The following is a 55,681-nucleotide window of genomic DNA, read 5'->3' as shown; positions in this document are numbered from 1 at the left end:
GCTCGCGACCTCGCCGGGGGCGACCCGGACGTCGGCGGGCTGCTCGACCACCTCGGCCGGCAGCGGTGCGCCCACCGTCAGCGCTGCGGGCTCGCTGGTCGCCGTACGGTCGCCGACGGTCGCGACGAGCCGGTACCGACGGCCGTCCAGATCGGCGCTCGCCCGGACCTCGAGGGTCTCCTCGGTAGCATCGGCGACGTCGGTCCAGGTCTCACCGTCGGCCGACTCCTGCCATTGCACGGTGCGGTCGGGGCCTCCGGCCGCGGTCGCGGTGAAGGTGGCACTGCGACCGACGTGGGTGGTCGCGTCCTCCGGCTGTCCGGTGATCTCGACCTGGCCCTCGAGTAGGATCGGCAGCCGCTCCTCGTAGCGCGGGTCCACCTCGGTCTGGTGGTGCACCACGATCTCGTACTGCTTGTCCAGCGAGAGTGCCCTGCTCGGCCTCAGGCGGGCGGCGAACCGACCGTCGTCGCGCTCCTCGATCAGCGAGATCGAGCCGGTGGTGCTGGCCAGCCACTGCGCGGAGGTGAGCAGCGTGCCCGGCTCCCAGACGCCGCGCTCGACGAGCGAGACCCGGATCGAGCCGTCCGTGCGGTCGGTCTGGAACCCGTCCAGGCCGACACCGATGGTCCGGTCCTGAGTTGCGGAATGGATCGACGCGGGGATGTACTCCGGCGCCACGTAGATCGCCCGCCCGGAGCGCGGCTCGACGTCCAGTCGGGCGGTGTCGGTGTAGAACGGGTCGTGGTGGCCGTTGTCGCCCTTGGCGCGGATCAGCATCCCGTCGTTGGCGAGCGTGGTGTCGCTGAAGTTCCAGAAGGTCTGCGCCCGCGCTCCGGTCGGACCGCTGAAGTCCGGGTGGTCGGTCCAGGTCTCGCCGCCGTCGGAGCTGGTCTGCCAGGTCCACTCCGGGTACGGCGCGCAGTCGCAGGCGGCGTACGGAACGACCATGGTCCCCTCGGCGACCCGGAACGAGGTCGGCTGGGTGGTGACCCGAGGCTCGATGGCGGTCACCGTCAGGCGCACCGGACCGCTGGTGAGGCTCTCGCCGAGGCCATTGGTGCCGCTGGCGCGAACCAGGGTGCCGTCCTGATCGGGGGTCACCGCGTTGAGCGAAAGAGTCGGGTAGTTGTTGTTGGTCTGCTCGGAGGCGACCGTCCACGTCGCGCCGTCGTCGGTGCTGGTCTCGAAGGTCCAGTCGCCGCCGGGCGCGCCGGTGGACTGGATCCGGAAGATCGCATTGCGGCCCGCCGGTGTCGTGACGTCCGTGAGACCCGAGACGATGGCGAGCGGCTCGGTGGCCACGCTCAGCCGAGCGACGCTCGAGGCGACCGGCTCACCGATGCCGTTGTCGCCGACCACCCGGTATCGGTGTCCGTCGGCCGACGCTGGTACGGCTGACAGGTAGTACGAGGTCGACTCGTTGTAGGCAGGCGCCGATTGCACATCCTGCCAGGTGGCGCCGTCGTCGGTGCTGCGCTGCCAGGTCCAGGTGCCGTACGGCGCGCCCGTGAAGTCCACCCGGAGGTACTGTCCGCTGCCCGCGGGCACGGTCAGATCGGACAGGTCGGTGGTGATGACCAGGGGAGCGGTCTCCACGCTGAGGGTCGCCGTCTCGCTGATCACCGGCTCGTCCACGCCGTTCGTGACGGAGACCCGGTACTGCGCCCCGTCGATGTCGGCGGAGATGTTGTTCTCGGACATGGTGGCGTTGGTGCCGCCATAGTCTGCCCAATTCTCCTCGGGCAGCTTGCGCTGCCAGGCGTACTTCAGTGTCGAGCCGGTCGCCGTCACGCTGAACGAGGCGGACCGTCCGGCGAGGGCAGTGGCGTCGGCGGGCTGGGCCGTGATCGCGACGGCGACCTTCTCCACCACCGTCACGGTGGCGGGCTGCGAGGTGGTCTCGCCAGCATCGTTGGTGATCTTCACGCGATACTGGCCGCCGCTGTCTGCGACCGTCTGGTCGGTGAGCACGAGCTCGGTGCCCGTCGCGTCGGCGATGTCCACCCACTCCTCGCCCGTCAGACGCTGCCAGACGACCGTCGGCTCGGGTGCTCCGGTGACCATGGTGGTCAGCGTGACGTCGGCACCCACGCTGACCGTTGTCGACTGCGGCTGCCGGACCACGACCGGTGCTTGGACCAGCTCCTCGGCGTCGAGGTCCATCGTGATCGGCAGCGGCGGCTTGCTCGGGTCCGCGCTCAGCCCGCTGGTGTGCCAGTAGCTGGAGAGGCCGGTGCGGTACTGGAAGTCGGTGAACGGCTCGGGCCACGAACCCCAGTTCGGGTTGGACGCCTTGGCGGCCGGCGGGATCGCCGAGGTGGCGCTCCGCGTGCCGTCAGCCTGGAGGGGGAAGTAGTCGACACCGGCGAAGACCGGGTCGATGGTCGCCTTGCCGTCGTCGTCGAAGGTCGCTCCGGAGATGGTCGCGACGGTGACGTCGGTGGTCGGCTCCAGCGGCTCCTTGACGTTCGGGTCGGCCATCGAGGAGGAGAAGCCGCCGACCTTGACCTTGATCGTGCCGTTGCCCTCGGAGTCCAGCCGCAGCACCGGGTCGGCGACGTACCAGGGCACGAGGCCGCCGTAGGCGTAGATCGTGATCGCGCCGTCCCAGTGGACCGTGGTGGTGCCGTCCTCGGCGCGCGTGCCCTCGCCATCGGTGAACAGCATCCGCTGGCCGATGGTGGCGTCGGTGCCGTCCTGGGCGCACCGGTTGTCGAAGCCGACGGCCTTGAGTTCGCCGTCCGCAGTGCGCTTGACGATGCGGAGGTCGCGGTCGACGGTCGCGTAGCTCGCCTCGGTGCCGTCGCCGTAGCCGGCCACGAAGTAGTTGCACCCGCCGGCGGGCGAGCCGCCCTGGTGCACGTTGTTGAGTCCCCATTCGAAGGAGACGTGGTCGAGCTCTCCGGTGGGTGGGGCCGCCTCGGCGGCCGAGGATGTCAGGATCATGCCGCCGAGCACGAGGGCGCCGGCGGTCACGGCGCTGGCCCAGCGGGGGCGCCGTCCTGGCAGGGATGGGACAGACATGGGTTCTCCTTGTGCGTGCGCTAAGGCGCATCGGCAGTGACGGCGAGCCTTATTAGGTTAGGCTTGGCTAAATAACATCTTCCTGACAGTCTGTCGGGCCGTCAACCCCTCTGTCCGCTCCAGAGCCATCGGCGGAGGTGTCCCTTGCCGTGCTGAGTAGCGTGAGCAGGGTGACCGTCGACATCTCGACCGCTCCCGCCATCGGCACCCTCGGCGAGCTCCGCGCCTCGGGCCACCAGCAGAAGCACCTGCGTGCCGAGCTCCGCGACAACCTGCTCGCCCTCCTCGCCGCCGGCCAGGACCCCTGGCCGGGCCTGCACGGCCTCGAGGACACCGTCATCCCCCAGCTCGAGCGGGCGATCATCGCCGGCCACGACGTCGTCCTCCTCGGCGAGCGCGGCCAGGGCAAGACCCGGCTGCTGCGCACCCTCGTCGGCCTGATGGACGAGTGGACGCCGGTGATCTCCGGCTCCGAGCTCGGCGAGCACCCCTACGACCCGGTCACCGTGACGTCCAAGGCCGCCGTGGCGTCGTACGGCGACGACCTGCGGATCTCCTGGCGCCACCGTGACGAGCGGTACGCCGAGAAGCTGGCCACGCCCGACACCAGCGTCGCCGACCTGATCGGCGACGTCGACCCGATGAAGGTCGCCGAGGGCCGCTCGCTGGGCGACCCCGAGACCATCCACTTCGGCCTGATCCCGCGCTCCCACCGCGGGATCGTCGCGATCAACGAGCTGCCCGACCTCGCCGAGCGGATCCAGGTCGCGATGCTCAACGTGATGGAGGAGCGCGACATCCAGATCCGCGGGTACGTCCTGCGGCTGCCGCTCGACGTGTTCGTCGTGGCCTCCGCGAACCCCGAGGACTACACCAACCGCGGCCGGATCATCACCCCGCTCAAGGACCGCTTCGGCGCGGAGATCCGCACCCACTACCCGAAGGCCCTCGACGCCGAGATCGCCGTCATCCGGCAGGAGGCCGACCTGCTGCCCGACCGGGTCGACGTCCCCGACTTCCTGGTCGAGATCCTGGCCCGCTTCACCCGCAACCTGCGCGAGTCCAGCGCCGTCGACCAGCGCTCCGGCGTCTCGGCCCGGTTCGCCATCGCGGGCGCCGAGACCATCGCCGCCGCGGCCCTGCGGCGCGCGACCATCCAGGGGGAGGACCGTGCGGTGGCCCGCGTGGTCGACCTGGAGACCGCGATCGACGTGCTCGGCGGCAAGATCGAGTTCGAGTCCGGCGAGGAGGGCCGCGAGGCCGAGATCCTCACCCACCTGCTCCGTACGGCCACCGCCGAGACCGTCCGCGAGCGGTTCCGCGGCCTCGACTTCGCTCTGCTCGTGGACGCCATCGAGGAGGGCGCGACCGTCGTCACCGGCGCCCGGGTCTCCGCGCGCGACGTGCTCGCCGGCCTGCCGGTGCTGGGCGAGTCCGACCTCTACGACCAGGTCTGCGAGCGCGTGAACGGAGCCGGGGGCGGGCGCACCGACGGCGAGCGCGCCGCCGCGATCGAGCTGGCGCTCGAGGGGCTCTTCCTGGCCCGCAAGATCGGCAAGGACTCCGACGGGTTCGAGACGGTCTATGGCTAGCCGCTACCGCCGGTACGACGGCGGCGACCCGCTCGCCCCGCCGGTCGACATCGCCGAGGCCCTCGACGCCATCGGCGAGGACGTGATGGCCGGGTACAGCCCGGAGCGCGCGATGCAGGAGTTCCTGCGCCGCGGCGGCCAGGACCAGACCGGCCTCGACGACCTCGCCCGGCGGGTGGCCGAGCGGCGCCGCGAGCTGCTCCAGCGGCACAACCTCGACGGGACGCTCGACGAGGTCCGCGAGCTGCTCGACAAGGCGGTCCTCGAGGAGCGCAAGCAGCTCGCCCGCGACGCGATGATGGACGACGGCGACCGCGCCTTCCGCGAGATGCGGCTGCAGAACCTGCCCGACTCGCCGGCCGCGGCCGTGACCGAGCTCGGCGACTACGACTGGCAGTCCCGCGAGGCGCGGGAGGCGTTCGAGCAGATCAAGGACCTGCTCGGCCGGGAGATGCTCGACCAGCGCTTCGCCGGGATGAAGCAGGCCCTGGAGAACGCCACCGAGGCCGACCGCCAGGCCATCGACGAGATGCTCGGAGACCTCAACGAGCTGCTGGAGAAGCACGCCCGCGGGGAGGACACCCCCGAGGACTTCCAGGACTTCATGGCCAAGCACGGCCAGCACTTCCCCGAGAACCCGCAGGACATCGACGAGCTCCTCGACGCCCTCGCCCAGCGCTCCGCCGCGGCGCAGCGGATGCTCAACTCGATGACGCCCGAGCAGCGCGCCGAGCTGATGGAGCTCTCCGCCCAGGCCTTCGGCTCCCCGGCGCTGATGGAGCAGCTGAACCGGCTCGATGCGAACCTGATGTCCCTGCGCCCCGGCGAGGACTGGGGCGGCTCCGAGCAGTTCGGCGACGGCGACCGGGGCCTCGGGCTCGGCGACGGCACCGGCGTCCTCCAGGACCTCGCCGACCTCGACGCGCTCGCCGATCAGCTGGCGCAGTCGTACGGCGGCGCGCGCCTGGATGATGTCGACCTCGACAGGCTGGCCCGCCAGCTCGGCAACGAGGCCGCCGTCGACGCCCGCAAGCTGCAGGAGCTGGAGAAGGCGCTGCGCGAGTCCGGTGCGATGGAGCGCGGGTTCGACGGCGAGCTGCGGCTCACCCCCAAGGCGATGCGCCAGCTCGGCAAGGCGCTGCTGCGCGACGTCGCCCAGCGGATGTCCGGCCGGCAGGGGCAGCGCGACCTGCGCCAGGCCGGCGCCGCCGGCGACCTGTCCGGCGCGACCCGGCCGTGGGAGTTCGGCGACACCGAGCCGTGGGACCTGCCGCGGACCATGCTCAACGGCGTGCTCCGTCGTGCGGGCGACCCCGGCGGGCGACTGCTGTCGATCGACGACGTCGAGGTCGCCGAGACCGAGGCGCGCACCCAGGCCGCGGTGGCGCTCTGCGTCGACACCAGCTTCTCGATGGCGATGGACGGCCGCTGGGTGCCGATGAAGCAGACCGCGCTCGCGCTGCACACCCTCATCGGCTCCCGCTTCCGCGGTGACAGCCTGGAGCTGATCGGCTTCGGCCGGCACGCCCAGACCATGCGGATCGAGGAGCTGACGGCGCTCGACGCCCGCTGGGCCAAGGGCACGAACCTCCACCACGCGCTGCTGCTCGCCAACCGCCACTTCCGCAAGCACCCCAACGCCCAGCCGGTGCTGCTCATCGTCACCGACGGCGAGCCGACGTCCCACCTGGAGTCCAGCGGCGACGTCTTCTTCTCCTATCCGCCGCACCCGATGACGATCGCGCTCGCCGTCCGCGAGCTCGACAACGCCCGTCGGCTCGGCGCGCAGACGACCTTCTTCCGGCTCGGCGAGGACCCCGGCCTGGCCCGCTTCATCGAGTCCATGGCCCGCCGGGTCGAGGGCTCGGTGATCGCGCCGGAGTCCGACGACCTCGGCGCCGCCGTCGTCGGCTCCTACCTCGGCTCGCGCCGCGGCGGCCGACCCGAGGCGGGTGGAGGGCCCGGCTCGTACGGCGACTGGTTCGGCTCGCGCGGCTTCTGGGTCGGCTGACACGGCTCTGTCCTGACTGGCCGACCTGACTGGCCGAGCGTGTCGCACATCGTGCTCGCCGCCCGTGCGCCACGCTGCCGGCCGCTCCTGAGCGGGCTCGGCCCCACCCCTGTGGACAACCGGAGCCGCTGGTTTCGCGCCGACGGACCTCGGGCAGCCCACCTGCATGGAACTCCACCGCGCCGACCCCGCCGTCCTCGAGGACGACCCGTTCTGGTCGGCGGTCCACCGCCGCCACCCCGACCTGACCGTCGTGCTGCTGCCCGACGAGCCCGGCGGCCCGTCCGACGGGGTGTCCGGAGCGGATCCGACGCCGCCCGAGCGGGCGGGCGCGCTGGTGCGCCGCCTGGCGGCGGGCTGGCGCCTGCTCGCGCCGCTGCTCGCCCAGCGGGGCGCGACCGACCCGCCGAGCGCCCGCTGGGCGGTCCGCGACAGCGGCGAGGCGCTGGTGCTCGAGAAGGCGCTGCCCCGCCTCGACCCGGACGCCGGCACCGACCTGCTCCGCGACGTCGCCTGGCGGCTGGGCGAGGAGGGCTGGCGGCTGGCCGCGTCCACCCGCGCGGGTCGGCCGCTGCTGCGCGCCACCGACGGTGAGCTGGACCTGACCGGCGAGGCCGCGCCGGCCCTCACCATGATCGAGCTGGCGTCGCCGCCGCTGCGCCTGCCCGACGACGTACGCCGGGAGATCCGGGCCGCGCTCCTGGCGGAGGTGGCGTGATGGCGGCGAGGCTGGACGTGCCCTACGCGGTGCTGAAGGAGGCGCGCGACCGCTGGGACGCCGGCGCCGACGAGCTCGACGGCGCCTGGCGGCGACTCGCCAAGGCGTCCCCCTCCCACCTCTCCGCCGAGGTGACCGCCGCGGTCAAGGCCTTCCGCGAGCCGTGGGCCGACGAGCTCAAGGCGGCGGGTGAGCAGGCCCAGGGGTACGCCGACGAGTTCGTCTTCTTCCACCGGATGGTCGTCATCGTCGACCAGGCCCACGCCGAGCGGCTCCGGTCGCTGCTGCCCTGGGCCGAGCACGACGCCGCGGTGACGGACCGGTGAGCCGGCGATGACCACCACCATCACGCTGCCGGCCCCCGTGCCGGCCTGCCGCGCGCTCGGGTGCACCCCCGCCGGCGCCCAGGACCTCGCCACCGACCTGCGGGCGGTCGCCGTCGCGGTCAAGAACGTCCAGGGCTGGGCGACGTCCGTCGCGGCGCCCGAGTGGGAGGGCGACACCGCGGAGGCCCACGACCACGCGGCGACCCGGTTCGCCGTACGACTCGACGCCGGCGAGGCCGCGCTCGACCGTGCGGTGACCGCCGCCGACCGCTTCGAGGAGCGCCTCGCCGACCTCTTCGACCGGCGCGAGGAGATCAACGAGGACCGGGCCGAGGTCAACGAGGCCATCGACACCCTGCGCACCGAGATCGCGGCGGCCACCGACGACAGCCGGCTCGAGGAGTTCCAGCGCCGTGCCGAGCGGCTGACCACCCGGGCAGAGGCGCTCCAGGTGCGGATCGACACGTGGGGGAGCGACGAGGACGACGCCGAGGCCGACTTCATCGCCGCGCTGCAGGCCGTCGACAGCGTCGCCGAGGGTGAGCAGGCCGCCGCCGACCCGGACCGCCCCGACGTCCCTGCGCTGACCGGACGGCTGCGTGGGCTGCTGGGCGATCCGGTCGCCCTCGGCGCCTGGTGGCGGACGCTGAGCCGCGCCGAGCAGGAGGCGCTCACGACCGAGCACCCCGAGCTGGTCGGCAACGCCGACGGCCTGCCGATCACCGACCGCGACGAGGCCAACCGCGGTGCGCTCGGCCGCGACATCGACTACTACACACAGCGCAAGGAGGACGGCCAGCTCACCGGCGCCGAGAAGCGGATCCTCGAGAACGCGACCTACGTCCGCGACGCCCTCGACGAGTACCGCGACCGCTACGACCCCGACACCGGGGCGGCCCTCACCAACCTGATCGTCTACCACCCCGCGATGCACTCCGGGGACGGCGGTGTCGCGATCAGCTTCGGCAACCCCGACACCGCCGACCACGTGTCGGTCAACGTCCCCGGCCTGACCACGGAGACGTCCAGCACGTCGGGCAACCTCGCCAAGACCCTGGCGCTGCACCAGGCCGCCCTGGCCGAGGAGCAGGGCAGCGTCGCCTCCGTCTACTGGGCCGACTACGACGCGCCGAGCGGCAACCCGCTCAACCCGTTCGACCCGCTCGGGCAGCTCGACTTCGGCGGCGTGGCGCTCACCGACAAGGCGGAGGCGGGCGGCGAGCGCTTCGCCGACTTCATCGACGGCATCCGCGCCTCCGACCAGGGAGCTCCCGCCCACCTCACCGCGATCGGCCACAGCTACGGCTCCACCACCGTCGGCCACGCACTGCAGGACGGCCTCCCCGTCGACGACGCGGTCCTCATCGGCAGCCCCGGCCAGCCGACCCCCACCGCGGCCGAGCTCACCGACGCCGACGTGTGGGTCGGCTCGATGGACCACGACCCCGTGACCCTGCTCGGCACGGGCGACCGCGGCGGCATCGGCGCGCTCGGTCACGACCCCGCGGACGTCGACTTCGGCGGCACCCGGTTCGCGACCGGTGACGGCGAGCTGCGGGTCGAGAAGCTGCTCGACAACCACTCGTCGTACTTCAAGGGGACCTCGCTCGACAACATGGCCCACATCGTCACCGGCAACGACGGCGAGGTGACCCAGCAGCCGCCACGGGGCGCCGACGGTGGGGAGTACCTCACCCTCCCCGAGCTGCTGACCGCCGCCACCGGCGCCAGCGCCGGCCACGCCCTCATCGAGGCCGGCACGTGGCTGTGGGAGCACTCGCGGTGGGGTGCGATCCTGTGACCATGACGCGCATGCTCGGGACCGCGCCCCTCGTCGTCCTGCTCGCTCTGGGGCTCGGCCTGTCCGGCTGCGACGGGTCCGGCTCCGGCGGCTCGGCTGACCGGGCCGCCGTCGACGAGGTCGAGCAGCAGGCCGACGCCGCCCTCGACGGCGTGCTCCACGACGTGGCCGCGGCGCTCCGCCTCGACGGCGCCCAGGGCAGCCGGTCGTTCACGATCTGCGGCGAGAGCTACGCGCCGCGCGGCGTCGTGATGCAGAGCTTCGTGCACTTCGACGCCTCCGGCGAGCTGACCCGGGAGAAGGCGACCGCCACCACCGTCGGGCTGCTCGAGGACGACGGCTGGACGGTCGACGACCCGGACAACACGGTGATCCTCAAGGCCGCCAAGGGCCGGCTCGTCCTCCACGTCCAGATCGGGCCGAGCCTGGTGCAGGTCGACCTGGTCTCGGAGTGCGTCGAGACCTCCGACGCCGTCGCCGAGGAGTACGCCGATCGGCCCACCGTCGACCTCGCCTGGTCGTAGAGCCCAGCGGGATGGGTGATCTCAGCCTGGCCGTCGTCGGGCTCCTCGCGCTCGCCGCGCTGACGGCGGGCTTCGTCGACGCCGTGGTCGGCGGGGGCGGGCTGGTGCAGCTGCCGGCGCTGCTGCTCGGCCTGCCCGGCGCGAGCCCGGTGCAGGTGCTCGCGACCAACAAGATCGCCTCGATCTGCGGTACGGCCGCCAGCTCGGTCACCTACTACCGCCGCATCGGTCCCGACCCGCGCACCTTCGTCCCGCTCATGGCGCTCGCGCTCGCCGGGGCGTTCTCCGGGGCCCTGCTCGCGTCCCGGATCCCGCGCGACGCGTTCGAGCCGATCGTGCTGGTCGCCCTGGTCGTCGTGGGCGGGTACGTCGTGCGGCGGCCCCAGCTGGGGGAGCAGACCGCCCTGCGGTTCGCCGGCCACCGGCACACCGCGGCCGCCATGTCCGTCGGCTTCGTGATCGGCTTCTACGACGGCGTCCTCGGCCCCGGCACCGGCAGCTTCCTGGTGTTCGCCCTCGTCGGCCTGATGGGCTACGACTTCCTCCAGGCCTCGGCGAAGGCGAAGCTCGCCAATCTCGCCACCAACCTCGGCGCGCTGCTGCTCTTCGTGCCCAGCGGTGCCGTGCTGTGGGACGTCGGGCTGATGATGGGCGCCTGCAACCTGCTCGGCGGCTATCTCGGCGCCCGGACCGCCGTCGCCCGCGGCTCCCGGTTCGTGCGGGTGTTCTTCATCGTGGTGGTGAGCGCCTTCGTGGTCCGGATCGGCGGCGGTGTGCTCGGCGTCTGGTGAGTCGTAGGCTCGGTCCCATGAGCATCCCGGTCGATCCCGCCGACCTGCGCCAGGCCCTGGCCGACTTCGGCAGCGGCTACCTGCTGACCACCTCCTCGCCGCAGGTGAAGGTGGTCACCGTCGACCCGGTCGCCGGCGCCGACGGCGTCCTCCGGGTCGCCGGCCCGGGGAGGGGCACGCTGCGCAATCTCGCCGAGAACCCCGCCGTCACGCTGGTCTTCCCGCCGCGCGAGCGACACGGCTACACCCTCCTCGTCGACGGCACCGCCGTCGTGGAGCGTGACTCCGACGTCGTCGTCACCGCCGCCACGGCGGTGCTGCACCGGCCGGCCGCCCACGCCGACGGCCCGCTCCCGCCCGACGGCTGCGGCCACGACTGCGCGCCCGTCTCGGGATGAGCCCGTTCCGGGTCACCGCCTCACCGACGAGGACCCGGCCTGACGGTCACCGCTGCGGCGTGAAGCCCGGCAGGAACTCCTCCATGATCGCGCGGAACGGCGCCTCCGCCTCGAGCTGGCTGAGCACGCCGACGCCGCCGAGCCAGGTGCGGTGGATGAGGACGTACGACGGGGGCAGGTTGAGCTTGATGCTCACCGTGTACGCCGGGTCCTTCGGGTTGTTGATCCGCTGGAACTGCTCGCGCATCCACTCCCGGCTGAACCGGAACCGCTCGACCAGGGTCGGGTCGACGAACGGCGAGAGGTAGTCCATGAGCAGCTGCGGCTCGATCCGGATCCGGTCCTTGAGGAAGCCCTCCTCGCGCAGCCCCTCGATCAGCGCGTCCCCGTCGCCGGCGGCGCACAGCGTGATCAGCCGGCCCATCGGCTCGGGCAGGCCGCGCTGGGGGAGCCGGGCCACGGCGCCGTAGTCGAGGACCCCCATCCGGCCGGGCGTGCCGTCGTCGTTCGGGATGACGCGGAAGTTGCCGGGGTGCGGGTCGGCGTGGAGCAGGCCGGTGCGGGCCGGCCCGGAGAACAGGAACCGGGTGAAGATCTCGCCGTAGTGGTCGCGCTCGGCCTGCGAGCCGTCGGCGATGATCGTGGCCAGCGAGCCCGCCGAGTCCAGCCACTCGGTGACCAGCACGCGGGGACCGACCGCCACCACGTCCGGTACGACGATGTCCGGGTCGTCGCGGAAGGCCTGCGCGAACTCGCGCTGCGCCTCGGCCTCGAGGTCGTAGTCGAGCTCCTCGCGCGCCCGCGCCTGGACCTCCTCGACCAGCGGCTTCATGTCGACACCCGGGATGAGCGGGCCGATCGCGCGCGCCGCCCGGGCCAGGGTGCGCAGGTCGGCCATGAGGGCGTCGCCCGCGTTCGGGTACTGCACCTTCACCGCGACCCGCCGGCCGTCGTACCAGGTGCCCTCGTGGACCTGCCCGATGCTCGCCGCCGCCGTCGGTGCCCCGTCGAGCCAGACCAGCCGCTCCTTCCAGTCCGCGCCGAGGTCCTCGGTGAGGATGTCGCGCACCGTCTGGGTCGGCATCGGTGGCGCGGAGTCCTGGAGCCTCGTGAGCTGCTCGCGGTACGGCGCCGCCATCTCCTCCGGCAGCGCCGACTCGAGCACCGACAGCGCCTGCCCGAACTTCATCGCCCCGCCCTTGAGCTCGCCCAGGGTCCGGAACAGCTGCTCGGCCGTCCGCTGCTGGATCTCGCTCATCACCGCCTCCGCCGGCGCCCCGCCGAGCCGCTTGCCGAAGCCGACGGCCGTGCGGCCGGCGTACCCGAGGGGGAGCGCCGCGAGCCGCGCCGTGCGCGCCGCGGCCTTCCGGGGGAGGTCAGCCATGGCTCCAGTCTGTCAGGTGGGGGTCAGGTGGCCCTGTGGACGGCGTAGTGGAAGGGGGGTCGCGATGGAGTTCACCCCGTCGTCCGTGCAGCTGCCGGAGGGGCGGCTGCGGTACCGCGTCGTCGGGCCCGAGGACGGCGACCTCCCGGCGGTCGTGTTCGTGCACGGCTTCCTCGTCGACGGCCGGCTCTGGGACGCCGTGGCCCGCTCGCTGGCCGAGCAGGGCATGCGGTGCTATCTCCCCGACCTCCCGCTCGGCTCCCACGTCGAGCCGGTCGGCCACCCGGCGACCCTCTCGCCCCTCGGCGTCGCCCGCCTGGTCCGTGCGCTCCTCGCGGAGCTCGACCTGGCCGACGTGACGCTCGTCGGCAACGACAGCGGGGGCGCGATCTGTCAGTTCCTCCTCGACGACGACCCGAGCCGGGTCGGCCGTCTCGTGCTCACCAATTGCGACGCCCACGACATCTTCCCGCCGTTCCCGTTCAACGTGCTCCTCCGGCTCGCCCGCTCGCCTCGCGTCGCCCGCGCCCTCGTCGCCCCCCTGCGCTGGCGCCTCCTGCGACACTCGCCGCTCGGCTTCGGCCTGCTCGCCCGCGATCCCGATGCCGCGCTCACCGCCTCCTGGCTCGAGCCCGCGCGCACCCGGGCGCCGATCCGCGACGAGGCCGCCACCTTCCTCCGCGCGGTCGATCCCGCCGAGCTCGCGCGGGTGACTCCCCGGATGAGCCGGTACGACGGACCGGTCACCCTCGTCTGGGGGATGGCCGACCGCTGCTTCACCCCGGCCTTCGGCCGGCGCCTCGCCGCCGCCTTCCCCGACCCCCGCTTCGTCGAGGTCCCCGGCGCCCGCACCTTCGTCTCGCTCGACGCGCCCGATGCGGTGGCGCGGGAGGTCGTCGCGGTCCTCGACCGCTGACAGCGGCCGGGCTCCAGGCCCCGGCTACGACCGCCGGCGCCGGAGCCTCAGCGCGAGCATCCCGGCGAGCGCGCCCCAGCCGGCGTTCACGGCCAGCATCGCCACGAGCGCGATCGGGTTGGTCAGCGGGCCGTGGAGCTCGCCGTCGAGGATCGGCGACAGGACGCCGCTCAGGGCCGTGGCGAGGACGGCGTACACCAGTCCGGTGGCCACCAGGACCCGGACCGGGTCGGCCTGCCGGGTGACGAGGACGGCGCCTATCCAGACGGCGGTGATCGCCGCGGTGGCGAGCAGCGGCGTCAACGGCCGGCCCCAGTCGTCGGCGAGCCCGGTGATGCTCAGCAGCGGCCGTACCAGCGCGACGGCGGCGAGGGTGAGCACCAGCGGCCAGGGCGTGGCCGAGCGGGAGGCCAGGGGAGCGCGGGAGTGCAGTGAGGTCGACATGACACCAGCGTCCGCCCGGACGACGGCGCGAACCATCGGTGACGGCCCTGACCCGACCCCGATCCGCTGTCGGGGTGGGTCCAGGCGCAGCCCTCGTTCGGCTCCGGGCCGTCCGGGAAGGTGCTGACGAGCTCCGTCGCGGCCGGGTCGATCGTCATGCCGTGGGGAGTCGCCAGTCGGCCATCCCGCACGGGACGCCGCTCAGGCCGGGAACGGGACGCCCGTGTTGGCGTGGCAGCGGTACCCGTGCGGCACCTTGTGGAGGTACTGCTGGTGATGCGGCTCGGCGTAGTAGTACGCGCCGGCGGGCTCGATCTCGGTGGTGATCTCGCCGTAGCCGCGGCGGGAGATCTCGTCGCCGTACACCTTGGTCAGCTCGCGGGCGGTCTGCTCCTGCTCGGGCGTCGTGTAGTAGATCGCGGAGCGGTACTGGCTGCCGACGTCATTGCCCTGGCGCATGCCCTGGGTGGGGTCGTGGACCTCGAAGAACTGCTTGACCAGGTCGGCGTAGGCGACCTTCGCCGGGTCGAAGACGACGCGGACGGCCTCGGTGTGGCCGGTGCGACCGCTGCAGACCTCCTCGTACGTCGGGTTCGGGGTGGTGCCGCCGGCGTACCCGACCGAGGTCGACCACACGCCGGGCACCTGCCAGTAGATCTCCTCGGCGCCCCAGAAGCAGCCGAGGCCGAAGATCGCGACCTCCAGGCCGTCGGGGACGTCGTCGGTGACGAGCGGCGTGTGCAGGACCTCGTGCAGCGTCGGGAGGGAGTACGCCGGGGTGGTGCGGCCGGGCAGCGCCTCGGCGGGGTCGACCAGGTCGGTCTTGCGGCGGGAGAACATGCCTCCATTGTCTCCTCGTGCGCAAGCCCCCGGCCGCGACGGGGCCCGGCTCAGCCGTGGGCGGCGCACCAGGCGTCGCGCTGGGCCGGCCCGGCCACGAACACGGCGCGGATCAGCTGGGCCTGGAGCGCGGCGTACAGCTCGATCTCCCTCTCCACGAGCCTGCGCGCGGCGGGGGTCCTCGCGAGCACCAACGCCTCGGCGTGCCGCCACACCATCTCCCGCCAGCCGCGCATGACGACGCCGGCGACGGCCTCCTCGGCGGTGCCGGCGTCGATGTCGTCGAAGGTCGGGTCGAAGCGGGTCGCCTCCTCGGCGAACACCGGTGCGTAGAGGCTGTCGAGACGGTTGTTGTAGCGGTTGTGGTCCCTCTTGTGGCTCCCGTCCGGGCCGGCGAGGCCGACGGTGGCGAGGACGTGGGGGAAGTCGCGGTTGATGTGGGCGTTCATCGCCAGCAGGAAGTTGCCCAGCCCGCTCATCGCCCGGTCGTCCTCGGCCTGCAGCGCGATCCGCCACGCGGCCGGGATGCCCGTCCGGTCGCCCGCCTCCCAGCGGCCGGTGACGTCGAAGTACAGCTCCGCGAACACCGCGTCGACCCGGTTCAGCCAGGCGCGGTCGTCGAAGTACCCGCTGCGCACCGCGTCGCGGACGTTCTCGGTCACCCGCAGGTACGCCAGCGAGAAGATCGCGCTGTGCGAGCACTCGCCCGTGAGCCGCTCGAGCCGGGTCTCCATCCGGGCGACCACGTCGTCGATGCAGGCATCGGCGCCGCTGGCGCAGACATCGCCCGTGTACGGCGTCGCCGGCACCGGGATCGGCGCCAACAGGGCCACCACGCCGTCCAGCGGCGGCAGGAGCAGGCCGCGCAGCGGGTCCGGGTCGTCGTCGTACGCCGCGGCGGAGGCGGCAGGGGTCGGCAGCGCCGCCAGCACGCCGAGCGCGAGCAGACTGGGCAGGACGACGGCGGCGAGCAGCCGGGTGAGGACGGTCACATCCGAGAAACGAGCATCTGCTCGCTTTGTCACGGCGCGTGTGGTCGAGGGCGGGCCTGAGTAGGCCTGAGTAGGCTCGCCGAGTGAGCGAGAACCTCGACAACGCCGGATTCGAGACCCGGGCCATCCACGCCGGCTACGCGCCGGATCCGACGACCGGCGCGGTGATCCCGCCGATCTACGCGACCTCGACCTACGCCCAGGACGGCGTGGGCGGGCTCCGCGGCGGCTACGAGTACAGCCGCTCGGCCAACCCCACGCGGACCGCGCTGGAGTCGACGCTGGCGGCGCTGGAGGGCGGAGCGCACGGGTTCGCGTTCGCCTCCGGGCTGGCGGCGGAGGACACCCTGATCCGGGCGCTGTGCCGGCCCGGCGACCACGTGGTGCTCCCCGACGACGCCTACGGCGGCACCTTCCGGCTCTTCGACAAGGTCGCCACCAACTGGGGTCTCGAGCACAGCCCGGCGCCGGTCACCGACGTCGACGCCGTGCGTGCCGCGATCCGGCCCGGCCGCACCACGCTGGTGTGGCTGGAGACGCCGACCAACCCGTTGCTCTCCATCGGCGACATCGAGGCGCTGGCGGCGGTGGCCCACGACGCGGGCGCGCTGCTCGTCGTCGACAACACCTTCGCGTCGTCGTACCTCCAGCAGCCGCTCGCCCTCGGCGCCGACATCGTCGTGCACTCGACGACGAAGTACGCCGGAGGCCACTCCGACGTCGTCGGCGGCGCGCTCGTCGTGGACGACGCCGGCCTGGCCGAGACGATCGGCTTCCACCAGAACTCCATCGGCGGCGTCGCCGGCCCGTTCGACGCGTGGCTGGTGCTGCGCGGCCTGAAGACCCTCGCGCTGCGGATGGAGCGGCACAGCGACAACGCCGAGCGGATCGCGGACTTCCTGACCGACCACCCCGCGGTCAGCCAGGTGATCTACCCCGGCCTGCCCGAGCACCCCGGCCATGCGGTGGCCTCGCGGCAGATGAGGAGGTACGGCGGCATGGTGTCTTTCCGCGTGAAGGGCGGCGAGCAGCAGGCGCTCGCGATCTGCGCGGCCACGAAGGTGTTCACGCTGGGGGAGTCGCTGGGCGGCGTCGAGTCGCTCATCGAGCACCCGGGGCGGATGACCCACGCCAGCGTGGCCGGCACCGACCTGGAGGTCCCCGCCGACCTGGTCCGGCTCAGCGTCGGCATCGAGACCTCCGAGGACCAGCTCGCCGATCTCGACCGCGCGCTGGCCACCACCGTCTAGCCTGACCGGGTGACCAGCGACGGCACCACCGAGCCCGACGAGCCGGCCGACCCCGACGAGCAGGCCGAGCAGGCTGAGCGGCCGGCCGGGCGGCCCGCTCCGCGGTCGACCGAGCCCGCCCAGGAGCATGCGGTCGCCGAGGCGCAGGAGGACGAGCCGCCGCTGGGTCCCGACGAGGGGGAGCGGGAGGAGCGGCTGTTCCGCCGCTTCGCCCACCAGTGGGCCCTGCTCCGCGAGGAGCGGGAGGAGCGCCGGCACGAGCAGCCGACGTTCGCGACCGGGCCGTCCAACCTGCGCCGGGCGGAGGTGCCGTACGGCCTCGACCTCGCGGCCGGCTGGGCCTGGCGGCTGCTGCTGATCGCCGGCGCGGGCTACCTGATCCTGCGGCTGGTCGGCTACTTCTCGGTCGTGACGGTCCCGCTCGCGGTGGCGCTGCTCATCAGCGCGCTCGCGGCGCCGTTCGTGCACGCGGTGACCCGCGTCGGCGTACCCCGTGGGCTGTCGGCGCTGCTCGTCGTCATCACCGGCTTCGTCGTGGTCGGCGCGCTGCTGACGTTCGCCGGCCAGCAGGTCGCGGCGGGGGCCCAGGACCTGGCCGACTCCACGGTCAAGGGGCTCGAGGAGATCCGGGATTGGCTCAAGGACGGGCCGCTGAACGCCAGCGACTCGCAGATCAACGACTGGATCAAGAGCGCCCAGGACATGATCCGCGAGCGCTCGCAGGACGGCGAGGTGGTCAGCCAGGTCACCGAGGTCGGCGCGGCCCTCGGTCACGTGGTCGCCGGCTTCTTCATCGCCCTCTTCGCGACCTACTTCTTCCTCGCCGACGGCGACCGGATCTGGTCCTGGGTCGTCCGGCTGGCGCCGCGGGCCGCGCGCGAGCGGGTCGACAGCTCGGGGAAGGTCGCCTGGATCTCGCTGGTCCAGTTCGTCCGGGCCACGGTGATGGTCGCGCTCGTCGACGCCGTCGGCATCGCGATCGGCGCCGCCATCTTGAAGGTCCCGTTCGTGCTCGCCATCGGCGTGCTGGTGTTCCTGGGCGCCTTCGTCCCGATGATCGGCGCGACGATCGCCGGCAGCGTGGCGATCCTGGTCGCACTCGTCGACCAGGGCCCGCTGACGGCGCTGCTCATGCTCGCCGTCGTGGTCGGTGTCCAACAGCTCGAGGGCCACGTCCTGCAGCCGTTCCTGCTCGGCCGCTGGGTCTCGCTGCACCCGCTCGGCGTCATCCTCGCCATCGCCTGCGGCGTCCTGGTCGCCGGGGTCGCCGGCGCGCTGGTCGCCGTACCCCTCGCCGCCGCGGCCAACGCCGTCGTCCTGCACCTGGCCGAGATGGCCGAACCGCCGGCCCCCGAGGAGGGGACCGGCGGCTCGGACGGTGTGGCGGAGGCTCAGGCGACGTAGGGCCGGGCGTCCAGGATGATCACGGTCTGCGGCTTGCCGTTGACCTCGTAGCTCACCGTCTCGCCCTTGCTCCGCCCGTTGATGGCCTGGCCCAGCGGCGACTGGGGGGAGTAGACGGTCAGCCCGTCGGGCTCGATCTCGCGCGCGCCGAGGAGGAACGACTCCGCCTCGTCGTCGTCATCGCCCTCGAACTTGTAGGTCACGACCATGCCCGGCTCGACGACGCCGTCGTCGGGAGGGGTCTCGCCGACCTCGGCGCGGCGCAGCATGTCCTTGAGCTGGAGGATGCGGGCCTCGTTCTTGCCCTGCTCCTCGCGCGCGGCGTGGTAGCCGCCGTTCTCCTTCAGGTCACCCTCGTCGCGCGCCGCGCTGATCTCGGCCACGATCTCGGCGCGCCGGGGGCCCTGGAGATGCTCCAGCTCGGCCTGCAGCTTGTCGTACGCGTCCTGGGTCAGCCAGATGGTCTGGCTGCTCTGGTCGGTCTGCGTCATGGGTGCTCCTGTACTGCTCGTCGCGTACCTGCGTACCTGTCCAGGTACATGAACATTCGAGTCTACCGGTAGCGCGGCTGTCCGGCCGCCTTGCAGCCGATCCACTCCACCGTCGTGGCCCGGCGCTCGGTGCGCACGGTGATCTCCTGCACGGCGCCCTCGCGGCCCGGCGTGACCGTCTGCTCGCCCACCACCGCCTTGTCGTGGGAGATCGCGCGCGCGACGCAGGTCGCGTCGACCGGCCCGTCGCCGTACGTCACCCGGACCCGGATCGTGGCCGTGTGATCGTCGACGACCTCGTGCCCGATCTCCTCCGAGGAGACCGCCGGGTTGGCGTGGAAGAGCATCGCCCACAGCAGCCAGCCGAGGAACGCGACCGCGACCGCGGCGGCACCGACCACGAGGGCGGTACGACGGCCGCGGGACGGCGCGCCGTACCGCTCGGAGAGGTTGTCGGCCGGAGTGCTCACCGATCCATGCTCCCATGCGGCGGCTCCCTACGATGGGGGGCATGCCCACCACGCACGCGCCCGCCACCGACCGCTCCGGGCTGCGGTTGATGCACGTCCACGCCCACCCCGACGACGAGTCGAGCAAGGGCGCCGCGTCGACGGCGATGTACGCCGCCCAGGGCGCCGACGTGCGGGTGGTCACCTGCACCGGCGGCGAGCGCGGGTCGATCCTCAACCCGAAGATGGACCGTCCCGAGATCCTCGCCAATATCACCGAGGTGCGCCGCCAGGAGATGGAGCGGGCGCGCGACATCCTCGGGATCTCCCAGTCCTGGCTGGGCTTCGTCGACTCCGGCTGGCCCGAGGGCGACCCGAAGCCGCCGCTGCCGGAGGGCTGCTTCGCGCTGGTCCCGCTGGAGGAGGCGACCGAGCGACTGGTCCGGCTGATCCGGGAGTTCCGGCCGCACGTCGTGACGACGTACGACGAGCGCGGCGGGTACCCGCACCCCGACCACATCCGCTGTCACGAGGTGAGCGTCGCGGCCTTCGAGGCGGCCGGCGACCCGGAGCGGTTCCCCGGCGCGGGGGAGCCCTGGCAGCCGCTGAAGCTCTACTACCACCACTCGTTCAACCGGCCCCGGATGCAGGCGCTGCACGACGCGATGCTCGAGCACGGCCTGGACTCGCCGTGGGAGGAGCGGCTCAAGGAGTGGAAGCCGGAGCCGGACTGGGACGCGCGGATCACCACGCGGGTGCCGTGCAGCGACTACTTCGGCGTCCGTGACCAGGCGCTGCTGGCGCACGCCACCCAGATCGACCCCGACGGCCACTGGTTCGCCATCCCGCGCGAGATTCAGCAGGACGTGTGGCCCACCGAGGACTACGAGCTGGTGGTGAGCCACGTCCCGTCCCCGACGCCCGAGGACGACCTCTTCGCGGGCGTCACGCCCGGCTCCTGACACACTGGCGCCATGCATGCCGCCGTCGCCACCGTCGTCCACGTCGTCACCGAGTCGCTGGTGCTCGCCAAGGACGAGCCGGTCGACCAGGACACGAACATCGTGGCCGGCTGGACGGCGTTCTGGATCTTCGTGGGGCTGATCGTCGCGGTCGCCGTCATCGGCTGGGCGCTGACCCGGAGCCTGCGCACCGCGGCCCGGGCCAAGGACGCCGGCGTCTACGGCGACGAGCCGGTCGAGCGCGACGACGAGTCGTGATCGGCCTCGACCAGCTCCTCGGCTTCGGGCTCGCGGCGCTGGTGCTCATCGTCATCCCGGGCCCGAGCGTCGTCTTCGTGGTGGGGCGGGCCGTCTCCTACGGCCAGCGGGTCGCCCTGTCCAGCGTCGCCGGCAACACGGCGGGGCTTTTCGTCGTGATGAGCCTGGTGTGCCTCGGCCTGGGGGCGGTGGTGGCCGAGTCGCAGCTGGTCTTCACGGTGATCAAGCTCGCCGGCGCGGCGTTCCTGGTCTGGCTCGGCGTGCAGGCCCTCCGGCACCGCCGCGAGCTGCGCTTCGGCGCTCCCGGGACGCCGTCGCCCGTCGCGGGCTGGCGGGCCTTCCGCCAGGGCTTCGTGGTCGGTGTCAGCAACCCCAAGGGCTTCATGATCTTCGCGGCCATGCTGCCGCCGTTCGTGGACCGCTCGGCCGGCGCGGCCGCCGTCCCCGCCCAGATGTTCGTGCTCGGCGCCGTGGCGGTGCTGATCGGCCTGCTCTGCGACTCGGTGTGGGCGCTGGCCGCCGGCCGGGCGCGCGACTGGTTCGTCGCCTCCGAGCGCCGCGGCAGCGTGCTCGGCGCCGTCGGAGGCACGTCGATGATCGGCCTCGGGGTCGGCATGGCGCTGACCGGCCGCCACTCCTGACGACGGCTGGGCTTCCCGCGCATCGAGCGTCGTCCTGCGACGCCCTCAGGTGCGTCGGTGGAAGCGGATGTCACCGTTGGGCATGCGTTCGTGTGTGTAGGCGTGGTCGTGGATGCGTTGGTGGTGGTGTGCGCACAGGGTGACGGCTCGGTCGAGGTCGGTGGTGCCGCCGCGTGACCAGGGGTCGTGGTGGTGTAGGTGGCACCAGCGGGCGGGGATGGTGCAGCCCTCAGCCCGGCAGGTGTGGTCGCGCAGGCGGATCGCGACCCGTTGGGCGGGTTGGAAGAGTCGTGCGGAGCGGCCGAGGTCGAGCACCCGGCCCCGGCCGTCGAGGACTGCCGGGAGGATCTTGGCCTGGCAGGCCAGACGCCGTGCCTCGGACGCCGACATCGGCTCTTCGCCCTCGGTGGTGAGGATCCCGCGGTGGCGAGGTCGGTGCGGAGTTCGTCGATACCGATGGTCACCACCACGGTGGTGGCGTCCCCGCCGTGGACGGGCAGCGCGTCGGGGTCGATGAGCTCGAGCAGGTCCATGAACGCCCAGGCCCGGCGGCGGTGGAACGGGGTCCGCGCGAGATCAGGATTCCCGTCCACCGTCCCCACCGTCTCTGCATCCTCGGGGTACGTCGGGTGGGGTTGGTGTGGGCGTCGAGGTAGGTCTTGAGCCGTTCGACGGCGCTGGTGGGCAGGACCCCGGACAGGCGTGAGCTGCCGTCGCCGAGGTCGCGGAACTTCAACGACGCCTTGTCGCGGGCGGCTGCCTCTTCGCGCTCCAGACGCTTGGCTTCCTCGGCCTCGGCGAGCTCCGGGGCGAGGACGTCGAGGATCCGCCGTCCCAGACGGCGCAGCTCGGCGGGCGCGAACTCGGCGGCATAGGCCACCAGCCGGGCCTCGGCGTCGTCGAGGATCTCGGGCCCGAGCCGGTCGGGCAGATCCCCGACGGCCGCCGTGATCACGCGTGCCTGCGCTGGGCTCACCGTCCCGGTGCGCATCGCCTCGGCCACGTGCGGTCGCTGCTCGAGCGCGTGGGCGAGGTGGAGGTCGGCTCGGGCGGGCGCGGGGTCGATGTGGGCGGCGTGGGCCAGCCACGCGGCTGTGTCCCGCGCACCGTGAACAACAGCCACATCACCTGCGTCGGCCAGGGTCCGCAGCCGCAGCTCCTCGACCTGCGCCGCCAGTCGCGTGGCCTGGATCAGCAACTGCTCCTTCTCGGTGGTCGACAGGTACAGCGGTTGGGCGTCTGCGACCTCGGCCAGCGCCTCGCGACATGTCTCCACCGCGGCCAGCAACGGCTGCTGAACAAGCGGAGCGAGGGTCATGATGCGGACCTTCCCGAGTGGTCGACGTCCGTCGATCCTATCACAAGAGTCGAACAAATGTTCGAACAGACGGGATGTCCTGTGGAGACGAGTGTGATGTCTCGGGACATCCCTGACAGTTCTGTATCAAGACATCCCTGACAGAAGGTGTCTCAGGACTTCCCTGACACTTCTTCGGGTCCGCGTCCTCCGGGTGGTCGGCCGTTGCCGACGTATCGGACGCCGGCGGGGGCGCGTTGGTGCTCGATGAGGATCTCGCCTTCGAGGTCGGCGACGGTGATGGTGTCGCCCTCGACGATGACCAGGACTTGCTGGAAGCCGTAGCGTCCGTCGACCTTGTAGTTGACTCCGGCCAGCATGAAGGTGCCCGCGGTGCTCAACCTCCTGAGACTGGTGCCGGCCGGCAGGTCCTGCGGTGCTGTCGAGGGCTGAAGTCGCTTGGTGGCGGCCTGGACGAGGAAGGGCTCCTCGGGCTTGGGGCGTGGCGCTTCGGCTTTCTCGGTGGCCTCCCAAGCGGTCTGGGGCGTGATGCGGCCTGGCAGTCCCTGGTGGGGGCGCTCGGTGTTGTAGATCAGGTCGAATGCGTCGACTTGTGCCTGGAGTTCGGCGAGCGTGGCGGCCAGGGGCTGCTTGTCGAGGTAGCGGAACAGGGTCTGGTGGAAGCGCTCGTTCTTGCCCTGAGTGGTGGGCTTGTAGGGCTTGCCGGTGATCGCTTCGACGCCCAAGGACGACACGTGCTCGACAAGCTGGCCCACGAATCCGCGTCGGGAGGGGTTGAGCGCTGTCCCGTTGTCAGACAGCAGCCGTTGTGGGACTCCGTGCGCGGCCACGGCCTTGTCGAAGACCACGATCGCGGCCGCGGATGTCTCGCCCCACGCGACGTGAGAGGCGACGGCGTAGCGCGAGTGGTCGTCGATGAGCTGGAAGATCACGCACTTCCTGCCGCCGGTGAGCACGTATTCGGTGGCGTCCATCTGCCAGCACGCGTTCGGGGCCGGATACACAAACCTGCGCCAGGCCGAACGCGGCTTCTTGCGAGGCTCCTTGCGCGCCACACCTTCCTCGCGGAAGATCCGCGCCAGCGTCGCGACCGACGGGACGGACTCAAAGCCCATCGTGATCATCTTGTCGTGGACGCTGATCGGCCCGTGATCCAAGCCGGAAGACTCCAGCGCTGCCCGCACGCCCAGGGCCTGCTCACGCGCATCGTCGCCGACCTTGTTGGGACTGGTCCGCGGACGCCTCGATCGCGGCTCCAGAGCCGCCGCTGGTCCGTCGGCGGCCGCACGCCGCCTGAGCATGTAGAACGTTTCCCTCGACACCCCGTGTTCGGCACAGAAGGTGGACACCGCTCCGCGGGGAGCGTCATCAGGCCACAGTGCGATAGCGAGTCGGACACGGGGATCAACAGGTTCATTCGACACTGCTCAACAGAGCCAGAAGTGTCAGGACCCAACGCCGCCCAAACGTCAGGAATCTACTGATACAGAACTGTCAGGGATGTCCTGATACATGACACCTGTGGAGACGAGTGGACGCGCCGGAAGCGGCAGCTCAAGCGAGCAGGTAGCCGCCCACCAGCGCGACCATCTCGTCGAGCAGCTGCTCGCGCGACACCACGGACGGCTGGTCGAGCACCCACCGCACCGCGAGGTTCTCGACCGCGTTGACCACGACCCAGGCGGCGATGGCCGGGCTCGGTCGGTGGGTGAGGTCGGGGCGGGCGGCGAGGTACGTCGCCGCGAGCTCGCGGACCCGCCGCTCGAGGGCGGCCCGGCGCTCCTTGCTGCGCTGGATCGGCAGCTCCTCGGCGACCACCCGGAGCAGCTCGCGGTCCGCCTCGAGCGCGGTGAGCAGGGCGTCGGCGGTGTCGCGGACCATCGACGGGCCGAACGCGCCGATCCGGTCGGCCAGGGACGCCGCGACCCGCTCGGCGACCTCCTCCCAGTAGCGGTCGATGACCACCGCGAGGATCGCGGCCTTGTCGGGGAAGTACTGGTAGAGCGAGCCGGGGCTCACCCCCGCGACGGTCGCGACCCGGTTGGTGCTGAAGGCGTCGTACCCGCGCTCGACGAGGACGGTCCGACCGGCGGCGACGATCCGCTCCACCATCTCCCGGGACCGGGCCTGCTGCGGAGCCTTGCGCACGAGGGGAGGGTACGGCATTCGCGAGTTGAATGCGAGTAATGACTCGCGTCACGATGGGGGCATGACGACGGACGTGACATCACCGGCCCACCCCGCCCGCTTCCGCGCCGGGGGCGAGCGCAACCGGCGTCTCGGGCGCCCGCTCAAGGTGGTCGGCCGGGTCCGCGGCGTCGACGAGGCGCTGCTGGACCGGATCGGGCGCGCGATGTTCGAGCGCGACGAGCTCGGCGCGCGCCTCGCGGACGCGATCCGGTTGCGAGGGGACGCCGAGGGGCGGGTCCGGATGGAGGACTTCCGTCGCGCGCTCGGGGACGGCCTCGCCGCCGTACCGGACGCCCCGCCGGCGCTCGCCGACTTCTTCGCGACGCTCGAGACGGACCCCGAGTGGCTCGACCGCGACCTGGTCGAGGAGGGCGCCCGGGTCTTCCGCCGGCTCGGGCAGAACGCGCAGGACGTGCTGCTCCAGCTCTCCCTCGTCGGCGGCTACCGGTTCGGCGGGCCCACCGACCTGCTCGTCGCCACCGGCGGCCTGACCGGCGACCAGACCCTGCGCCGCCTCGCCGAGACCCAGAAGTGGGGCGCCAGCCTCACCGACCCCGGCTCGCTGCTGCCGCCGCGCGACGGCCGGGCGCCCGGCGAGGGCTGGCGGCTCACCGTGCACGTGCGCCTGATGCACGCGCTGGTCAACGGCACCTTCGAGGACCGCTGGGACACGGCGCAGTGGGGCCTGCCGATCAACCAGGCCGACCAGGCCTCCACCCTGGGACTCTTCGACGGCGTGCTCATCATCGGGTCCCGCGCCCTCGGCGTACCCGTCTCCCGGTCCGAGTCGCGCGCCCTCATGCACCTGTGGAAGTACGTCGGCTGGCTGATGGGCGTGCACCCCGACTTCCTCGTCGACGACGAGTGGGAGCGGCACCGCATCGACTACCACGTCCTGCTCGCCCAGGGCCCGCTCACCGAGGCGGGGCCGCAGCTGGCGCAGGCTGTCGTCGAGGCGCAGGCGCTGCGGCGCTATCCCGGCTGGCCGGCGCCGCTGCAGCCGCTGCGGGCGCGCTACGAGCGCGAGCGGCTGCTCTCCATGCTCACCGTCTTCCTCGGGCCCGAGAGCATGCGCGAGTTCGGCCTCCCGATCCGCCCGCCCTGGGCGCATGCCTATCTGGTGCCGCTCAACACACTGCGCTACCGCGTGCTCCGCCACCTGCCCGGTGGCCGCGACCGGCTCGGCCGCTGGGGCGCGCGGCGGGCGCAGTGGCTGCTCGACAGCTACTTCCAGGGCGAGACGGAGGACGTGGGCGAGCTCAGGACGTGACCGGCGCAGGTCGCGACACCGACGATCGCCGGCGGGACGGTCCCGGCCGCCACCACGACCACACCGCCGCCTCCACGGCCGAGAAGGTCGAGGTCACTGTTCGCCGGTGGGCGCCGCCTCGGCCGGCTCGCCGGTGTCGCGGACGAGGTAGACCCACGGGAAGGCCCGGCAGCCGACCTGCCAGCCGTCGCGCTCGTAGCGGGCCAGGCTGCCGGTCCACACGACCCGCTTGTGCTCCCACTGTGTGGGGGTGCGCACGACCCGGTGGCGCAGCAGGCCGGCACCGGTCGTGCGCCAGCCGAGGCGGCCGGCGAGCTCGAGCTCGGCCATCTCGTCGAAGGCGGTCACCGGTCCGAGCCAGCGCTCCTCCGGATCGTCGGCGGCGGGGGCGGCCTCGCGGCCGAACCGCTGCTGGGCGGCCTGCCGGGTCAGGCCGAGGGTGCCGCCGATGGCCGACCAGCTGTGCCCGCCGGCGCGGGCGGCGTTGACCGCCTGCTGGAGGAGGTCGGCGGTGACCAGGTCGGCGTCCGCCGTACGACGGACCAGGGCGAGCCGGTCGCTCGCGTCGGTGCCGGCGAGGATCGCGCGGCCGATGGTGTCGGCGAGATCGCTCACGGCCGGTCCTCGTCGCGGCTGGGCAGCCACATGCCGTCGCCGTCGCCGTCACTGTCGCGCCGGCGCCGCGCGTGGGCGGACAGCACGGCCACGCCGACCAGGATCATCGCGATGCCCGCGCCCTGGCACAGGCCGCGGACCAGGCCGTCCAGGGCGAGGGCGGTGGTGGTCAGGCCGATGCCGACGACGACGAGCGCGAGGGCGGAGGCCGGGACGGGGCTGGGCGACGTGGCGGGCATGTGTCAACGATGCGTTGACGCACTCCGGATTGTCAACCTGGAGTTGACGCTCCGCGATCGGCATCCCGTTGCGACCCGCTGCCGGAACGTCACCGGCGGATCCGGTAGCGCAGATGGGTGGCGCCGCGACCCTCGAGCCGTCGTACCAGCTCCCACTCGACATCGCCGGGGTCGCGCGCGTCGAACAGGCGCCGGCCGGCGCCCAGCAGCACGGGGACGAGATGGATCTCCAGCTCGTCGAGCTGGCCGGCCTCGAGCAGAGCCCGCGCAGCGCCGGCCCGTGGACCATCACCGGCCGGCCGCGCGCGCCGGCCCGGGCGAGCCGGGCGCACGTGGCGGCGTCGGTGTGGAATGTCGTCCCGGCGGGCGGCGGCTCGCCGTCCGCGGGGCGCCGGGTCAGCACGTGGATGGGCACCCCGTCGTGGTGATCGCCGTTCCATCGGCCGGCCAGCTCGAAGGTCCGCCGCCCGGAGATGACCGCCCCGGTGCCGACCGCCTCGCCGTACACCTGCCCGTTGACGCCGGGGGCGAGTCTGTCGTCGAGCCAGTCGAACAGCCGGCCGCCGCCCCGGCCGAGCTCCTGGCCGGGCCGGTCGTCGGGGCCGGCGATGAATCCGTCGAGGGACATGGACATGTAGAGCCGGACGGGCGACGTCGCGCGCGTCGCGCCACCGGTGGACGAGGCGGTCATCGGCGCCGGACCTCGTAGCGGAGGTGGAGCACTCCGGGGGCCTCGAGGGCACGCACCAGGTCGAGCTCGATGTGGTCCGGCGGCAGCTGGTCGAACAGGAGCCGGCCCCGGCCCAGCAGGACCGGCCGGAGCTGGATCTCGATCACGTCGAGGACGCCGGCCCTGAGCGCCGCCTGCGCGGTGGCGGCGCCGTGGAGCAGGACATCCCGGTCCCCGGCCGCCTCCTTGGCCCGTGCGACGCAGGCCTCGATCCCGTCGGTCACGTAGTGGACCAGCCGGAGCGGGCTGTCGGCCGGCGCTCGATGCGTGGGAACGAAGATCGGCACGCCGTCGTGATCGTCCCCGTCCCCGTCCCCGTCCCCGTCCCCGTCTCTGTAGCCGGCGACGTCGCCGGTCGGCCTGCCGGTGACGACCGCGCCGGTCGCCTTCCCCTCGTCGAACACGATCCGGCTGGTGGCGGCGTCGTCCTGGGGGTCGGTGACGAATCCGTCCAGGGACATGGCCGTGGAGAGGGTCACGCGAGACATCTCAACTCCCTGCTGGTCGGTACCGGATGGAGACCTGCCCGACCGCGCGATCTCATCGGCCCTCGGCGACATGGGTGCGCGGCGGCCGGTGTCGGTGACCTGTGGCAGATTCCTGCTGTGGCCCGACCGACCCGCCCCGACGTGCCCGGCCGCTACCTCGCCCGGCTGCGCGCGCTCCTCGCGCGCCTGCCGGACTGCCGCGAGGAGGACGCGTGGACGGGCGTGCGCTGGCGTGTGAGCGGTACGACGGCGACGGTCGCCCACGTCTTCGGCGGCGAGGACCAGCTGTTCCGGATCATCTTCCGCGCGGAGCCGGAGGAGGTGATGGCCTTCCAGCACCTCGGGGTGCCGTACTTCAAGGCGGAGTGGGGCGGCAATGTCGTCGGCATGCTGCTCGACGACGACACCGACTGGGAGGAGCTCGGCGAGCTGCTCACCGACTCCTTCTGCCTGCAGGCGCCGCAGCGGCTGGTCGACCTCGTCGACCGCCCCGGCGCCTGAGGACGGGAGTCAGCCCTCCGCCGAGCGTGACCAGCCCTGCTCGGTCTCGTCGACCGACGCCCATCGGGGGATGAGGAACAGCCCGGTCGCCTCGACCGCGGTGTCCTCGCCGGGGACGCCGATCCGCGCCTCCACGGTGATCTTGCGGCCCTCCTCGCCGGCGATCCGGGCGTCCATCCGGACCGGCCCGAGCGGCAGCGGCCGCCGGTAGCGCAGGGTGAGCGTCCCGGTCATCGTGAGCCGCTTGAAGCCGCTCGCCGTCTCGCCCATGATCTGGTCGAGCATCAGCGCGGACACGCCGCCGTGGACCATCCCCGGCGGTCCCTCGTACGCCGCGCCGAGCGTCATCTCGGCGTACGCGCTCCCGAACGCGTCGTGGACGATCTCGACTGGGGGCGCGACCGCGTTGCCGAGGCCCACGACGGCGTTGCCCCAGTTCCAGCTGCGGCCCTCGGAGTTGTAGTGGACGCCCGCCGGGCCGGGCAGCTGCTGCCGGCGCAGGCGGGCGGCGAGCGCCGCGACCTCCGCCCGGACGGCCGCGAGCTCGTCGTCGGGCACGGTGCTGCGGATGGTCGCGTCGACGAGGTCGCGCACGGAGTCGGCGAGGCCGGAGAGGACCTTCTCGCGACGGTCGACCTCGTCGGTCGGGGTCTCGTCGTGGATGAACATCTCCATGGTCATCCCTAGAGTCTCCCGCATGACCGACAGCGCCCCGGAGGCGGCCGGGCCGGCCGTGCAGACCATCCGCGTCGACCGCACCCTCGTCATCGGCCTGGACCGCCCCGCCAAGCGCAACGCGATCAACGGCGCGGTCACCCGCGGCCTGGACGCGGCGCTCAACCTGCTCGAGGACGACGACGAGCTGTGGTGCGGCGTCCTCACCGGTGGCCCGGACGTGTTCTCGGCCGGCGCCGACCTCGCCGAGGGGCCGGGCGAGCCGACCGAGCGCGGCGGCATCGCCGGCATCATGTCGCGCATCCGGCCCAAGCCGCTGGTCGCGGCCGTCGAGGGCTACGCGCTCGGGGGCGGCCTGGAGCTGGTGCTGTGCTGCGACCTCGTCGTCGCCTCGCGGACCGCGACCTTCGGCTTCCCCGAGGTGAAGCGCGGCCTGATGCCGGACTTCGGCGGCGTCTTCCGCGCGCCCCGGGTGCTGCCCGCCAATGTCGCCCGCGAGCTGCTGCTGACCGGCGAGCCGATCGGCGCCGAGCGCGCCGAGCGGCTGGGGTTCGTCAACCGCCTCGTCGAGCCGGGTACGACGCTCGACGTCGCCCTCGGCCTCGCTGCCACGATCAGCGGCAACGCCCCGCTCGCCGTCCGCGCGGCGCTCGCGCTGGCGCACGACGAGATCAACGGCGACGAGACCGCCAGCTGGGCCGCGAGCCATGCCGCCCACGAGCGGCTGCTCGCCTCGGCCGACGTCGCCGAGGGGATCACGGCGTTCTTCGAGCGGCGCGAGCCGCGCTGGACGGGCCGCTAGCCTCGCAACGCGCCCCGCAGCCAGCCGCCCAGCTCGCGGACGACCTCGGTCGCCTCCCGGACCAGGCCGGCGTACAGGTGCGTGACGTGCCAGTGCCCCTTGAGCCGCCGGTGGGTGACGGCCACGCCGACCGCCCGCGCCGCCGCCACGAACCGCTCCACGTCGTCGACGAACAGCTCGCCGCTCGCGGCGTGCACGAACAGCGGGCCGGGTCAGCAGCGGGTCGTCGACCCGCTCGGGCGGCGTCGGTGAGGTGCGCGGCGCACGCCCGGTGCGTCACCGGCGAGCCCACCACGTACGCGCCGCCGTGCAGGTGGAGCAGCGCGGTCCGGGTCGCTGGCGGGCGGGGGAGAGCCGGGTGCCGAGCACCGGCCGGACGACGCGACGGGCGAGCAGCCGGGCGGCGCCGAGCGGGACCTGCATGGTCCCGCATCCAACCAGAGCCCGCGGGTGCGAGCTGCCGCCCCGCGACCGGCGCGGCCGATGAGAATTCCTCCTGCGGCCTGTCGAATCGGTATCCACCCGTTCGTGGAGAAGGCATGAGCAGGTCGCATCGGGCGGCCCGCCGACGAAACGGAGTCCGACGTGACCACCACGCAGCACACCGCCACGCAGCACACCACCACGCAGCCCCCCACCACGCAGCCCCCACCACCGCCTCCGCCGTGTCCGCCGAGCGGCAGCCCGTCTGGAAGCACGGCATCGCCGCGGCCGTCGCCGCCGCGGCCGCCACGACCGTCCTGGCGGCGATCGCCTCCGCGGCCGGCGTCTCCTTCGCCGACAGCACCGGCGGCAGCATCCCCCTCCTCGGGTTCACCCAGCTGACGCTGATCTTCTCCCTCGTCGGCGTCGGCATCGCGGCCGTCATGGCCCGCAAGGCGCGCCGTCCGCGTCGTACCTTCGTGCGGACGACCGTCACGCTGACCGTGCTGTCCTTGGTCCCGGACGTCGCCTTCGACTTCGACGCCGCCTCCGCGGTCAGCCTGATGACGCTGCACGTCGTGGCCGCGGCGATCGTCGTCCCGGTCCTGGCCGGGCGGCTCGCGCACACCCGCTGAGCAGGCCCCGTCGGGGAACACCCTGCCGAGAGCCCAGCCCTCGCCGACGTGGACGATCACGTCGGTGAGGGCTGGTCGTTCTGCCCCTGGCATCAGGCGATGCGCCCAGCTCACCTGCTCGGGAGTCCGTTCTCACGCACGCGGAGCGCGGGACAGATCCGCGAGCGCGTCGCGGAGCGCTGCGCGCGAGGTGATGCCCAGCTTCGGGAACAGCTGATAGAGATGGGTGCCGACGGTGCGTGGCGACAGGTAGAGGCGCTCGCCGATCTGCCTGTTGCTGAGTCCCTCGGCTGCGAGCAGTGCGATCTCCAGCTGTTGGGGTGTGAGCGCGTCGGTCGCGGCAGCGGCCGTCGCGGCCACCCGTTCGCCGCTGGCGCGCAGCTCGACGGTCGCGCGTTCGGACCACGGCCGAGCCCCGAGGCGATCGAAGGTGGCCAACGCGGACCTGAGCTGGTGCCGCGACTCGGCGATCGCCTTGGACCTGCGCAGTCGCTCGCCGAAGGCCAGCTGGACCCTTGCCTGGTGGAACGGCCAGCGGCCGGCGTCCGGCAGCTGGAGGGCCGTCTCGAACGCGTCGTGGAAGTCGTCGTCCGCCGCCACCAGGGCGGAGGCCGCTGCGACGGCGAACGCGAGGCGGTCCGACAGTCGGACCACGTCGGCCGAGACGAGGTGCCGGACGTGGGAGACGGCCTCGTCCCGGCGGCCCGAGCGGATGGCCGCCTCGACGAGGTCGAGGAAGACCCACAGTGCGTGGGGCGCGTGGGCTGGGACGGTCTCGGTCGTGCAGGTCTCGAGTGCCCTCAGGTACGCCGCGTCGTGGTCGCCCCGGCCCAGGTCGGCGACGGCGTCGGCGTGGGCCGCCAACTGGAGGACGTAGCCGAGCCGGCTCGGCGCAGCCCACTCGACCAGGTCCGACGTCAGGGAGCGACTCCGTTCGTGATCGCCGCGTCCGGCGGCGACCATCGCGTCGGCGTACTGGAGGATGCCGCCGAGGAGCCGGTAGCCGTGGCGGTCGGCGAGTGCCCTCCCGTCGTCCGCGATCGCCCGGACGCCGTCCCAGTCGCCGCCGAGCACCGCGTCGCAGGCGAGCAATGTCATGGCCTCGATCGCCGACGTCACCGCGCCACCGGCTCGACCGTGTTGCACGACCTGCTGCAGCGCGTCCCGGCATCCTGCCGTGCGGTCGACGTAGACCGCGGCGATGCCGATCCGGGCGACGCGGGCCGGGTCGGGGTCGTCGCCGATGTGGGCGATGGCGTGGTCGAGCCGTTCGAGGAGGGGCGCCGCGAGCCGGACGGGCTCCACGAAGGTGGCGCCCAGGAGGGTCAGGAGCTCGGGTGGGGCGGGGGAGAGCTTGGCGAGGGCGTCGTGGAACGGCTCGGCGAGCCCGGGCCGTGACCCGAAGAACGCGGCGGAGCCGAGCACGTAGAGCGCCTCGGTCAGGGCTGGATCCGCAGCATCGGTGGGATCGGCGACCGTGCTCAGCGCATCGACGAGGAGTCGGTGCGCGGTGTCGATGTCGCCGCCGGTCTGGAGCAGGTAGGCCGCCCGGGGAACGACCGCCTCGAGGGTGCCCGCGTCGGTGGGTGCGACGGGTTGGAGGTCGCCGGTCACGTCGATGCCCAGGAACGCCGCGAGCCGAGTTCGGCGGCCGTGCTCGTCGGCGGTGGTGCTCAGGGCGGCCGATCGCAGCAGGAGCCGGACCGCTCCCACCGGGTCTCCGCGGTCGCGAGTGCGCCGGGCCGCACTCTCCAGCAGCGCGGCGACGTCCTCGTCCGGGCCACTGGCGGCCTCCGCGAGGTGCCAGGCGCGCTGCTCGGACTCCTCCGGCCACCGTGCGGCGAGGGCCAGGTGCGCCATCCGTCGTTGGGCGTGGACGGATGCCTCGACGACCGCGGAGCGAACCAGCGGGTGCCTGAACCTGACGCCGGTCACCGGGTCGACATGCACCAGGCCCGCCCGCTCGGCTGCGTCGAGGTCGGTGGGGCCGGGTGGGAACTCGCCGGACAGTGCGGCCAGGAGCAACCGCTCCCGGGCAGCGTCGGGCAGGGTGCCGAGTCGTCGGGTGAAGTGGCCGCGAAGGCGTCGGCCCACGGGCGTCGGCCGCTGTGTCCCGGGATCGGCCAGGCCGCGAGGCAGCTCCAGGACCGCCAGCGGGTTCCCTTCCGCCGCGGCGAGGAGCCGGGCGCGGTCGCGCGCGGCCAGGTCGGGAAAGGCGTCGGTGAGCAGCTCTGCGGCCGAGTCGTCGTCGAGGCGCTGCACCGTCACCTCTTCGAAGCCGCTCGACTCGACGGGGCTCGCCTCGCCGGTACGGACCCCGCCCAGCAGACCGACCTGGGAGCCGGCGAGACGTCGTCCGACGCCACCGAGGACGATGGCGCTGGCGAGGTCGAGCCACTGCATGTCGTCGACGACGAGGAGGAGCGGTGTCGTGGCAGAGGCAGCACGGAGAAGCGCGGTCACGGCGTTCGCCAGGGTGAGCCGGTCGGGGGTGGGCCCCTCCTCGAGGCTGAGTGCGACCCCGAGGGCTCGCGCCTGGGTCGGAGGGAGCTGCGGGAGCTGATCGACCAGCGGAGACAGCAGCTGGTGCAGGCCGGCGAAGCTGACGTCCGCCTCGAACTCGACGCCTGCGCCTCGGACCACCCGCACGCCGCTCTCGACGGCGTACGCAGCCGCCTGGCCGAGCAGGGCCGTCTTGCCGACGCCGGCCTCGCCGGCGACCAGGAGCGCGCCACCGTCGGCGGCCGCCTCGCCGATGAACTCTCGGAGCCGGTCGAGCTCTGGTGCCCTGCCCACGAGGTGGGCGGTCGCGTGCTCCACGACAGGGGACTCTAGCGACGTCGACTCCCCCGGCTCCATGGGCCGGGGGAGTCGATCTTGCGGTGCTTCGCTCATCGAACCGAGCTGATCGCCTGCTTGATCAGGGCGAGGGTGGCGTCCGGGTGGGACTGCATGGCCACGTGGGACGACCTCACCTTGACGATCCTCGCGCCCGCCCGCTTGGCCATGAACTCCTGGGCCGCCGGAGGGATGGTCTTGTCGTTGGTCGCCAGGAGGTACCAGGACGGAGTGGTCTTCCACGCCGGCTCTGCGGACGGCTCGGTGAACGCCGCCAGTGAGAACGGACGCTGGCTGGCCTGCATCACCGTGGTGGTGCGCTGGGGCAGGTCGCCCGCGAAGGCCTCGCGGAAGATGCTCGACTTCAGGTACAGGTCGACTCCTTGGTCACCATTGGGCAGCGAGTACGGGCGGGCGTCCAGCGCGTCCTCGGTGGCCAGGCTGCCGGGGAACTGCTGGGCGAGCTGCGCGACGGGCTCGCCGGCGGCCGGGACGAACGCGGCAATGTACACCAGCGCCTTGACGTTGGACAGACCCGTGGCGGCGTTGCTGATGACCGCGCCACCGTAGGAGTGTCCGACGAGCACGACCGGCCCCGGAATGGTCTCCAGGATGCCGCGCAGGTACGTCGCGTCGGAGGAGAGGCCCCTCAGCGGGTTGGCCGGCGCGATGACCGGGTAGCCCGCGCTGGTGAGCCTCTCGACCTCGCGCTGCCACCCGGAGGCGTCGGCCCAGGCGCCGTGGACGAGGACGACGGTGGGCTTGGCGCCCTTGCCCACCTTCGCGTCGTTGTGCCCGGGCACGGAGGCGCTGGTGCTCGCGGTGGCGAGCAGCACGCCCCCGACGAGGGCCACGAGCAACGCCAGGACGACGTAGCTGCGGTGGAGAGTGATCTTCATGGGAATGGTTCCTTTCGTTCGTGATGTGGTTGGTGGTGGCCGGCGGCTAGGCGCTGACCGTCGTGACGGCGCGCCGGATGAGGTCGGCGACCGCTTCGGGCCGGGAGACGTAGACCGCGTGGCTGGCGGCGACCGTCTCGACGACGGCCCCGGCCCGGGCCGCCATGCCCTGCTGCGCGGCGGGCGGGATCATCCGGTCGTCGGTGGCGACGACGTACCAGCTCGGCTTCGAGCGCCAGGCCGGCTCGGTGACGGGCGTGCCGACGGCGGCGCCACCCCAGGCCGCCTGCGAGTCGGCCAGGAACCGAGCCTGGTCGGCGGGCAGGTCGGCCGCGAAGCCCTCGTGGAAGCGGTCGCGGTCGATGACCAGCGACCCGTCCTTGCGGGGGACGATCGGCGGGACCGGTGCGTTCGGGTCCGGCTCGGCGATCAGCGTCGCGACGGACTCGCCGGCGTCGGGCGCGAACGCCGCGACGTAGACCAGGCCCGCCACCTGCGGGTGGGTGCCCGCCTCGGTGATCACGACGCCTCCGTAGGAGTGACCCACCAGCAGCACGGGGCCGTCGTGGGCCTCGATGACCTGCTGGACCTCGGCCACGTCGCCGGTCAGCGACTGGGTCGAGTGCTGGGTGACCGCGACGTCGAGGCCCTCGCGGGTCAGGATGTCGTGGACCGGCTGCCAGCCGGATCCGTCGACGAACGCTCCGTGGACGAGGACCACGGTCGGGGTGGTTGTACTCATTGGTGTTCTCCTTCGTGTTCGGTGCCGGGGGTCCCCGACACGTCCAGATTCGTGCCGCGGTAGGTCCGCGGGCTTGAGCAGAGGGACTGGCCTTGCGCGCCCCGGCATACGTCGATCGACGTGCGCGGTGGCTGCGTCCTCACGGGTGGCGGCTGAAGGCGCGGACCCGGCCGTACAGCGTCGTCACCACGAGTCCCAGGAGGAGCCCGAGCGCTCCGCCCGCAGCCACGCTGATCCACGCGCTGCCGAGGCCGGCGTCGAGATTCCCGTCGAAGTAGAAGAGGGATCGGGTGCCGTCGACGACGTGCCGGTAGGGCGAGATGTCGGAGAACCAGCGGAAGAACGCCGGCGTCGCGGTGATCGGCACGGTGCCCCGGACGAGACCATGGCCAGGGCGACGAAGAACAGGGTGTTCACCAGTGAGCCGATCCCGGATCCGAAGACGGAGAAGACGGCGAGTGCGCTGGTGCCGATCGCGGCGATGACCGCAGCGGAGTAGAGCCAGAGCGTGACCGGGTCGCCGACGGAGACGCCGAACAGGGCCGCCACGAGCTGGATCGCGAGTGCGGCCAGCGGTGCGGCGGTCACGAGGATCGCCACCTTGGCGAGGAAGGTGGCTCGGCGTGACAGCGCCGTGTACGGCTGGCGTGCCACGAGCGGGCCGAGCTCGCTGGGGATGAAGCCGAGAGAGGAGTCGACGAGCGGACCGACGAGGGATGCGCCGATGAAGCCGATGAGGACGAGCACCAGCGAGAAGTAGAACGCACTCATGCCCATGCCGGTGTTGTCCGGAAGCGGCTCATAGGCGCTGGAGACGATGTCGAACGGCTGGGACAGCAGTGCGACATTCGCGGCGGGCGGCGCCGTACCCGCCGGGCTCGTGAGCAGTCGTTCGCCGAGGCGGTCGGCTACTCCTTGCAGGAGCGGAGTCAGGTTGCCGACCAGCAAGCCGGTGCTGAGCCCGCCGTCGCCGGCGTTGGTGAGAATCTCCACCTCGGGCACGGCGACGCTGGCCGCCCCGGGCAGCAGGCTGGCGATCGACGCATCGAAGTCCGCGGGAATCACCACTGCGCCCGCGACGCGGTCCTCCTGCATCGCCGTGGCCAGCTCGTCGCGGGTCATGCGGGTGACGGCGAGGGTCTCGCCCGCCCCCGCCTCGATCGCCGCGGCGACGGTCTCGGCCACCTCCGGACCTGGACCATCGGTCTGCTGCTCGACGACGAGGCCGACCGGCATGTCGGCCAGGTGTCCTTGCGGGTCGACCGTGCCGGCGAGGTAGATCGACGGCAGGATCGCCGCCAGGCCGACGACGATGAGGATCGGCATCAGCCACGTGCGCCGGGAGCCGAGCGTGTGTCGGGTGTCCATGGTGTGCTCCAGTGGTGTGGGGAACAAGCTCTTGTCCACCACACTCGGGCCGGGCCGTGGCACGGGGCTTGAGCCATCTGCCCGGACCGGCCCGACCGGGCATGGGTCAGGTGACGTAGAGGATCGGGTCCGAGACCTTGGGTGGCCGTGGTGAGTCGTCGGTGGCCCACGAGTCCGTGACAGGCTGGAGCCGTGCCCAACAGACTCGCGGCCGCGACCTCGCCGTACCTGCTCCAGCATGCCGACAACCCCGTCGACTGGTGGGAGTGGGGGCCCGAGGCCTTCGCGGAGGCCAAGCGAAGGAACGTCCCCATCCTCCTGTCCGTCGGGTACGCCGCCTGTCACTGGTGCCACGTGGCATGTCTGAGCGTGGATCAGCGAGGCCTTGCCGCATAAGCGCACGTCAGAGGGCTGTTTCGTGCCGATCCGGTTCGTTCGGTGCCGTTCGGTGCCACGGATTCCGGGGGCCTCGTCTATCACTCCCGTGTATCACTCGGGCTGGTTGCCGCCCGCTGCCGGCACGCGCGTTTACACTTTTCGTATGACCGCGAACCGCGACGAGCTGATCCACCTGATCGAGGGCCTGCCCGACGATCAGGTCGACGTCGTGCTCGCGGACGTGCGGCGGTTGACGACCAAGAGGTCGGTGGGGGAGTGGCCGCCGAAGTTCTTCGCGATCGGCGAGTCCAAGGACGGTCGTACCGACAACGCGCGCCGCGTCGACGAGATCCTCGCTGAGGGATTCGGGGCCTGCCGGTCGTGATCATCTGCGACACCGGCCCGATCTTCGCAGCGGCCGATCGCAGGGACGCCGACCATCACGCCTGCGTCGAACTTTTCGCCGGCCTTCACTTGGCAGGCCGGCGTCTGCTGTTGCCGCAGACCGTCATGGCTGAGGTCGGCTACATGCTTGAGGTGAAGGTCGGAACTTTCGCCGAGGTCGCCTTCCTCGATTCCGTGGCCAACGGAAGCTTCGAACTCGTCGCCCTCACGCAGTCGGATATCGCGCGTGTCGCTGAGTTGGTGTCCCGTTATGACGATCTTCCGCTCGGGACCACCGACGCCTCGGCGATTGCCCTGGCTGAGCGCCTTGGCGTGGACGAGATCGCGACGCTCGACCACCGCCACTTCCGAGTGGTGCGCCCCAGCCACGTGCAGGCATTCACGCTGCTGCCGACACTCTCGTCCTGACCGACGATCCGGTGACTCGTCGTTCGTCTCTCGCCCAGATCGACCAAGTCTCGCGTGGCTGGCCTGCGTCAATCCCGCCCAGAATGGGCGCCTCGATGTCGGGTGCCTGTTCACACGCCACGCGGGAACGTGCGCGTCGTGGCATCGACCGTCGCGCCAACGAGCGAAGATGGCACGGTGCCTGACGTGACTTCGCCTAGCTCACTTCTCGTGCCGGGTTTCGGACTCGGCGGATTCCGAAGCCTGCGGGAACTGCAGCCGCTGGGCCCCCTGCGCAAAGTGACCTTGGTGGCTGGTCAGAACAATTCAGGAAAGTCGAACATTCTGCGGTTCGCGCGGCTCCTCGCATCGTCCAAGTTGGCGGAGCTGACTTGGGTTGACGAGCCTCAACCACCTGGCCCGCCACTTCTCTTGCAGTTCGCATACGATCCTGTCGGTGACGAGGAGCTCAGCCAGTATCGCGATTCTCAAAGCTGGCGATCGGGTCTTCTTGAAGCGCTAAGACACCCGGTCTTTCATCCCGTAGCAGGTGACCACGTCTGGTTGACGTACTCGGCGGAGAACGGAGCGCGCGGATCCGGGCGGGCCCGGACATGGAGTCTCGACGAGGGGTTCCTGACTGCCGCGATTGAGGCCTTGGGCACGGCCGGCAGAAGCCTTTCCGAAGCATCTTCCGCGATGACGTCAACTGCTGGCGGCGGCGCGACCCATGACATCCGTCGCGTTCTTGAGAAGATCTTCCCGCTCTCGCCGCCCTCAGTGGAAACGGTTGGAGCATTCCGCCAGATCGCAGCAGGCGACGAAGCGGACGGCACGACCGACGACTACAACGGTCGAAACCTAGTTCGGCGGCTAGCCCTCCTGGACCGACCTCCAACGCAGAGCTTTAAGGAAGCGCGGGCCAAGTTCGACGCGATCAGTCAGTTCGCCCGGGCCGTTCTTGAAGATCACGAGGTGGAGATCCGGATCCCCGCTGATCAAAGCGAGATCCAGATTCAGCAGAGCGGGCGGGTCTTGCCGCTGGCCAGTCTTGGGACCGGCATCCATCAGGTAATCATTCTTGCCGCAGCGGCAACCCTTCTTGATAACACGTTGATATGCATCGAGGAGCCAGAAGTGCACCTGCATCCTCTGCTGCAGCGAAAGTTGATTCGTTACTTGTCGGACGCGACGACCAACCAGTACCTAATAGCTACTCATTCCGCTCACCTGCTTGACTACGAGCGAGCCTGCGTTCTCCACGTGAAGCACGACTTGGAAACAGGCACCAAGGTTTCCCAAGCCACGACACCTCAGGCCGTATCTGACCTTTGCGGCGACCTCGGTTATCGGCCCTCGGATCTCATTCAAGCGAACGCTGTGATCTGGGTCGAGGGCCCATCGGACCGGGTGTACGTCAACCACTGGATTGCAGCCGTGGCTCCCAACGAATTCGTCGAAGGCATCCATTACTCAGTCATGTTCTACGGCGGGGGATTGCTGCGACACCTAACTGCGAACGACCCCTCAGTCGACGACTTCATCTCGCTCCGGCGCCTGAACAGACACTCGGCGATCCTCATTGACAGCGATAAGACCTCGTCGAACGCGCGCCTCACGGCTACCAAAGTCCGGGTGCGTGATGAGTTTGATCGCACGGACATGCCTGGCTTCGCTTGGATCACCGCATGCCGAACGATCGAGAACTACGTTCCTGGTAAGAGTCCCCGGGAGTGGTGGGGTTTGAGGGACCAGCGGCGAGGCGTCAGCACGTAGGCGGCCATCGGCGGGATCTTCGGTGTGAACGACCAAGAACACACTGAAGAAGGAGTCCCTCCGATGGCCTTGCCCCAGTCTGCCCTGTCCGAGATCCTCGACGCGTTTCGTGCCGGTGATGGTGTCGACCTGATCCGTGAATCGGTCCGTGTCGCGCTCCAGGAGCTGATCGAACTCGAAGCGACCGAACGGATCGGCGCCGCGCCCTACGAGCGCACCGAGGACCGCACCAACGAGCGCAACGGCCACCGGACGCGGCCGTTGACCACCAAGGCCGGCGACGTCGAGCTGCGGATCCCCAAGCTCCGCAAGGGATCGTTCTTCCCGATCATCCTCGAACCCCGCCGCCGCATCGACCAGGCGCTCTACGCGGTGGTGATGGAGTGCTACGTCCACGGCATCTCCACGCGCAGCGTCGACGACCTGGTCGAAGCGATGGGCGGCTCCGGGATCTCCAAGTCCGAGGTCTCCAGGATCTGCGCCAACCTCGACGAGACCGTCGGCGCGTTCCGCACCCGCACCCTGGACCACGTCGAGTTCCCCTACATCTACCTCGACGCGACCTACCTCCACGTCCGCAACAAGCCCGGCAAGGGTGGCCAAGTCGTGTCCATGGCCGTGGTCGTCGCGACCGGCGTTACCGCCCGTGGGGACAGGGAGATCCTCGGACTGGACGTCGGCGACAGCGAGGACGAGACGTTCTGGCGAGCGTTCCTGCTCAGCCTCAAGCAGCGAGGTCTGGGCGGGGTACAACTGGTGATCAGCGACCAGCACTCCGGGCTAGTCGCAGCCCTGTCCCGAGCGTTCCAGGGCGTCGCGCACCAACGGTGTCGTGTCCACTTCGCCCGCAACCTCCTCGCCCACGTCCCCAAGGGTCAGGCCGACTACGTCGCCGCAGCGTTCCGGATGATCTTCGCCCAAGCCAAGCCAGCCGACATCGACGCGGCCTGGGACCGCACCCGTGAGGAGTTCGCCCTCAGGTGGCCCAAGATCGGTCCCTACATGGACGACGCGAAGACCGAGGTCCTCGCCTTCACCGCGTTCCCGCGCGAGCACTGGCGCAAGATCTGGTCGACCAACCCGCTCGAGCGGGTCAACAAGGAGATCAAGCGCCGCTCCCGCGTCGTGGGGATCTTCCCCAACCCCGCTGCGGTCATCAGGCTGGTCGGAGCCGTGCTGATCGACATGCACGACGAGTGGATCGCCGCCGATCGCCGCTACCTGTCTGAAGGCTCGATGGCGAAGCTCTACGAGACCAGCGATACTGACCCCGTCGCCGCCATCGAGGGCAGCGACTCGTAGGCACCGAGGATCACCTCAAAGCCCACCACCCCGCGGGGCTCTGTCCGTTCCTGTTGCCACCCTGTCGGCGGCGGTCGCGCAGGCACACAGTCGCAGTACCTACGCACCGCCAACCGACAAATGGTCAGAACCACTCCACATCACGTCGCCAACCCGTCGCCGTCGCTCGGGTAGTAGCGGGACCCTCGAGGAGCCAGCGCGGGTCAGCCCAGACAAGGTCCGGATCGCCCGAGTTGCGGTGTCAAACTGGCCGATGGAGGACGTGTCGGGTGAGGTCAGAAGCCAGGCCGAGCGACTGGCTCAGTTCATTCGGGTTGCGAATGGTTCCACCGCTGTTCTCCCTGCCAGCCCCGCTCGATAAGGCGGAGTGGCCACCGCGTCAAACCGCCGCGAGTGACCTTCTCCGTCATGTCAGCAGGTCCGTTGCTGCGGTCGTCAGGTGGAGCCCTCGGTTCCTGTCACTGGCGACGAGTGGCAGGCACTTTATCGACACACGTGCGATTCGTGGGGCAGTGGCGGCGGCGATCTTGAGGGCGATCGTGTATCACTCTCGTGTATCAGGCGGTGCCCGAGTTGTGGATGGTGAACAACAGCTCGTGGCGTGGGGGAGGATGGGCATGTGAACCGTCTCGGCGCTGCGACCAGCCCGTATCTTCTACAGCACGCGGGGAATCCCGTGGATTGGTGGGAGTGGGGCGAGGACGCCTTCGCGGAGGCCAAGCGAAGGAACGTCCCCATCCTCCTGTCCGTCGGGTACGCCGCCTGCCACTGGTGCCACGTCATGGCCCACGAGTCCTTCGAGGACGAGGCGACGGCGGCGTACCTCAACGAGCACTACGTCAGCATCAAGGTCGACCGGGAGGAGCGGCCGGACGTGGATGCGGTGTACATGCAGGCGACCACCGCGATGACGGGGCAGGGCGGGTGGCCGATGACGGTGGTGATGGACCACGAGGGGGCGCCGTTCTTCGCGGGGACCTACCTGCCGGACCAGCCGCGGCACGGGTCGCCGTCGTTCCTGCAGGTGCTGCGGGCGCTCAGCGGGGCGTGGGTCGACCGGGGCGAGGACGTACGGCGGACCGCGGCCAATGTCGCCGAGCACCTCCGCAAGGAGGCGAGCCTGCCGTCGTACGCGCTGACGGGGGAGCGGATCGACGGGGCGGTGGCGACGCTGGCGGGGGAGTTCGACCCGATGGCGGGCGGGTTCGGGCAGGCGCCGAAGTTCCCGCCGACCATGGTGTTGGAGTTCCTCCGCCGCTATCGGGGGGAGTCGGAGCAGCAGGCGCGGCACATGCTGGCGCGGACGGTCGCGGCGATGGCGGGTAGCGGGATGTACGACCAGGTGGGCGGCGGGTTCGCGCGGTACGCCGTCGACCGCGGCTGGGTGGTGCCGCACTTCGAGAAGATGCTCTACGACAACGCCCAGCTGCTCGGGCTGTACGCGCGACTCGGCACCGACCTCGGTGCCCGGATCGCGACGGAGACGGCCGACTTCCTGCTCCGCGAGCTGCGGACGGCGGAGGGCGGGTTCGCCTCGGCGCTCGACGCGGACAGCCCGGCCGAGCTGGGCGAGCACGCCCACGAGGGCCTGTTCTACGTCTGGACGCCCACGCAGCTCGTCGCGGAGCTCGGCCCGGACGACGGAGCCTGGGCGGCGGAGCTGTTCGGCGTCACGGCCGAGGGCACCTTCGAGCACGGGACGTCGACCCTGCAGCTGCGGCACTACCCGCAGGATCCCGCGGACCAGGACCGCCTGGCCGAGGTACGACGCCAGCTGCTCGCCGCCCGCGAGCGCCGCCCGCGGCCGGCTCGCGACGACAAGGTCGTCGCCGCCTGGAACGGCCTGGCCATCTCCGGGCTGGTCGACGCCGCCCGGCGACTCGACCGCCCCGACTATCTGGCAGCGGCCGTCGAGGCGGGCGAGCTGATCGCCGGCCTCCACCTGCAGGACGGCCGGCTGCGCCGGGTCTCCCGCGACGGCGTGGCCGGGACCCATGCGGGCGTGCTGGAGGACTACGGCTGCGTGGCGTCGGGCTTCCTCGCCCTCGCCCAGGCCACCGCGGACGCGCGCTGGCTCCGCCTCGCGACCGGCCTGATCGACACCGCGCTGGCCGAGTTCGCCGCGCCGGACGGCGGGTTCTACGACACCGGCGCCGGCGCGGAGGTCCTCGTCACGCGACCCCGCGACCCCGGCGACAACGCGTCCCCGAGCGGGTTCAGCAGTCTGGTCCACGCGCTCGTGGAGGCGCACGCGCTCACCGGCGAGGGCCGGTACCGCGACGCCGCCGAGACCGCGCTCGCCACCGTCAGCGTGCTGGCCGACAAGGCGCCCCGGTTCGCCGGCTGGTCGCTGGCGGCCGCGGTCACCATGCTCGACGGGCCGCTCGAGGTCGCGGTGGTCGGCCCCGCGGGCCCGCAGCGCGACGCCCTGGTCGCCCGGGCCCTCGCCCTCCCGGGGGCGGTCGTGGTCGCCGCCGACGAAGCAGAGGAGGGCATCCCCCTGCTCGCCGGCCGGACGCCGGTCGACGGGCGGCCGGCGGCGTACGTCTGCCGGGGCTTCGTGTGCGAGCGCCCGGTCACGGAGCCGGCCGGCATCGGGTGAGGAGTCGCCGGCTCTGGGCGGCCGTGCTCCTGCTGAGCGCGGCGCTCTTCGCCGGCGTCGTCGCGGTGTCCGCGACCGGCTTCGGTCGCGCGGTGCCCGACCCGGCGTACGCCTTCCTCCAGGAGCAGCCGTACGCCGCCGGCGAGCCGGTCACCTGGCGGCCGTGCGAGCCGATCCGCTACGAGGTCAACCCCGCGCACGCTTCCGGCAGCGACGACGAGGCCGTCGCGAGGGTGCAGGACGCGGTGGCCGAGGTCGCGGAGGCCAGCGGCTTCCGGTTCCGGTACGTCGGCACGACCGCGCGGCGGCCCGCGGACGCCGACCAGCTCGCCCCGGGGCCTGCGCCGCCGGTCCTCGTCGCCTGGGCGCGGGCGGACGAGGTCGAGGACCTGGCCGGGGAGGTCGCCGGGATCGGCGGATCGGTGTCGCGCGAGCAGGACCGCTGGTCCTGGTACGTCACCGGCCGCGTCGTCCTCGACGCGGACGCCGTCGACGATGCGGACGACGAGCGGGCGACGCTGCTCCACGAGCTCGGCCACGTGCTGGGGCTCGACCACGTCGACTCGCGCCGCGAGCTGATGCACGCCCAGAGCGCCGGTCAGGAAGACTTCGGTCCGGGCGACCTGGAGGGCCTCGCCCGTCTCGGGAAGGGGACGCAGGCATGCAGCTGACGTCGTGGACACCGGTCCGTCCGGAGCCCGAGCGGTTCCACGACGAGGGCTCCGGCGACCCGCCCCGGATCGTGCTGGAGCGGGTCGAGTCCGGCGACGTCCACCGCCGCACCGAGCGGTTCCGGATGCTGCACCGGATCGCCTACCGCGACCGGGAGTACGGCGACCTGCTGGTGCCGGCCGACCTCGACGTCTTCGAGACCGACCTGACCTCGGTCCCCACCATCTTCACCTGGCTCGTGCCGCGCACCGGCCGGCATCTCCCGCCGGCGCTGCTCCACGACGGCCTCGTGCACGCGCCCGACGAGCCCGCGAGCTATCTCTCGACCGAGGGCCACGTGCTCGACCGGGTGGCCGCGGACCGGGTGTTCCGCGCCGCGATGCGGGACACCGACACCGGCCCGGTCCGCAGCTGGCTGATCTGGTCGGCGGTGACGCTCGGGACGATCTGGTCCGGCTCGACGACGTGGAGCCCGGCCCGGCACCTGCGCTACCGCGCGGCGGCCGTGATGACCGTGCTGGTGGTCGCGGTGCTCGGCGTGCTGGCCACGCTCGACCTCTTCGACGTCATCGACGGCGTGCCGTGGATGGGCGACCGGTCGTTCGCGATGGAGCTCGTGGGCGGGCTGGCCGGCGCGGTCGTCGTACCCCTCCTGCTCGGCCTGACCTGGGGCCGGTTCGCCGTCGCGGGCGTGATCACCGGCGTCGCGCTCGCGGTGCTGCTCCACGTGACCGTCGTGCTCGCGCTGATCACCCTCGGCTACCAGGCGACCGAGTGGGTGGCGCGACGGCGCCCGCTCGCCGCCGTGACCATCGCCGGCGTTGTGATCACGGCCCATGTGGCGCTGGTGGTTTTGTTCATCGGACCGTTCCGCTCGAGGTGACCGGCGAGTAGGTTCGGAGCGTGACCACCATCGACGCCGCAGCCACCTTCGACTCGCTCGACCCCGCCACCGGCGCGGTCGTCGGTACGCACCCCCTCCACGACGCCGACCAGGTCCGCCACGCGGTCGCCACCGCCCGCAAGCAGGCCGAATGGTGGCGCGCGCTCGGGTTCGACGGCCGCAAGAAGGCGCTGGTCCGCTGGCGCAAGGTGATCGCCCGGCGGATGGAGGAGCTCGCCGCCCTGATGGCCCGCGAGACCGGCAAGCCCGACGGCGACGCGCTGCTCGAGACCGCCCTCGCGATCGACCACCTCGCCTGGGCGGCCGGTCACGCCGAGAAGGTGCTCAAGCGGCGCAGCGTCTCGCCGGGCCTGCTGATGGTCAACCAGGCCGCGAGCGTGGAGTACCGCCCGCTCGGCGTGGTCGGCGTCATCGGCCCCTGGAACTACCCCGTCTTCACCCCGATGGGCTCGATCGCCTACGCCCTCGCGGCCGGCAACGCGGTCGTCTTCAAGCCCTCGGAGTACACCCCCGGCGTCGGCGAGTGGCTCGCCGCGACCTTCCAGGAGGCCGTCGGGCGGCCGGTGCTCCAGGTCGTCACCGGGTACGGCGAGACCGGGGCCGCGCTCACCGCCGCAGGCGTCGACAAGGTGGCCTTCACCGGCTCGACCGCCACCGGCAAGCGGGTGATGGCCGCCTGCGCCGAGACCCTGACCCCCGTCGTGATCGAGGCCGGCGGCAAGGACGCGCTCATCGTCGCCGAGGACGCCGACGTCGCCGAGGCCGCCGAGGCCGCGCTGTGGGGCGCCGCCGCGAACGCCGGCCAGACCTGCGCCGGCGTCGAGCGGGTCTACGTCCACGACCGGGTCTACGACGAGTTCCTCGACGAGCTCGTCGCCCAGGCGAAGCAGCTGGAGGCCCGCCCGGGCGGCCAGGTCGGCCCGATCACCATGCCCTCGCAGGTCGACATCATCCGGCGCCACGTCGACGACGCCCTCGCCCGCGGCGGCCGGGCGCTGGTCGGGGGTCCGGTGCCCGAGGGCGCCCGCTTCGTGCAGCCGACCGTGCTGGTCGACGTACCCGAGGACTCGGCGGCGGTGCAGGAGGAGACCTTCGGCCCCACGGTGACCCTGACCCGGGTGACCAGCATGGACGAGGCGGTCGAGCGGGCCAACGGCACCCGGTACGCGCTCGGGTCGACGGTGTTCTCCAAGGACCACGGCATGGAGATCGCGGAGCGGCTGCGCGCCGGGATGACCGCGATCAACGGCGTCATCTCCTTCGCCGGCATCCCGACCCTGCCGTTCGGCGGCGTCGGCGACTCCGGCTTCGGCCGGATCCACGGGCCCGACGGGCTGCGCGAGTTCACCTACCCGCACGCCATCGCCCGGCAGCGGTTCAGGCCGGCCATCGCGCTCACCACCTTCCGGCGCACCGCCAAGGAGGAGAAGCAGCTCACCAAGGTGGTGCGCGGCCTGTACGGACGCGGGAAGAGCTAGCCAGCGGGGCACCGTCTTCCCGTCGTACCGGACAAAACGGTCGTCAAATCGGTGATTTCACAGCCGTTCTGTCCGGTACGACGGGCGCCCGCCGTCGGGAGGAGCTGGCGCCCGCCGCGCAGGCCACGACGGCCGACCCGCCCATCACGGTCAGCCAGGTCACCCGCTCGCCGAGCAGCAGGCCCGCCCACGCGATGCTCAGCACCGGCTGGGCGAGCTGGACCTGGCTGACCTGCGCCATCGGGCCGATCGCGAGGCCGCGGTACCACGCGACGAAGCCGAGGAACATGCTCACGCACGCGAGGTAGGCGAAGCACAGCCACTGCGCGGATGTCGCCGAGGGCGGACGGGCGGCGACGCTGGCGGCGGTGAGTGCTGTCATCACCGGAGCCGCGAGCACGAGCGCCCAGGAGATGGTCTGCCACGAGCCGAGCTCGCGGGAGATCACGCCGCCCTCGGCGTACCCGGTCGCGCAGGCCAGCACCGCCAGCACCAGCAGGGCGTCGGCGCGCTGGAGGTGGCCCGGGCCGCCGCCCTGCACCACCGCGAACCCGACCGCGGCGACCGCCCCCAGCGCGGCGTACGCCCAGAACGCCCGCACCGGGCGCTCGCCGGTGCGCAGCACGGCGATCACCGCGGTGGTCGCGGGCAGCATCGCGATCACCACGGCGCCGTGGCTCGCAGGCACCTCCGTCAGCGCGTACGACGTCAGCAGCGGGAACCCGGCCACGACCCCGCCGGCCACCACCGCGAGCCGGAGCCACTGACCGCCGCGGGGCGGCCGCTGGCGGGTCAGCGCGAGTGCGGCCGCGGCAAGGGCGGCCGCGACCACCGCCCGGCCGGCGCCGGCGAACAGCGGGTCCAGCCCACCGACCGCCACCCGGGTGAGCGGGACGGTGAACGAGAAGGCCGCGACGCCGAGCAGTCCCCAGCCGAGCCCGGCGTGCGTCGATAGCGGATCGGGGCGCGATGCGATAGCGCTACTCTGTGCTGACATGGACAACGATAGCAGCGCGCGGATCGTCGCCGGGCTGCGCGCCTGGATCCGGGACGCGCCCGCGGGCGCGCAACTGCCGGCGACCCGCCGGCTCGTCACCGAGTACGGCGCCGGCCCGGTCACCGTGCAGAAGGCGCTGCGTCGGCTGGTGGCCGAGGGGCTGGTCGAGAGCCGTCCGGGCGTCGGCAGCTTCGTCCGCGCGGTCCGCCCCGCGCGGGGACCCGACTTCGGCTGGCAGACCGCCGCACTGCGCACGCCGCGGGCCGACCTGTCGACGGTCGCGGGTCCGCTGCAGACGCCGCCTCCCGACGCACAGGCGCTGCATGCGGGGTACCCCGGACCGGACCTGCTGCCCGAGCGGCTGGTCCGCACCGCGCTCGGCCGGGCGGCCCGGGGCGCGGCGGCCACCTCGCGCCCGCCGGCGGCGGGGCTGCCGGAGCTGCGGGCCTGGTTCGCGACCGAGCTCGCGGACGCGACGCCGGCCCAGCTCTCCGCGGTGACGGCGAACGACGTGGTCGTGGCGCCCGGGTCGCAGAGCGCGCTGGCCTCGATCTTCCGTGCGCTCGTCGCGCCCGGCCGGCCGCTGCTCATCGAGTCGCCGACGTACTGGGGCGCCATCCAGGCCGCCCGGCAGGCGGGCGTCGCGCTGGTGCCGGTGCCGAGCGACGCGCACGGGCCGGACCCGGCCGAGGTCGACCGGTCGTTCCGGGAGACCGGCGCCCGGGCGCTCTACGCGCAGCCCAGCTTCGCCAACCCGACCGGCGCGCAGTGGAGCGTGGAGCGCGCCGAGCAGGTGCTCGACGTCGTCCGCGCGCACGGGGCCTTCCTGGTCGAGGACGACTGGGCGCACGACTTCGGCATCGACGCCGAGCCCCGACCCCTCGCCGCTCACGACGACGCCGGGCATGTCGTGTACCTCCGCTCCCTCACCAAGAGCGTGTCCCCGGCGCTGCGGGTGGCCGCCGTCATCGCCCGCGGGCCCGCGCGGGAGCGGATCCTCGGCGACCGCGCCGCGGAGTCGATGTACGTCAGCGGGCTGCTCCAGCAGGCGGCGCTCGAGGTCGTCAGCGACCCCGGCTGGCGCACCCACCTGCGCCGGCTGCGGGTCCAGCTCCGCGAGCGCCGGGACCTGCTCGTCGCGGCGGTCCGCGACCATGCGCCGTCGCTGGATGTCGGCGTGGTGCCTCCCGGTGGACTGCACCTGTGGACCCGCCTGCCCGACGGCATCGACGCCGGCCGGCTGGTCCGCGACTGCGCGGCCGAGGGGGTGTGGGTCGCCGCCGGCGACGAGTGGTTCCCGGCGGAGCCGGCGGCGCCGTACCTGCGGCTGGCGTTCATCGGTCCCGAGCCGGCGGGCTATCCCGACGCCGCGGGGGTGATCGAGCGGGCGGTCGGTCGTGCGAGCGAGCGCATCGTCCGGCATCGTGCGGACGACGTGCCATCGGCAGGCGGCCCGGGTTGGATCGGCCCGGACGGAGCCGCGGGGGCTCCCGCCACGGAAGGGAAGTCATGAAGCGGATGGTGTCGGCGGTGGTCTCGGTGGGCCTGCTCGCGGTGGCCCTGGTGCCGTCAGGCTCGGTCGGGGCGGCGGGGGCCGCTGCCGGTCCGGGGCCGGTCGGGTACGCCTATGCGACGGAATGGATCTACTCGACGGACGCCTCGGAGACCGTCGAGGCCGTGGCGACCGACGCCGCCGGTCGGGTGTACCTGGGCGGACCAGCCGCGGGCGGACCGGGGACGAGTGCGAAGGTGGTGCATGTCTACGACGCCGACGGCGCTCCGCGGGCGACCTGGGAGATGCCCTTCACAGCAGCCTCCACGGTCGGAGGGATGGCCGTGGACCCGGCGGGGAATGTGTATGTCTCCGACTACATCGGGGCCAGCATCGATGTGTACTCGAAGACCGGCCAGTTCCTGCGGTCCTACCGGATGAATGACGACGGGGATCACACGACGTCACTGGCCGGTATCGGGATCGGTCCCAACGGGTGGATCTACGCCGCGAGCCCGACCGCCGACCAGGTCGTGGTCTTCGACGTCGCCAACAATCGGCAGGGCACCTTCGGCGGCTCCGGCTCCGCTCCGGGGAAGTTGAACGCGCCCTGGGGACTCGGCATCGCGCCCGACGGCAGCGTCGTCGTGGCCGACAGGCGCAACCACCGCATCGAGGTCTTCACCGCGGACGGCGACTATGTGACCAGCTGGGGAGGGCTGAACGGCGGCCCCGAGGCCTTCGTCGGGGAACCGCAGGAGGTCGAGGTCCGTGACGACGGCGTCGTCCTCGTCGTGGACCTGTCCGACCAGGTGAAGGCCTTCACCCTGGCCGGCGTGTATCTCGGGAGCGTCACCGCCACCACCAAGAGCGCCGGGACCATGAGCGAGAAGACGGGACTGGCGTTCGGCCCGGGGCGGGAGCTCTACCTCAGCGGCTCCCCGGCCCCCTTCCAGAACGGGGTCGTCAAGTATGTCTTGGCAGGTGCGGGCGCCGGGATCGCCAAGGTGAAGGCGCCCAAGAAGGGCGTCCGGGTCGCGAAGAAGAAGCTCAAGATCACGGTGAAGTGCATCAGCGCGACGCCGTGCTCGGGCACGGTGACCGTGAGGACGAAGAAGGGCAAGCCGCTGGCCAAGCCCAAGGCCTACGCGATTCCCGCGGGCGCCAAGAAGAAGGTCAAGGTCAAGCTCACGAAGAAGGGCCTCAAGACCGTGCGCAAGAAGCGGGTGACCAAGGCCGTCGTCACCGTCACGGGCAGCAGCAAGAAGATCAAGGTCCGACGCTGAGGGCCTGACGCTCGCGCCACCGGCAGCAGGTCAGCTGCGAAGCCGTTCGCGCAGCGGCGCCGCCTCCTCGGAGCCCACCTGCTCGAAGAGCTCGAGCGCCCGCCGCCAGTGGCGGTGGGCGAGCGCGGAGTCGCCCGAGGCCTCGGCCACTGAGCCGAGGCCCTCGGTGGCGCGGGCCACCCCGAGCGGGATGTCCGACTCCTCGGCCACCTGCGCCGCGGCCGCGTAGTGCCCGCGCGCGGTCTCGGTCTCGCCGAGCCGGAGGTCGAGGCGTCCGAGCTCGGTGAGGATCTCGATCTGCCCGCTGCGAAGGCCGGTCTGCACCGAGTTGTCGAGTGCTTCGAGCAGGTGGGCGCGGGTCTCGCCGTACTCGCCCAGAGCCTCGGAGGCGAGCGCGAGGTTGGCGAGGCCGCGAGGCAGCGACGGGTGGCCGCGGCGACGGGCGAGATCGACGCCGCGGCGGGCCGCGTCGCGGGCCGCCGTCGCATCCCCCATCGCGAGGAGGGGGTCGACCATGTTGAGCACGTAGTCGGTCAGCTGGTCGAGGTCGCCCAGCTGCTCTGCGAGCGCCTGCGCGCGACGACTGGCGGCCACGGCGAGCTCGGGCCGTCCGGAGCGGTGGTGGACCACGGAGAGGTTGTCGACGGCCTGGGACTCGCCGAACAGGTCTCCGATCCGGCTCGCCAGCTCCGCCGCCCGCTGGAAGCCGGCGATGGCGTCGTCGTGACGCCCCTGCATGGTCGCGATGACGGACAGCGCGTTGACGGCCTTGCGCTCGCCGCCGGCGTCGTCGGCGGCGACGAGCTCGGAGCGCGCGGTCTCCAGGACGGTCGCGGCCTCCTCGAACCGGGCGAGAAAGGCGAGGGTCTGCCCCAGACCGAGCCGGGCGCGGGCCAGCAGCATCGACGTGCCCGGCCGGTCGGTCCCGCCGGCCTCGGCCGCCGCGATCGCCTGGCGATGCAGCTGCTCGGCATCGTGGAGGCGCAAGGTGTGGTTCAGCCACCAGGTGGTCGCTCCGGAGAGCTCGCAGCCCAGCAGCGGCCGCCCGATCCGGGCACCGGACTGCGCGATGGCGAGCACGCTGTCGACGTTGTCGGCCAGCCAGGCCCGGCCCTCGTCGTCGTCGAGGGCGACCAGGTCGAGATCGTCCGGCGGCTGGTACTCCCACGGGACGCCGTCGAAGCGAGCCCGGTGCGCCGACCACGCCATCACGAGGAGGTGTCGCGCCAGCCGGCCGAGCGCGGCGACCCGGTCGCTGGGCCGGTCCAGCTCGATCGCCTGGTCACGGGCGAACATCCGCACCGCGTCGTGCAGCGCGAACCGCCTGGGACCGCTCATGCCGACCAGGTGGAGCTCGCGGAGCTCGGCCAGGACGGAGGCGGCCTCGCTCTCGGCACGGCCGGTCAGCGCGGCCACCTGGACGAGCGTCAGGTCGGCGCAGGGCTGGTCGGCCAGCTGGCGAAGCACCGCGCGGCTCGCGGGCGCCAGGAGCTGGTACGACGCCTCGAGACCCGCGTGCAGGTCGTCACCGAGCCGCGCGGGCCGTTCGGCGAGGGCCGCGAGGTGGTCCGCCATCGACCAGCCGACGCGCTGGGCCATCCGTCCCGCGGTGAGCGAGACGGTCAGCGGCAACAGTCCCGTCGCGGTCACGATCTGGAGCGCGGCCGGATCCGTGGCGTCATCGGAGTGGCCGGCGATCTCGCTCAGCAGACGGGCTGCGTCGGCGGCGTCGAGATCGCCGAGCTCGATCGTATCGGTGTCCGACAGCTCCAGGCGGCGGCGACTGGTCACCAGCGTGATCCCCGAGGGGTTGCAGCCGGCGAGGGCGACGACCTGCTCGGTGTCGGCCGCGTCGTCGAGGACCAGCACCCGGGGATCGTCGGCTGCCAGCTCGCCCGCGAGCGCGGCGACGGCCTCGGCCGGATCACCGGGCACCCGCGAGCTGTCGCCGAGCAGCCGCAGCAGGCCGGCGGCGACCGCGCGCGGCGCCGCCGGTGGCAGGTCGGCGTCGAAGCCGCGCAGGTCGGCCAGCAACACTCCGTCGGAGCGGCCGTCGGCCAGCAGGCGCCGAGCCGCCTCGACGGCCAGCGTCGTCTTGCCGGCGCCGGCCAGCCCGGTGATCGCGAACACCGCGCCGGGCTCGGCCGCGGCGATCCGCGCCACGTGGTCGTCCCGCCCGACGAAGTGCTCCTCGGGTGGCAGATCGGCGCGCACGCCGGCCGACTCCTGCGCCGCGTGGGCCTGCTGCGCCCGCCGGCACTCCTCGGCCCAGCGAGCCGCCTCTGCCGCGTCGGCCCCCAGCACCGCGACCACCTCGGCCACGAGGTCGGAGTCGAGGCGCTGGCGGCCGGTCCGGAAGATGTCGTAGACCGTCGACTTCGCCACCCGGGCCTCGCCGGGCGGCACCCCGGACGCCGCCCGGGCGTCGGAGACCAGGCGGGCGATCTCGGCGTACGACGGGTGCCCGGCTCGCCCGCGCAGCTCCTGGAGGGCGACTGCGATCGCATCGAAGCCCGACGCGCCGGCCGGCGCGCGGGGACGAGCGACGCGACCCATGGCGGTCAGGCTACTTCGCCGCCGGCGACGAGCCGCGCTCGGCGTTGAGCACCGCGATCTTCTGCCAGATCTTGCGCTCCAGCGAGACCGTCAGCGTCTCGATCGTGCTGACCGTGTCGAGCACGACCGGGTCCCGGGAGGCCTCGGCGCACAGGGCGGCCGTCTTGCCGACCAGGCTGAGCAGCTCGGAGCAGTAGTCGAGGTAGTACTCCAGCTGCTGGGGCGTCAGGTCCACCTCGACGCTGGCGGTCGTCGGCCGGAACGAGGCGCGGAACCGCTCGGGATCCTTGGTGAGCTGGTGCATGTCGACGATGTGGGCCAGCGACCGCAGCCGGTGGAGCAGCTCGAGCAGGCTCGAGCGCTGCAGCCGCTCCGGGACGGAGTAGAGGAACCAGATGGCCAGCGCCGCGAACACCAGGTCGTTGACCGCGCTCTCCAGCAGTGGGATCCATTCCAGGCCGTCGTCGGGGGCGTCGGCGATCGCCGAGCGGAGCGCCAGCGCCATCACGGTCCCGGTGACGACCAGGACCGCGATGATCCCGAAGCGGGACAGCGGCCGCAGCCAGGACCGCCGGCCGCGTGCGGACGCCGTCGAGGAGTCCACCGTCTGCACCAGCGCCGCCAGCTCGCCGACGACCCGATGCAGCCCGCGCCCGGGGAACCGCGCCCCGATCCGCTGCTCCAGGCGGCGGACGGTGGCGAGGACCGGTGCGGCCTGCACCTTCTCGAGCGGGGAGGACACGGCGGCAGCCTACGAGGATGTGCTCACCAGCGCAGGAGGGAGAGTCCCGAGAGAGAGGCGAATGCCTCGTCGGCGGTGACGAGGGTGAGGTTCTCCGAGAGCGCCTGCGCGGCGAGCAGTCGATCGAACGGATCGCGATGGTCCCAGTCGAGCGACCCGGCCAGCAACGCATGCGTCGTCGTCACCGGTAACGCGAGTGCCGGTAGTTGGGCCCGGGCCTCGACCCAGCGATCGCGCAGAACCACCGCGCCCGGGAACGTGCCCAGTCGCACCTTGAGGGAGACCTCGAACGCCGAGACATCGGAGACGACCCGCCGTGGCGCCTCTTGGAGGGCGGTACGCACGTCCTCGGGAACCTGGCTGTCCCGGCGTACGCACCAGTAGAAGGCGTGCGTGTCCAGCAGCAGGCTCACAGGCCCCACGCGGCGAGCTCCTCGTCGGCGAGCGGCGCGAAGAACTCGTCGGGAATCGCGGGGAGGTCGAGAAATCCGAGCCGGATCTCGGGCGCCGTGAACGGCTCGAGCCGGGCGACAGGCTTGCCGCCCCGGGCGATGATGATCTCCTCGCCTGCCTCGACCCGCGCAAGGATCCGGGAGAGGTTCGTCTTGGCCTCATGGACGTTGACGACGACAGCAGTCATGGACTAAGGGTAGTGGACTAAGTCGAGACCGGCAAGTCGCCGAGATGCTGCCGCCTACGATGGATCTCATGGCTCTCGCCGTGCTCGACTGCACCCACTTCACGGTGGGGGAGTGCCGGTCCTGCGCCTGGCTCGGGCGCGGGTACGACGACCAGCTGGCCGCCAAGCAGACCGCGACCCGGGCACTGGTCGACGCCCCCGGCCTGCGGTGGGAGCAGCCGGTCACCAGCCCGGACGCCGGCTTCCGCAACAAGGCGAAGATGGTCGCCGGCGGCACGGCGGACGCGCCGACGCTCGGGATCCTCGGCGCGGACGGCGCCGGGGTCGACCTGCGCGACTGCGCCCTGCACACGCCGGGCATCGTGGCGGCGCTGCCGGTGCTCGCGGAGCTGGTGCGGCGCGCCGACCTGACGCCGTACGACGTCCGGTCGGCGGCGCCGGTGGCCCGGCGCGGCGAGCTCAAGCACGTGCTCGTCACGGAGTCGCCCGACGGCGAGCTGATGGTGCGGCTGGTGGTGCGCTCGACCGCGACCGAGGCACGGGTGCGCAAGTACCTGCCCTGGCTGCGCGACGTCCTTCCGGGGCTGCGCGTGCTCACCCTCAACGTCCAGCCCGAGCACCGGGCGGTGCTCGAGGGCGACCGCGAGATCGTGCTGACCCGGGCCGAGACCCTGCCGATGCGGCTCGGCGCGATCAGCCTGCACCTGCGCCCGCGCAGCTTCTTCCAGACCAACACCGCGGTCGCCGCGGCCCTCTACACCGAGGCCGCCGCCTGGGTCGCCGACCTGGCGCCGCGGCGGGTGGTCGACCTCTACTGCGGCGTCGGCGGCTTCGCCCTCCACCTGGCCGCGCCCGGCCGGCGGGTGACCGGCATCGAGATCAGCGCCGACGCGATCGCCAGCGCCGAGCGCTCCCGCGACGAGGCGGGGCTGCCCGGCACCATCGACTTCGCCGTCGGCGACGCCACCGCCCCCGCGCACACCGGCCTGCTGCGCGCCGCCGACCTGGTCGTGGTCAACCCGCCCCGCCGCGGCCTCGGGCACGACCTCTCCCAGCGGCTGGAGGAGTCGGGCGCGGCGCACGTGCTCTACTCCAGCTGCAACCCGGAGACC

57 protein-coding genes and 1 pseudogene (2 of these 58 only partly in view) are annotated in these 55,681 nt (G+C 72.3%); 31 read left to right on the top strand and 27 right to left on the bottom strand.

Annotated elements, in window-relative coordinates; translation table 11 throughout:
• Positions 1-3,027: the 5' portion of an immunoglobulin domain-containing protein gene (locus tag FIV44_RS06590; protein ID WP_141003756.1), read on the bottom strand. 1,071 nt of this gene lie to the left of the window's left edge; 3,027 of the gene's 4,098 nt are visible here — the first part of the coding sequence; its start codon is at positions 3,025-3,027; its stop codon lies beyond the left edge, outside the window.
• Between the two features lie 170 nt (positions 3,028-3,197).
• On the opposite strand from FIV44_RS06590, the gene FIV44_RS06585 reads away from it, so the two are divergent.
• The 8 genes from FIV44_RS06585 to FIV44_RS06550 all read left to right on the top strand — a co-directional run bounded on the left by FIV44_RS06585 (position 3,198) and on the right by FIV44_RS06550 (position 11,188).
• Positions 3,198-4,619: a MoxR family ATPase gene (locus FIV44_RS06585; protein ID WP_246086848.1), complete on the top strand. Its 1,422-nt coding sequence runs from the start codon at positions 3,198-3,200 to the stop codon at positions 4,617-4,619.
• Positions 4,612-6,630, top strand: coding sequence for a vWA domain-containing protein (locus tag FIV44_RS06580; protein ID WP_141003755.1), 2,019 nt, complete (start codon positions 4,612-4,614; stop codon positions 6,628-6,630). The genes FIV44_RS06585 and FIV44_RS06580 overlap by 8 nt, the downstream gene beginning before the upstream one ends.
• A 166-nt stretch (positions 6,631-6,796) precedes the next feature.
• Positions 6,797-7,348 (top strand): hypothetical protein, encoded by a 552-nt coding sequence (locus FIV44_RS06575; protein ID WP_141003754.1) that lies wholly within the window; start codon positions 6,797-6,799, stop codon positions 7,346-7,348.
• A complete protein-coding gene (locus tag FIV44_RS06570) occupies positions 7,348-7,674 on the top strand; it encodes a hypothetical protein (protein ID WP_141003753.1) in 327 nt (108 codons plus the stop codon). The genes FIV44_RS06575 and FIV44_RS06570 overlap by 1 nt, the downstream gene beginning before the upstream one ends.
• 7 nt (positions 7,675-7,681) lie before the next feature.
• Positions 7,682-9,475: an alpha/beta hydrolase gene (locus FIV44_RS06565; protein WP_141003752.1), complete on the top strand. Its 1,794-nt coding sequence runs from the start codon at positions 7,682-7,684 to the stop codon at positions 9,473-9,475.
• Between the two features lie 2 nt (positions 9,476-9,477).
• Positions 9,478-9,999: a hypothetical protein gene (locus FIV44_RS06560; protein WP_141003751.1), complete on the top strand. Its 522-nt coding sequence runs from the start codon at positions 9,478-9,480 to the stop codon at positions 9,997-9,999.
• An 11-nt stretch (positions 10,000-10,010) separates the two neighbouring features.
• Entirely contained in the window at positions 10,011-10,790 is a 780-nt protein-coding gene (locus FIV44_RS06555; protein ID WP_141003750.1) for a TSUP family transporter, read from the top strand.
• 17 nt (positions 10,791-10,807) lie between these two features.
• Entirely contained in the window at positions 10,808-11,188 is a 381-nt protein-coding gene (locus FIV44_RS06550; protein ID WP_141003749.1) for a pyridoxamine 5'-phosphate oxidase family protein, read from the top strand.
• A 46-nt stretch (positions 11,189-11,234) separates the two neighbouring features.
• On the opposite strand, the gene FIV44_RS06545 is transcribed toward FIV44_RS06550, so the two are convergent.
• On the bottom strand, positions 11,235-12,572 hold the full coding sequence (locus tag FIV44_RS06545) for an ABC1 kinase family protein (protein ID WP_141003748.1): 1,338 nt from the start codon (positions 12,570-12,572) through the stop codon (positions 11,235-11,237).
• 64 nt (positions 12,573-12,636) lie between these two features.
• On the opposite strand from FIV44_RS06545, the gene FIV44_RS06540 reads away from it, so the two are divergent.
• Positions 12,637-13,488 (top strand): alpha/beta fold hydrolase, encoded by an 852-nt coding sequence (locus FIV44_RS06540; protein WP_141003747.1) that lies wholly within the window; start codon positions 12,637-12,639, stop codon positions 13,486-13,488.
• Between the two features lie 24 nt (positions 13,489-13,512).
• On the opposite strand, the gene FIV44_RS06535 is transcribed toward FIV44_RS06540, so the two are convergent.
• The 3 genes from FIV44_RS06535 to FIV44_RS06525 form a co-directional block, all read right to left on the bottom strand.
• Entirely contained in the window at positions 13,513-13,932 is a 420-nt protein-coding gene (locus FIV44_RS06535) for a hypothetical protein (RefSeq protein ID WP_141003746.1), read from the bottom strand.
• A 201-nt stretch (positions 13,933-14,133) separates the two neighbouring features.
• Positions 14,134-14,772 (bottom strand): peptide-methionine (S)-S-oxide reductase MsrA, encoded by a 639-nt coding sequence (gene msrA, locus FIV44_RS06530; protein WP_141003745.1) that lies wholly within the window; start codon positions 14,770-14,772, stop codon positions 14,134-14,136.
• Positions 14,773-14,822: 50 nt separating this feature from the next.
• Positions 14,823-15,764, bottom strand: a complete 942-nt coding sequence (locus tag FIV44_RS06525) for a DUF5995 family protein (protein WP_246086847.1) — start codon at positions 15,762-15,764, stop codon at positions 14,823-14,825.
• An 83-nt stretch (positions 15,765-15,847) separates the two neighbouring features.
• Between FIV44_RS06525 and FIV44_RS06520 the strand changes: the two genes are divergently transcribed.
• Together FIV44_RS06520 and FIV44_RS06515 are read left to right on the top strand one after the other, a co-directional pair.
• The gene (locus FIV44_RS06520) at positions 15,848-17,014 is read left to right on the top strand and encodes a cystathionine gamma-synthase (protein WP_141003744.1); all 1,167 of its coding nucleotides are present in this window, start codon (positions 15,848-15,850) and stop codon (positions 17,012-17,014) included.
• A 9-nt stretch (positions 17,015-17,023) separates the two neighbouring features.
• A complete protein-coding gene (locus FIV44_RS06515; RefSeq protein WP_246086846.1) occupies positions 17,024-18,418 on the top strand; it encodes an AI-2E family transporter in 1,395 nt (464 codons plus the stop codon).
• Here FIV44_RS06515 and greA read toward each other — a convergent pair.
• Together greA and FIV44_RS06505 are read right to left on the bottom strand one after the other, a co-directional pair.
• A complete protein-coding gene (greA, locus tag FIV44_RS06510) occupies positions 18,406-18,909 on the bottom strand; it encodes a transcription elongation factor GreA (RefSeq protein WP_141003743.1) in 504 nt (167 codons plus the stop codon). The genes FIV44_RS06515 and greA overlap by 13 nt on opposite strands.
• A gap of 62 nt (positions 18,910-18,971) precedes the next feature.
• The gene (locus tag FIV44_RS06505) at positions 18,972-19,379 is read right to left on the bottom strand and encodes a DUF4307 domain-containing protein (RefSeq protein ID WP_141003742.1); all 408 of its coding nucleotides are present in this window, start codon (positions 19,377-19,379) and stop codon (positions 18,972-18,974) included.
• A 41-nt stretch (positions 19,380-19,420) separates the two neighbouring features.
• Between FIV44_RS06505 and mca the strand changes: the two genes are divergently transcribed.
• The 3 genes from mca to FIV44_RS06490 are packed head-to-tail and all read left to right on the top strand — an operon-like array spanning position 19,421 to position 21,219.
• Complete coding sequence (mca, locus tag FIV44_RS06500; protein ID WP_141003741.1) at positions 19,421-20,320, top strand: mycothiol conjugate amidase Mca; 900 nt, start codon at positions 19,421-19,423, stop codon at positions 20,318-20,320.
• Positions 20,321-20,332: 12 nt separating this feature from the next.
• Positions 20,333-20,578, top strand: a complete 246-nt coding sequence (locus tag FIV44_RS06495; RefSeq protein WP_141003740.1) for a hypothetical protein — start codon at positions 20,333-20,335, stop codon at positions 20,576-20,578.
• Positions 20,575-21,219 (top strand): LysE family translocator, encoded by a 645-nt coding sequence (locus FIV44_RS06490; RefSeq protein ID WP_141003739.1) that lies wholly within the window; start codon positions 20,575-20,577, stop codon positions 21,217-21,219. Before FIV44_RS06495 ends, FIV44_RS06490 begins: the two co-directional genes overlap by 4 nt.
• A 45-nt stretch (positions 21,220-21,264) precedes the next feature.
• Here FIV44_RS06490 and FIV44_RS06485 read toward each other — a convergent pair whose 3' ends face one another.
• From FIV44_RS06485 to FIV44_RS06470, 4 genes are all read right to left on the bottom strand, one after another.
• Complete coding sequence (locus FIV44_RS06485) at positions 21,265-21,636, bottom strand: HNH endonuclease signature motif containing protein (RefSeq protein ID WP_281285853.1); 372 nt, start codon at positions 21,634-21,636, stop codon at positions 21,265-21,267.
• Between the two features lie 43 nt (positions 21,637-21,679).
• On the bottom strand, positions 21,680-22,537 hold the full coding sequence (locus tag FIV44_RS06480) for a DUF222 domain-containing protein (RefSeq protein WP_141003737.1): 858 nt from the start codon (positions 22,535-22,537) through the stop codon (positions 21,680-21,682).
• 152 nt (positions 22,538-22,689) lie between these two features.
• The gene (locus tag FIV44_RS06475) at positions 22,690-23,961 is read right to left on the bottom strand and encodes an integrase core domain-containing protein (protein ID WP_141003736.1); all 1,272 of its coding nucleotides are present in this window, start codon (positions 23,959-23,961) and stop codon (positions 22,690-22,692) included.
• 130 nt (positions 23,962-24,091) lie between these two features.
• Positions 24,092-24,685, bottom strand: coding sequence for a TetR/AcrR family transcriptional regulator (locus FIV44_RS06470; protein ID WP_219996319.1), 594 nt, complete (start codon positions 24,683-24,685; stop codon positions 24,092-24,094).
• 61 nt (positions 24,686-24,746) lie between these two features.
• Here FIV44_RS06470 and FIV44_RS06465 point away from each other — a divergent pair, with 61 nt between their 5' ends.
• Positions 24,747-25,997 (top strand): oxygenase MpaB family protein, encoded by a 1,251-nt coding sequence (locus FIV44_RS06465; protein WP_141003735.1) that lies wholly within the window; start codon positions 24,747-24,749, stop codon positions 25,995-25,997.
• Positions 25,998-26,090: 93 nt separating this feature from the next.
• Here the strand turns inward: FIV44_RS06465 and FIV44_RS06460 are convergent, their stop codons facing one another.
• From FIV44_RS06460 to FIV44_RS33525, 3 genes are all read right to left on the bottom strand, one after another.
• Positions 26,091-26,612: a hypothetical protein gene (locus tag FIV44_RS06460; protein ID WP_141003734.1), complete on the bottom strand. Its 522-nt coding sequence runs from the start codon at positions 26,610-26,612 to the stop codon at positions 26,091-26,093.
• Entirely contained in the window at positions 26,609-26,851 is a 243-nt protein-coding gene (locus FIV44_RS06455) for a hypothetical protein (protein ID WP_141003733.1), read from the bottom strand. The genes FIV44_RS06460 and FIV44_RS06455 overlap by 4 nt, the downstream gene beginning before the upstream one ends.
• 89 nt (positions 26,852-26,940) lie before the next feature.
• Positions 26,941-27,063 (bottom strand): dihydrofolate reductase family protein, encoded by a 123-nt coding sequence (locus FIV44_RS33525; RefSeq protein WP_342778884.1) that lies wholly within the window; start codon positions 27,061-27,063, stop codon positions 26,941-26,943.
• A gap of 9 nt (positions 27,064-27,072) precedes the next feature.
• Here FIV44_RS33525 and FIV44_RS33520 point away from each other — a divergent pair, with 9 nt between their 5' ends.
• Positions 27,073-27,279, top strand: coding sequence for a hypothetical protein (locus FIV44_RS33520; RefSeq protein WP_342778883.1), 207 nt, complete (start codon positions 27,073-27,075; stop codon positions 27,277-27,279).
• Positions 27,280-27,538: 259 nt separating this feature from the next.
• Here the strand turns inward: FIV44_RS33520 and FIV44_RS06445 are convergent, their stop codons facing one another.
• Positions 27,539-28,069, bottom strand: a complete 531-nt coding sequence (locus FIV44_RS06445) for a dihydrofolate reductase family protein (RefSeq protein ID WP_181411027.1) — start codon at positions 28,067-28,069, stop codon at positions 27,539-27,541.
• A 117-nt stretch (positions 28,070-28,186) separates the two neighbouring features.
• On the opposite strand from FIV44_RS06445, the gene FIV44_RS06440 reads away from it, so the two are divergent.
• Positions 28,187-28,570: an MmcQ/YjbR family DNA-binding protein gene (locus FIV44_RS06440; RefSeq protein WP_181411026.1), complete on the top strand. Its 384-nt coding sequence runs from the start codon at positions 28,187-28,189 to the stop codon at positions 28,568-28,570.
• Positions 28,571-28,579: 9 nt separating this feature from the next.
• On the opposite strand, the gene FIV44_RS06435 is transcribed toward FIV44_RS06440, so the two are convergent.
• Positions 28,580-29,251 (bottom strand): PaaI family thioesterase, encoded by a 672-nt coding sequence (locus tag FIV44_RS06435; RefSeq protein ID WP_246086845.1) that lies wholly within the window; start codon positions 29,249-29,251, stop codon positions 28,580-28,582.
• Between the two features lie 16 nt (positions 29,252-29,267).
• Between FIV44_RS06435 and FIV44_RS06430 the strand changes: the two genes are divergently transcribed.
• Positions 29,268-30,047, top strand: coding sequence for an enoyl-CoA hydratase-related protein (locus FIV44_RS06430; protein ID WP_141003730.1), 780 nt, complete (start codon positions 29,268-29,270; stop codon positions 30,045-30,047).
• On the opposite strand, the gene FIV44_RS06425 is transcribed toward FIV44_RS06430, so the two are convergent.
• Both FIV44_RS06425 and FIV44_RS30300 read right to left on the bottom strand, forming a co-directional pair.
• The gene (locus tag FIV44_RS06425; RefSeq protein WP_141003729.1) at positions 30,044-30,244 is read right to left on the bottom strand and encodes a hypothetical protein; all 201 of its coding nucleotides are present in this window, start codon (positions 30,242-30,244) and stop codon (positions 30,044-30,046) included. The genes FIV44_RS06430 and FIV44_RS06425 overlap by 4 nt on opposite strands.
• Before the next feature lie 79 nt (positions 30,245-30,323).
• Complete coding sequence (locus FIV44_RS30300; RefSeq protein WP_181411025.1) at positions 30,324-30,470, bottom strand: hypothetical protein; 147 nt, start codon at positions 30,468-30,470, stop codon at positions 30,324-30,326.
• A 242-nt stretch (positions 30,471-30,712) separates the two neighbouring features.
• On the opposite strand from FIV44_RS30300, the gene FIV44_RS06420 reads away from it, so the two are divergent.
• Positions 30,713-31,105 carry a DUF6069 family protein gene (locus FIV44_RS06420; RefSeq protein ID WP_141003728.1) on the top strand — a complete coding sequence of 131 codons (393 nt, stop codon included), beginning with the start codon at positions 30,713-30,715 and terminating at the stop codon, positions 31,103-31,105.
• Between the two features lie 132 nt (positions 31,106-31,237).
• Here the strand turns inward: FIV44_RS06420 and FIV44_RS06415 are convergent, their stop codons facing one another.
• The 4 genes from FIV44_RS06415 to FIV44_RS06400 form a co-directional block, all read right to left on the bottom strand.
• On the bottom strand, positions 31,238-33,925 hold the full coding sequence (locus FIV44_RS06415) for an ATP-binding protein (protein WP_181411024.1): 2,688 nt from the start codon (positions 33,923-33,925) through the stop codon (positions 31,238-31,240).
• 71 nt (positions 33,926-33,996) lie between these two features.
• Positions 33,997-34,842: an alpha/beta fold hydrolase gene (locus FIV44_RS06410; protein WP_141003726.1), complete on the bottom strand. Its 846-nt coding sequence runs from the start codon at positions 34,840-34,842 to the stop codon at positions 33,997-33,999.
• Positions 34,843-34,888: 46 nt separating this feature from the next.
• Entirely contained in the window at positions 34,889-35,584 is a 696-nt protein-coding gene (locus tag FIV44_RS06405; RefSeq protein ID WP_141003725.1) for an alpha/beta fold hydrolase, read from the bottom strand.
• Between the two features lie 183 nt (positions 35,585-35,767).
• Positions 35,768-36,952 carry a YhgE/Pip domain-containing protein gene (locus FIV44_RS06400; protein ID WP_181411023.1) on the bottom strand — a complete coding sequence of 395 codons (1,185 nt, stop codon included), beginning with the start codon at positions 36,950-36,952 and terminating at the stop codon, positions 35,768-35,770.
• Positions 36,953-37,144: 192 nt separating this feature from the next.
• Between FIV44_RS06400 and FIV44_RS06395 the strand changes: the two are divergent.
• The 9 genes and pseudogenes from FIV44_RS06395 to FIV44_RS06355 all read left to right on the top strand — a co-directional run.
• Positions 37,145-37,318 (top strand): annotated as a pseudogene (locus FIV44_RS06395) (DUF255 domain-containing protein); the annotation flags it as partial.
• A gap of 175 nt (positions 37,319-37,493) precedes the next feature.
• Positions 37,494-37,715, top strand: coding sequence for a hypothetical protein (locus FIV44_RS06390; RefSeq protein ID WP_141003722.1), 222 nt, complete (start codon positions 37,494-37,496; stop codon positions 37,713-37,715).
• Positions 37,712-38,143 carry a type II toxin-antitoxin system VapC family toxin gene (locus tag FIV44_RS06385; RefSeq protein WP_141003721.1) on the top strand — a complete coding sequence of 144 codons (432 nt, stop codon included), beginning with the start codon at positions 37,712-37,714 and terminating at the stop codon, positions 38,141-38,143. The genes FIV44_RS06390 and FIV44_RS06385 overlap by 4 nt, the downstream gene beginning before the upstream one ends.
• A gap of 138 nt (positions 38,144-38,281) precedes the next feature.
• Entirely contained in the window at positions 38,282-39,898 is a 1,617-nt protein-coding gene (locus FIV44_RS06380) for an AAA family ATPase (RefSeq protein WP_141003720.1), read from the top strand.
• 63 nt (positions 39,899-39,961) lie between these two features.
• Positions 39,962-41,200 (top strand): IS256 family transposase, encoded by a 1,239-nt coding sequence (locus tag FIV44_RS06375; RefSeq protein ID WP_141003212.1) that lies wholly within the window; start codon positions 39,962-39,964, stop codon positions 41,198-41,200.
• A 601-nt stretch (positions 41,201-41,801) separates the two neighbouring features.
• Positions 41,802-43,802, top strand: a complete 2,001-nt coding sequence (locus FIV44_RS06370; protein WP_342778882.1) for a thioredoxin domain-containing protein — start codon at positions 41,802-41,804, stop codon at positions 43,800-43,802.
• Positions 43,799-44,473 (top strand): matrixin family metalloprotease, encoded by a 675-nt coding sequence (locus FIV44_RS06365; RefSeq protein WP_141003718.1) that lies wholly within the window; start codon positions 43,799-43,801, stop codon positions 44,471-44,473. The genes FIV44_RS06370 and FIV44_RS06365 overlap by 4 nt, the downstream gene beginning before the upstream one ends.
• Positions 44,464-45,357, top strand: coding sequence for a DUF1353 domain-containing protein (locus FIV44_RS06360; protein ID WP_141003717.1), 894 nt, complete (start codon positions 44,464-44,466; stop codon positions 45,355-45,357). Before FIV44_RS06365 ends, FIV44_RS06360 begins: the two co-directional genes overlap by 10 nt.
• A gap of 20 nt (positions 45,358-45,377) precedes the next feature.
• Complete coding sequence (locus FIV44_RS06355; RefSeq protein WP_141003716.1) at positions 45,378-46,856, top strand: aldehyde dehydrogenase family protein; 1,479 nt, start codon at positions 45,378-45,380, stop codon at positions 46,854-46,856.
• Between the two features lie 43 nt (positions 46,857-46,899).
• Here FIV44_RS06355 and FIV44_RS06350 read toward each other — a convergent pair whose 3' ends face one another.
• Positions 46,900-47,853, bottom strand: coding sequence for a DMT family transporter (locus tag FIV44_RS06350; RefSeq protein WP_141003715.1), 954 nt, complete (start codon positions 47,851-47,853; stop codon positions 46,900-46,902).
• Here FIV44_RS06350 and FIV44_RS06345 point away from each other — a divergent pair.
• The gene (locus FIV44_RS06345) at positions 47,852-49,366 is read left to right on the top strand and encodes an aminotransferase-like domain-containing protein (protein WP_141003714.1); all 1,515 of its coding nucleotides are present in this window, start codon (positions 47,852-47,854) and stop codon (positions 49,364-49,366) included. The two genes, FIV44_RS06350 and FIV44_RS06345, sit on opposite strands and share 2 nt — an antisense overlap.
• A complete protein-coding gene (locus tag FIV44_RS06340) occupies positions 49,363-50,631 on the top strand; it encodes an NHL repeat-containing protein (protein WP_141003713.1) in 1,269 nt (422 codons plus the stop codon). The genes FIV44_RS06345 and FIV44_RS06340 overlap by 4 nt, the downstream gene beginning before the upstream one ends.
• A gap of 30 nt (positions 50,632-50,661) precedes the next feature.
• On the opposite strand, the gene FIV44_RS06335 is transcribed toward FIV44_RS06340, so the two are convergent.
• The 4 genes from FIV44_RS06335 to FIV44_RS06320 are packed head-to-tail and all read right to left on the bottom strand — an operon-like array spanning position 50,662 to position 54,569.
• Positions 50,662-53,187, bottom strand: coding sequence for a tetratricopeptide repeat protein (locus tag FIV44_RS06335; protein WP_141003712.1), 2,526 nt, complete (start codon positions 53,185-53,187; stop codon positions 50,662-50,664).
• Between the two features lie 10 nt (positions 53,188-53,197).
• The gene (locus FIV44_RS06330) at positions 53,198-53,929 is read right to left on the bottom strand and encodes a hypothetical protein (protein ID WP_141003711.1); all 732 of its coding nucleotides are present in this window, start codon (positions 53,927-53,929) and stop codon (positions 53,198-53,200) included.
• A 23-nt stretch (positions 53,930-53,952) separates the two neighbouring features.
• Positions 53,953-54,342 carry a type II toxin-antitoxin system VapC family toxin gene (locus FIV44_RS06325; RefSeq protein ID WP_181411022.1) on the bottom strand — a complete coding sequence of 130 codons (390 nt, stop codon included), beginning with the start codon at positions 54,340-54,342 and terminating at the stop codon, positions 53,953-53,955.
• A complete protein-coding gene (locus FIV44_RS06320) occupies positions 54,339-54,569 on the bottom strand; it encodes a type II toxin-antitoxin system Phd/YefM family antitoxin (protein ID WP_141003709.1) in 231 nt (76 codons plus the stop codon). Before FIV44_RS06320 ends, FIV44_RS06325 begins: the two co-directional genes overlap by 4 nt.
• 68 nt (positions 54,570-54,637) lie before the next feature.
• On the opposite strand from FIV44_RS06320, the gene rlmC reads away from it, so the two are divergent.
• Positions 54,638-55,681, top strand: partial view of a 23S rRNA (uracil(747)-C(5))-methyltransferase RlmC gene (gene rlmC, locus FIV44_RS06315; protein ID WP_141003708.1) — the 5' portion only. The gene runs 153 nt beyond the window's last position; only the first 1,044 of its 1,197 coding nucleotides appear in the window; it begins with the start codon at positions 54,638-54,640; its stop codon lies off the right edge, out of view.

This window comes from Nocardioides humi, assembly GCF_006494775.1.
Classification (GTDB): Bacteria; Actinomycetota; Actinomycetes; order Propionibacteriales; family Nocardioidaceae; genus Nocardioides; species Nocardioides humi.
This window is presented reverse-complemented; position numbering and strand designations above follow the sequence as displayed.

Excerpts from the sequence above, each read along its gene's own strand:
- FIV44_RS06445 (WP_181411027.1), bottom strand. The coding sequence starts at position 28,069 with ATGTCTCGCGTGACCCTCTCCACGGCCATGTCCCTGGACGGATTCGTC.
- FIV44_RS06555 (WP_141003750.1), top strand. The coding sequence starts at position 10,011 with ATGGGTGATCTCAGCCTGGCCGTCGTCGGGCTCCTCGCGCTCGCCGCG.
- FIV44_RS06580 (WP_141003755.1), top strand. The coding sequence starts at position 4,612 with ATGGCTAGCCGCTACCGCCGGTACGACGGCGGCGACCCGCTCGCCCCG.
- FIV44_RS06405 (WP_141003725.1), bottom strand. The coding sequence starts at position 35,584 with ATGAGTACAACCACCCCGACCGTGGTCCTCGTCCACGGAGCGTTCGTC.
- FIV44_RS30300 (WP_181411025.1), bottom strand. The coding sequence starts at position 30,470 with ATGCAGGTCCCGCTCGGCGCCGCCCGGCTGCTCGCCCGTCGCGTCGTC.
- FIV44_RS06540 (WP_141003747.1), top strand. The coding sequence starts at position 12,637 with ATGGAGTTCACCCCGTCGTCCGTGCAGCTGCCGGAGGGGCGGCTGCGG.
- FIV44_RS06430 (WP_141003730.1), top strand. The coding sequence starts at position 29,268 with ATGACCGACAGCGCCCCGGAGGCGGCCGGGCCGGCCGTGCAGACCATC.
- FIV44_RS06390 (WP_141003722.1), top strand. The coding sequence starts at position 37,494 with ATGACCGCGAACCGCGACGAGCTGATCCACCTGATCGAGGGCCTGCCC.
- FIV44_RS06340 (WP_141003713.1), top strand. The coding sequence starts at position 49,363 with ATGAAGCGGATGGTGTCGGCGGTGGTCTCGGTGGGCCTGCTCGCGGTG.
- greA (WP_141003743.1), bottom strand. The coding sequence starts at position 18,909 with ATGACGCAGACCGACCAGAGCAGCCAGACCATCTGGCTGACCCAGGAC.
- FIV44_RS06575 (WP_141003754.1), top strand. The coding sequence starts at position 6,797 with ATGGAACTCCACCGCGCCGACCCCGCCGTCCTCGAGGACGACCCGTTC.
- FIV44_RS06570 (WP_141003753.1), top strand. The coding sequence starts at position 7,348 with ATGGCGGCGAGGCTGGACGTGCCCTACGCGGTGCTGAAGGAGGCGCGC.
- FIV44_RS06545 (WP_141003748.1), bottom strand. The coding sequence starts at position 12,572 with ATGGCTGACCTCCCCCGGAAGGCCGCGGCGCGCACGGCGCGGCTCGCG.
- FIV44_RS06400 (WP_181411023.1), bottom strand. The coding sequence starts at position 36,952 with ATGGACACCCGACACACGCTCGGCTCCCGGCGCACGTGGCTGATGCCG.
- mca (WP_141003741.1), top strand. The coding sequence starts at position 19,421 with ATGCCCACCACGCACGCGCCCGCCACCGACCGCTCCGGGCTGCGGTTG.
- FIV44_RS06550 (WP_141003749.1), top strand. The coding sequence starts at position 10,808 with ATGAGCATCCCGGTCGATCCCGCCGACCTGCGCCAGGCCCTGGCCGAC.
- FIV44_RS06375 (WP_141003212.1), top strand. The coding sequence starts at position 39,962 with ATGGCCTTGCCCCAGTCTGCCCTGTCCGAGATCCTCGACGCGTTTCGT.
- FIV44_RS06535 (WP_141003746.1), bottom strand. The coding sequence starts at position 13,932 with ATGTCGACCTCACTGCACTCCCGCGCTCCCCTGGCCTCCCGCTCGGCC.
- FIV44_RS06465 (WP_141003735.1), top strand. The coding sequence starts at position 24,747 with ATGACGACGGACGTGACATCACCGGCCCACCCCGCCCGCTTCCGCGCC.
- FIV44_RS06335 (WP_141003712.1), bottom strand. The coding sequence starts at position 53,187 with ATGGGTCGCGTCGCTCGTCCCCGCGCGCCGGCCGGCGCGTCGGGCTTC.
- FIV44_RS06435 (WP_246086845.1), bottom strand. The coding sequence starts at position 29,251 with ATGACCATGGAGATGTTCATCCACGACGAGACCCCGACCGACGAGGTC.
- FIV44_RS33520 (WP_342778883.1), top strand. The coding sequence starts at position 27,073 with ATGGATCTCCAGCTCGTCGAGCTGGCCGGCCTCGAGCAGAGCCCGCGC.
- FIV44_RS06480 (WP_141003737.1), bottom strand. The coding sequence starts at position 22,537 with ATGACCCTCGCTCCGCTTGTTCAGCAGCCGTTGCTGGCCGCGGTGGAG.
- FIV44_RS06345 (WP_141003714.1), top strand. The coding sequence starts at position 47,852 with ATGGACAACGATAGCAGCGCGCGGATCGTCGCCGGGCTGCGCGCCTGG.
- FIV44_RS06410 (WP_141003726.1), bottom strand. The coding sequence starts at position 34,842 with ATGAAGATCACTCTCCACCGCAGCTACGTCGTCCTGGCGTTGCTCGTG.
- FIV44_RS06350 (WP_141003715.1), bottom strand. The coding sequence starts at position 47,853 with ATGTCAGCACAGAGTAGCGCTATCGCATCGCGCCCCGATCCGCTATCG.
- FIV44_RS06320 (WP_141003709.1), bottom strand. The coding sequence starts at position 54,569 with ATGACTGCTGTCGTCGTCAACGTCCATGAGGCCAAGACGAACCTCTCC.
- msrA (WP_141003745.1), bottom strand. The coding sequence starts at position 14,772 with ATGTTCTCCCGCCGCAAGACCGACCTGGTCGACCCCGCCGAGGCGCTG.
- FIV44_RS06360 (WP_141003717.1), top strand. The coding sequence starts at position 44,464 with ATGCAGCTGACGTCGTGGACACCGGTCCGTCCGGAGCCCGAGCGGTTC.
- FIV44_RS06455 (WP_141003733.1), bottom strand. The coding sequence starts at position 26,851 with ATGCCCGCCACGTCGCCCAGCCCCGTCCCGGCCTCCGCCCTCGCGCTC.
- FIV44_RS06565 (WP_141003752.1), top strand. The coding sequence starts at position 7,682 with ATGACCACCACCATCACGCTGCCGGCCCCCGTGCCGGCCTGCCGCGCG.
- FIV44_RS06560 (WP_141003751.1), top strand. The coding sequence starts at position 9,478 with ATGACGCGCATGCTCGGGACCGCGCCCCTCGTCGTCCTGCTCGCTCTG.
- FIV44_RS06495 (WP_141003740.1), top strand. The coding sequence starts at position 20,333 with ATGCATGCCGCCGTCGCCACCGTCGTCCACGTCGTCACCGAGTCGCTG.